Genomic DNA, 57,671 nt, shown 5'->3' on the forward strand with positions numbered 1-57,671 from the left:
GGCACCCTCAAAAGTGTAAAAGAGACAAGACTAATTTAGTAGACTAATATGATTTATCTCATGCTCTCGTTTTATCTGGGTTCGTCATTTATTAGATAATTTTGACCCAGTTAAAAAAATCATAAACTTTATTCTCATGAATAAGAATACCTTTAATTCTTACCTATGCACCATTACGACGGCAGCTTCTGCACAGCAAAATTGTTGTGGAATGTCTGTCCTTTCACAGCACAACTGCATTTCTCAAGACATGTGCTTTGATATGATGTGCATGATGATGATGTGCTAAATTTTTAAGAGATACATTCATTACTGTAGGAATTAAAGCCAAAGAGTTCAAGGCTTCTTTCATCCGGGTACCTCTCCTGTAATTTTACTATTCGTTTTATAACCTCCCTGAAAAAGGAGGCGGAAAGTCACATTTTTTACCGGGAGATCAGCAGTAATACACAATTCAGTTTTAAACCTAGATTAATATAATGAAAAAGAAACAATGCAAGCTTGGTGTATTGGCCTTACTCCTGTTCGCGGAATATGGTTTTGCACAGAGCAAAGACAGTCTTTCCAAAGAAACTTCCATCAAAGAAGTGGTGGTGGTAGCTTTCGGGAAGCAGAAAAAAGAAGAAATTACAGGTTCTGTACAGTCGCTGAAGGCTAAAGATCTTTCAAATCTTCAAAACGGAAATATTCTTCAGGGAATTGGAGGAAAAGTAGCGGGAGTGCAGGTGATTTCCTCAGGACAGCCAGGCTCCCAGCCGACCATCAGAATGAGAGGAATAGGCTCTATCAACGCCTCCAGCGACCCGTTAATTGTATTGGATGGTATTCCGTACAGTGGAAACCTGAACAGTATTGCCGCATCGGATATTGAAAGTATATCTTTTCTGGAAGACGCTTCTTCGAATGCTTTGTATGGTTCCAGAGGAGCCAATGGTGTTATTATTGTGAACACCAAAAGAGGAAAAAGTAAAGGAGTGAGCGTTGAAGCTGATGTAAAAACAGGGGTTAACTTCAGGTCTATTGAGGATTATTCTGTATTTACTTCGCCTCAGGATTATTACACCGCTTATTATAACAGAGCGAGAATTGGTGAAATTGCAAGACTGAAACAACCGGGAGCGGTTCCTTCAGGTCCTTCTCCTCATGATGTGGGACTTGCTGCGCTTACCAAGCTGGGATATAATGTATATAACGTTCCTTTTAATCAACTGATTTCAAAGGACGGTTCTTTCAATCCCGACGCAAAGCTGCTCTACCAGGACGATTGGAAGAAACTGCTTTTCAGACCTGCTTTGCGAAGAGAAGCCACGGTTGGGATCAACGCTAACGGGGATCAGATAAAATCTTACACTTCCCTTAACTATCTTGATGACAAGGGGTATTTAATTTCTTCAGGTTTTGAAAGATTCGGAATCAGGTCTAATGTAGACTACTCTATCACTTCCAAACTGAAGCTGACCAGTGCTTTATCTTATACTTACAGTAAGCAGGATTTCGGGGAGACCGGAGGTTTTTCCAACCCTTTCCAGTTTGCCAGAAATATTGCTCCTTTCTATCCTGTTTTCCTGAGAGATAACAATTACCAGAGGCTTTATGATAGTTATGGAAATGCACTGTATGACTACGGAGATGGCCAGGGGCCTAACGGTGCCACAAGATCTTATGCGGTGTTTGAAAATCCTGTAGGAAACCTTCAGAAAGATAAATCACAGACTGTCAGTAACATTACCAACCTGAACCTGGGTTTAAATTATGAAATCATCAAAGGACTTGATTTCACTTATAATTTCGGAGCTTATCTCGAAAATACCAGAAACCTGCAGTTCGGAAATACAGAAGGAGGAACTTCATCTTCTGTGGGAGGAACAATTTCTCAAGGTTCTAATTTTAAATATACCCTGAACCATCAGCAATTGCTTACTTACCAGAAAAAGCTGGGAAATCACAGCTTCAATCTCCTTGCAGGACATGAGCTGAATAAGATCAAAGATGATGGATTCTCAGGATCAAAACAGCAGCTTTTACTACCCGACTCTCAGTCATTTGACAATGCCGTAAAAATTACCGACTTATCCGGAAGCGGTTATGAATATGCCGTAGAAGGGTATTTCACAAGGTTATTGTATAATTATGACGGGAAATATTTCTTCAATGCCAATATCCGTAGAGACGGTTCCTCTGTATTTTCTCCGGAAAGCAGATGGGGAAATTTCTATGGATTAGGACTTGCATGGAATATCGCAAAAGAAAATTTTCTTAAAGGCAATCGTATTATCAATGCTTTAAAATTAAAAGCTTCTTATGGGCAGCAGGGAAATGACAACATTCTTTTAGGCGGTTCCAGCAGAGATTATTATGCTTATCAGGATATCTACGGAATCAACAACTTCGGGGACGACAAACCTGTTCTGTCGCTTAAAAAACAAGGAAACAAGGATTTAAAATGGGAAACCTCCAAAAACCTGAATGCCGGTTTTGAAATTTCAATTTTGAAAAACCGAATCAACCTGAATGCTGATTATTTTGAAAGGAAAGTTTCGGATATGATCTACGCTCTTCCTCTTCCTCCATCCAATGCGGGTTCATATGTGAAATACGGAAATATCGGAGATATGACCAACAGAGGAGTTCAGGCTAATGTAAGTGTCGATATTCTTCGCGGTGATGAATTTCAATGGAGTTTTTATGCCAATGCTACTCATTACAAAAACAAGATTACCAGATTACCGGCTGAGCAGAGAAATACAGGGCTTGTTTCTGGCTTATTTATTCTGACAGAAGGCGGTGACCGCTATACCTATTTCCTGAAAGAATTTGCAGGAGTAAATCCTGAGAATGGCGATGCTTTATGGTATCGTACAACCATCAATCCAACCACTCATCAGGAAGAAAGAACGGTGACCAGTAATTATAAGGAAGCCACCGACTATAACACCGGAAAGTCTGCTATTCCAAAGGTATATGGAGGATTCGGAACAGATTTCAGCTTTAAAAGATTTAATCTGGCAGTGAATTTTGCTTACCAGTTCGGAGGCTATGGATATGATGATATTTACAGAAGCTTATTCCATTCTGACAGCTATGGTTCCAACTATTCAACAGATCTGGATAAAACCTGGACTCCCGAAAACCCAACGGCTGCCTTACCAAGAGTAGATCTTACCGCTACAAACCAGAACGGAAATTCAACGCTTTATCTGATCAAGTCGGATTATATCAGTCTTCAGGATGTAACCCTCTCCTATCAGCTTCCTGATGGTTTCGCACAGCAGGCAGGCTTATCAGGGCTGAAAATTTATGTAACAGGAAACAATTTGTATCTATGGTCTAAGAGAAAAGGATATGATCCAAGAGCTTCACTGACAGGAGTTTCAGATGCTTACCGCTATTCTCTTTTATCCAGTGTCTCTTTAGGCTTTAAACTTAATTTTTAAAAGAACAGGAATGAACACAATACAATACTTTATAACAGCTGCAGCTATAAGTTTTTTGGCTACCAGCTGTGCTAATGACCTCAATACGCTGCCGGAAGGAGATATTTCCGGTGAACAGTTGAACAATGATGCCAACAGTCCGGAAAAAATCCTGGGTGGCATCTATCTTGATCTTAGAAGCAATGGTGCGGGCGGTACTACCGTTCACTCGGATTTCGGAATCATGGGAATCAAAGCGGGTTCCGATCTGATGTCCAATGATGTCATTCAGTCTACCAACCAGCATCTGGGAATGTTTTACAATTATGAAGCCACCAATGCCAGTAATATTGCTTCTGAAATTGTATGGACCACTTTTTATGCAAGAATATTTGTGATCAACAAATTACTTGATGGACTGGATAAGAATGCCAATGCAAAAAACAGAGCGATTGCAGGGCAGCTTCTTGCTTTAAGAGCTTATTCCTACTTTTATCTGGTTCGTTTTTATGCCCATGATTATAACGGACATCAGTCTGAACCGGGACTTCCCATGGTGCTTACTGCAGCTAATCCAAGCCAGGGGCTTCCCAGATCAACGGTTGCTGAGGTCTATTCACAAATCAAAAAAGATATTGAAGAATCTATTACGCTTCTGGATACGTATGCCCGACCTTCCAGAGCCCAGATTGACCAAAGAACTGCTAAAGCTATTGCATCCGAAGTATTTCTTGAAACACGGGATTATATCAAGGCTGCCCAATATGCTCAGGAAAGCAAACAGGGAATTGCCCTTATGACCGAAGAAGATTATACCAACACCGGTTTTTCCAACATCAATAATCCTGAGGTAATATGGGGTTTTCATAATACGATCTCCACAATGAGCATCGGAAATTATTATGCTTCTTTCTTCTCCATGTTTGATAATACGAATGAAGGGTATGCCGGAGCCGCACAGATCCGTAAGCTGATTGACAAGCGTCTTTATGATGCCATTCCGGCAACGGATTACCGTAAGAAAGTGTTCAATGGAAGTCAGAATGCAGCCTATACTTTTAACGGGAAAACGAAAAATTATCCGCCTTACGTAAGCTGGAAGTTTAAAGATCCTACGCTTTTTGAAGGAGATTATATTTACATCAGAGCTTCCTCACTGTATTATATCCAGGCAGAGGCTCTGGCCAGACAGGGAAGAGAAACAGAAGCCAGACAGGTATTATTTGACATTACCTCAAAAAGAGATCAGGCCTACACATTATCTACGAAATCAGGCAGCGAGCTGATTAATGAAATTGTCCTGCAAAAGAGAATAGAACTTTGGGGTGAAGGCTACGCCTGGTTTGATATGAAAAGATTAAACACCCCTTTAGAAAGGGTATACACAGGAACGAATCATACTTTTGGAAGATTCAACCTGACTCCTGATAAATTCAGATTCCAGATTCCTAATAAAGAGATTAATAATAACCCACAAATCAAGCAGAATGAGTAGATAAACCAAAAACAATTTTACATTCAAATATATTCAGTAACGAGGCGCCATTTACTTGTAAGTGGTGCCTTTTTTATTGACTAAGGTAAGGTGCTGATATTTTTTGACTTTCACTTGCTAAAAATCTTTGATCTTCTTTCACCTTAAAATTATTTATGGAATTAAAAAAACTTTGCGTTTTTCGTTTTCAAAAACACACAAATAAGAAAGGTATAATTGGAAAACGCAAAGACGCAAAATCCTATTAAAAAGGCTGCTATAAGGCGCAAGGATTTTATCTGCGATAAAATTGAATACTGTTTATTTCCAAGTCTCTTGCTGATTCTTTATTTTATAACAATATCCGACTTGTAATGATCTTTTACCAGTTCTCCATTTTTATACAATCTCTGGTTAATCACCTTTCCTTTTTCATTAAAATAAAGCCACAATGCATTTTTTCTTCCTAAAGAATCCAGGCGTCCCATTTCTTTCGGCATTTTATTGTTATGAAGAATCTGAACAGGATACAATCCTTTCAGATCTTTCAGGGAATCCATTTTTGCAGGGATCAGTTCTGAATCATTCCCTATTTTGAAAATATATTTTTTTCCTTTATCACTATTCAAAATCAGTTCATCACCTGATATCTTATATTTACCTTCTGAAAAAGGAGCTGTTACCATGTGATCATAGCTTACAAATTCTGTTTTTAAAAATTCAAAATTTCCATCTTTTATAAAAAGTGAATAGCTTCCATTTCCCGATTCCAATTCAACATATTTAGGATATTCTTTATCCTTTTTACAGGAAATAATAGTGAAAAAAATGATAGAAAGGCTAATAGTTTTAATTTTCATGGAAACTAAATTATTAAAATATTCTGATTAAAATAACAGTATATCTATATTCGTGTTATTTCAGATTCCTGCCCTACCTTTTTTCAAATTCTCTGAGTTTGTGCTTCATCAGCTTGATTTCTTCGGATTGGGTTTTAAGAATATTCTTCTGCAGGGTAATCAGCTGCGGATCGGTAAGATGTGCCTTTTGAGACATTAAAATAGCTGCTGCATGATGAGGAATCATACTTTTGACAAACTGTCTGTCATCAACATTCATCTGTTCTCTGATTCCGAACCAGGAAAAAATACCTGATGTTACGGCAATGATTACTATAGTCCAATTTATTGCTTTGTTGGTATACATCTTTCGCATCACCCACAGTTCAATGAGAAGCATCGCTGAAGTCATCAACAATGCCATATATAGATTATTAATATTCGAAATAAGATTCTTCAGGCTGTCTATCATCGCATACATAATGATATACATCGCACAAAACATCACCACAGCCATCAATACAAATTGTCCGTACATAGTAGAGGAAGAACGTTTTGAATGCTTTTCAACTTCCATGGAAGAAGATGCTCCATGCTTATGCTCTCTATTTTCCATAAAAAAGAAATTTAATTGATTATTGGGTATCATCAGCATTTTTGAGTATTACTACTCATATAAATTCAAACCAAATTTAAAAATACAGACTTTTATCTTACTGATTTATGTTTTCACTCATATTAATTGACAAAAATATTTACTTGTACAATCTGAGGAAAAAGATATATTTGGAAGCTCAAATCTTTAAAACAACCATTTACAAAAGATTCAATAAGAATTTTCTTATATCTCAATTTTTAGCAAAAAAATAAGTAATGACCAAAACACAATTATTTTTCACAGGTATATTTTCTACGTTGTTATCTGTTGCCGCAGCAGCTCAGAAACAAGACGCTTACACTCATAAAATCGACAGTATTATAACGTCTCCCAGCCCGATAGCTTTCAATGGCGTCGTTTTGGTGGCTCAGAAAGGAAAAGTACACTATCTGAAATCCAATGGCTACAAAGATTTTGATAAGAAAATTCTTTTGAAAACAGGAGATCAGTTTGAAATCATGTCCAATTCTAAGCAGGTTACCGCAGTATTGGTTTTACAGGCTGCCGAACAGGGAAAACTGAATCTTCATACTCCTATCAGAAAATACCTTCCTTCTCTTACCCAAACCTGGGCCGACACAGTTACCGTACACCATCTTCTGAACCATACCCACGGGATTAGCAATCTTGAGAAACCTGCAGCTTTCAAAGCCGGTACCCAGTTCAAATATGGCAACCTTTCTTATATCATGCTGGGGGAAATCCTTAAAAATACAACAGGAAAAAGCTTTACTGAACTTGCCGGTTCTCTTTTTAAAAGGTTGAAAATGGATCAGACTTTTGTTTACAATACAAAGAATAATCAATCTCTGGTTGCAGGTTATATGAATGAAAACAATCAGTTTGTAAAAGTAAATGAGTCCTTTCTGAATGATGATATTGCTCCTGCTGCAGGCGTCATTTCTACGGTGCAGGATCTTGCAAAATGGGATCAGGCTTTATTTAAAGGGAAACTTCTCTCTCCTGCATTTCAAAAGCTTATGCTGACACCTTCTACCACTTCCCAGCATAATGTGTTCGGAAAAGAAAGTATGGGATTCGGGTATAATATAAGATTTATCAAAGAGGCAGGACTGGATTATTTTGCAGTCACGGGTCTTGGTGATGGTTTCACCTGCCTTAACACTTATTTTCCTTCCACTGATACTACCCTCATTATTCTTGAGAATCAGATGCCTGAAAACAGCGAATACTGGAGTTTCAAAGAGGCTGCAATAAAGAATGTGATTCTTACAGCTATAGCTTCTCATTGATATTTTTTATTGATTATTCACAAAACCTCATTTTTAACATTTATTTTTAATAAATTTTTAATTTCATAACACCTGAGTAAATTTCACTCTGTTTCTCAACACCTTACACCAGATTTGAATTATAAACCTGGCATATACAAAAATAACAGCACTGTCACAAAAGAGATTAAAACCATATGAATCACAACTCTTTACATAAACAATGGAGCCCATAACATCAGCAGATGATCTCTTATAAGTATTAAAAAAAAATGTTACTTTTGCTTTAACGAATTAAAATTGCTTTTTAGCTTTTTTATGAGTAAATTTATGTGCACCAAGTTATAAAACATTAAAATTCATTCCATGAGAAAAATAATTCTACTTATTACATGTATGTTCGGTATTTCAGTTTTCTCACAGATCAAAGTGTTGAAAAATGAAAGTTTGGTGGAAATTGGTAAAGATAATTCCGTTGGTCTCTATAAAAAGGAAGATAAATTTACAGTTAACTACCAGGATCTGAACACCAGCAACCTGAATACAATCCGGTCTTTTTCATTCCAGAACCTTAATGGAGATGTTGCCGGGCTCTATAAACTGATTATGGATGGTTTTATTTCCACTCCAGAAGAAAATGTTATATTGGAACTGCCTAATGATATCATAGAGCTTCATTATGAAAAGAACTACGGGCAGCAGACCATGCAGTTTATTCAGGTGATCAACAAGAACCGGAAATACATTGGAAAATCACAGTTTTTAACCCAAAAACAGGTGGAGAAAATTTTTGGAAGAACGAACGGAAAGTATGCCATGTATGACAAACCTTCCAGCATAAACCCTTCGGCAGTAAAAGGAGCCACCAATACTGCTTCTACAGCAGCTCCGGCATCTGGCGGAGCCAAGAAAAAATCAAGAAAATAATTATATTTTATAAATATTGCGAAACTCATTCTATCGGATGAGTTTTTTTATTTTATTTTTGCAGAAAGACATTACAATTTATGCCGCTTCAGATAATCAATTTAACCAAAAAATTTGGTGAACAGACTGCTCTTGACAACATCAACATTTCTATTGATAAAAATGAAATCATCGGTCTTCTTGGTCCGAACGGTGCCGGAAAATCTACGCTGATGAAATCTATTGTCGGTGCGCTGAAAATTGATCAGGGTGAAATTATTTTCAATGGGATGAATATCTCAGACCATGAGATTGAAAGCAAAAAGAAAATCGGTTTTCTTCCAGAGAATAATCCGCTTTATCTGGAGATGTATGTGAAAGAATATCTTCAGTTTGTGGCCAATATCCACAAAATTTCCGAATCCAGAGTAGATGAAGTGATTGAACTCGTAGGAATTACTCCGGAAAAATCAAAAAAAATCGGACAGTTGTCTAAGGGATACAAGCAACGTGTAGGATTGGCACAAGCTATTATTCATCAGCCGGATCTGCTGATTCTGGATGAACCTACCAATGGTCTGGATCCCAATCAGATTATTGAAATCCGTAATGTGGTGAAACAGATCGGACAGCAAAAGACTGTTTTACTATCTACCCACATCATGCAGGAAGTGGAAGCACTGTGTTCAAGAGTTATTCTTATCCATAAAGGAAATATTCTTCAGGACTGCCCTATTGATGAATTCAAAGGTAAATTTGAAAGCCTGGAAGATGCTTTTGCAAGTTATACCGCATAAAGAATATGAAATCGCCCGAAAGTTTTTCGGGCGATTTTTTAGTTTTTAATGATATATCCTACAGGTGCTGTAAATTTTAAAATCTCATACTTTTTATAGTGGACCCAGAATTTATTCTTGTTATTAAAATCCTGATTCATGTAAAGCGTATCTTTTTGAGGCATAAGCACAATATAAATATCTTTATCAACAACTCTCATTTTCTCGCTTACAAGATGAATATCCGACAATTCTCTTTTTGAAAAAAATGAATTTTTCTGTTCTATTTTTGAAGTTTTTATATTTTCTACAAGTTCATTTTTAACCAAATGATTGCGTACTGTGATCATTAAAAAAAATAAAATCAAACTAAGAAGCATACCCAAAAAGGCCCAGGAACTTTTTTTCACAATTTCACAATAGATTTCAATAATAGAGAAAACAAAAAAACTAATAATCAGTAGTGCTATAATGAGCTGAACGATATAAATCATTTTAAAAATTCAAAATTTGAGTTAAGTTTAAGTTATTTGTCAATTAAGTTAAGAGTTGTTATCTGTCTTTTCTTCAGTAGTAAAAACAGTCTCCCCATTTTTCTTCTGAACCTGTTCCAACAGCTGAAGTCCCAAAAGTCCACTGATTCCTCCATTCGCAGAATCTCCGCTTCCTCCGATTAATACTTCAGGCATTATTCTTACATTCTGGCTGGCTATGTTTTCCATGATTTTTAATTGGGTAAAATTGTTGCCACCCATTGCTTCCACAGACAGTTTGTAAGATTCTGCATTAGATTTACCGATAGCCAGAATTTTTTCTGCTTCTGCATTACCCGTTAATGAAATCTGTTCTGCGCTTGCTTTTGCCAGCAGTTCTATTTTTTCTGCTTCAGCTTTTGCCAGCAGTCTTGTCTTCTCAGCTTCCCCGGTTGCCAGCAGCCTCAATCGGTCTCCTTCTGCATTCGCTTGTAGTCTTACGGAATTCGCATCTCCGGTTGCTTTTTTCACTGATGCATCCGCTATTCTTTCTGCAATCACAACGCCCTGATCTGCTTTTACAATTTCTTTCTGCATATCCGCAACAGCCGTTTCTTTTTCCAGCGCCTGACGGGTTTCCTGTGCCAGCATTTCAGTTTCGTAAGTAATTTTCTGTTCTTCAGCCAGTTTTCTGTCTGTTAACGTCTTCATTAAACTTTCCGGTGGAACAATAGCTCCTATCAAAGTATCGACAGCGTTGACATTATACTGTTCCAAAACACTGCTGATGTGGTCCTTTGCAGACTGTTGTCTTTCTTTGCGGGTCCCTAAAAATGCAATCACATCACTGTCCTGTGCCGAGTTTCTGAAATAATTTCCAATGGTTGGCTCTAAAACCTGACTGACAAGATTAATCATATTTCCAAAACGCGCAATTACTTTAGGGGCTTCATAGGTAGGAATATGAATGATCTGGGATACATCAAGATTGAAAGGGAAGCCATCTTTACTTCTTACAGTAATTGTTGAAAGATTTTTATCCAACTGGTGAGATTCACTTCTTTCATAGGCCCAGTTCAATACCAAGTTGGTGGTAGGAACAAGTTCAACCTTCATAATATAAGGATTAATAGGATATTTTCCGGGGCCAATAGGTTCTGCCCAAACCCCTTTATGACCTTTTTCAACAATATTTCCATGTTTAAAATCGACTCCACTCAAATCTTTACCTTCTTCTCCTACATAGCTGATGATTACGCCCACATGGCCGATCGGAATCTCCGTCATTTTTACCATTTCAACTTTTGTAAACCAAGGATTCAGAAAATAGGAACCTGCCAGGATTACCTGTTCCTGAAGCCCTTTATATCCTCCGTTATTTAAAAAAGTATCAACATCCTGGAACTTATTATGATCATTGATAATTTTACCCGCAATCTGGCCTTCTTCCAAAGGACTTCCTTCCATTGTTGTGATAATTCCCACCGCATTGTCGGGAATTTGAGTCATATCCGTTAATTCTATTTCAAATAATAACGTATTGATTCTGTAAGATCCTGGTGCAATAATCGCAGTCTGACGGCCTTTTCTTCCTCCATTTTTTAAAAAGGCTTCAGCATCCTGAAAAGAATCACATTCTACTTTTCTGGCTAAAATCCTTCCTGTTTCCAGTTCTATACCATCTTTTGCAAGCAATAAACCTATTTTACCTGTCGGAATCACTGTAAATGGTTGAAAATCGATAGAATACTGCCATATCCATTTTCCAAAATATACTCCCGGAGCCAATGTCTGAGCCTGAAAACCTGCTTCTCCGTTGGTGGCAATAATTCTACCTTCCGGAAGTTCCTGTTTTCCTACCAACACAAATTTTTTGGTCACCAAACCGATTTTGTCCTGAGGAACAATGATCAATCCAAAGAAAATTCTTAAAATGAATTTGTAAAAAAGTACGCACAAAAGCGCCATTACGGCCGGAATCATCCAGCCATGAAAATTTAATTCCATAGTTTGTTTTTGTTTTTTAGTTAAATTTTAAAACAGGGATTGCGCTCTGATTCTTCAGAATACGAAAAAACAGAGTACGAATTATGTGATAATTCTTTCGAAAAAATTAAGAAATTACAGGAGGAGATGTATTAAAAATCGTGAAGATGATTTCTGATACTTTTAATAGAAAAAACTTAAAGTTAATTAGTTTCATTTTGATAATAAAGGAACGAGATCCTTTGATGGTACAAATGTACATAAGAAAAGTATTCAGTTGTTTCAGAATTTGATACTATTTCGCAAATAAAACAGTAATCAACTGAAAATCAATATCATTATTTTAAAGAATTCGTATATAAAAGTCTAAGAACTTCTTTTTCAGAACGATAAGCCCTCTCTTTAATGAAAAATGGCTCTATATTTGATAGAGTCTGAAATGTTAACCAATAACCACTCAATATGATAAAGCATATTTTATTAGGGACTTTCTGTTTAGCTCAGTTTTCTTTTGTCCAGGCTAAAGAAGTTCCCGCTCCGAAAACAGACGGTTTTATAACTTCTTCTGCCCTTCAGCAGGTACCGAAGACTGTTATTATTAAAACCAAAAAGTTCAAGATCAGAATCGACAAACAACCGAATGGAAAATACCTTTACCAGTCCTGGAATGCCAATGCAAAGATCACCGCTAAGCCAAGTATGATCATCAGCGATGGTGAACTGATTCCTGACGGTACAGGAGGAAATTATTATATCGAATTCAGCAATGAAGGACACAGCTATCAGATCTGGAGAAATTACCTTACAGATTCTCCCAAAAAAGCACCTTACACCCTGGTTGTAAATGATGCTAATGATCGTGAAATTGTTCGCCAGGATGGCTATGTAGTGAAGAATTAAAGATGGAAGTGAGAAGCTGGAAGTTGTTATCGTCATTCTATAACTTCTCTTTAAGAACTCAAAACCGTTGTCCGCTTTTATAAAAAAGAATCCTGTATGATTGATACAGGATTTTTTTATGTTCCGGATTGTCTTAATTCCGTAAAAAAAGTGCTTTCTTCATAGCTATCTTTTGCTGCTTTGTAACCGATATTGAAAATCTCTTCCAATCTGTCTTTTCGCCGTTCAAAAGTCCCGTAAGATGACAGTTTCTGGGAAGAAATGAACCAGTCACAGTAATCAAATTTTACTTTTTCTATCCTGTAGGAAAGAAGATCGTAAGAGCGGGAAACGATTGCTTTAATAGAGTTCAGATCTTTGATCTTTGCTTCGTTGGGCGGCGATACAAATACACCGATCAGCTTATTGCAATCGTCTCTGATGATATCTGCCGGAAAGTTATTCAATACTCCTCCGTCACAATACATTTCATCTCCAATGATGTAAGGAGTTGTGATTCCCGGAATGGAGCAAGAGGCAATAATGGCATCAACAATTTCAAAATCTTTATCAAAAATTTTCTGGGTACCTGCAACCAACTCTGTAGCTACGATTTTCACTTCAATATCAAGATCACCTAATTTCATTTCGTGGAAAATAGGTTTCAGGTAGTTTCTGAAGATCACTGAAGAAACCAGTCCCGGCTGATTGAACGTAAAGTGTTTCCAATTGAAAAAATAGACAGAATTGAAGAATTCCAGGATTTCTTCCGGAGTTTTTCCGACAGCATGAAGACATCCTACAATAGATCCTGCGCTGCAGCAGGAAAGAATATCTATCTCAATACCTTTTTCCTGTAAGAATTTTAATACTCCTGCATGAGCGATTCCTTTGGTACCGCCTCCTGATAAAACAAGTCCTACTCTCTCAAAATTCATTGAATAAATGTAAGAAAACAGTCTGAAATAATTAAGTTAATTTTTATAAATATGCTAATTTTAAAATTATTTTAAGAAAAATCACTGTAATCACATTAAAATCCAATCAAACAGCTTTAAATCCTTAAGTGGCCTGACCTTTACAATCTGCTATTAAAGCCCATATTTTTCAAAATTAATGTAAAAATGATCATGCAGATATTAAAATATATCCTATAGTTTTTTACTTTTATCAAATCAATTTTTAATAAATGGTCCTTTTAAAACCCATCGTTTAAAGTGAACAATAATAATGACTTAAAAGACCTTGCCAAATTATTTCTGAAGCTGGGAATCATTGGATTTGGAGGCCCGGCAGCCCATATTGCAATGATGCAAAAAGAAGTGGTAGCTGAAAAAAAGTGGCTGACAGATCAGGAATTTCTGGATCTTATTGGAGCTACCAATCTTATTCCCGGTCCTAACAGTACTGAAATGGCAATCCATATAGGACGTGAAAGAGCAGGCTGGAAAGGACTTATAGTTGCCGGGCTTTGTTTTATATTTCCTGCGGTTATTATTACCGGTATTTTTGCATGGCTATACAAAGAATATGGCCGGCTTCCCGAAGTATCTCCTTTTATTTATGGAATAAAGCCTGCCATTATAGCGATTATAATAGGTGCTGTATTCCCACTGGCAAAAAAATCAGTAAAAACTTTCCCATTAGCGGCTGTGGGAGGAATTGTTCTCGTATGCTCTTTTTTAAAAATCAATGAGATAGTATTAATGTTCGGAGCCGGACTTTTAATATTGATAATAGAGTATCAAAGAAATAAAAAACTGAACAATTTTATTTTTATTAGTCCACTTCAGTTTTTACTATCCGATGCTTCTTCTCTGCTTAATTTAAAATTATTCTGGATCTTTCTGAAAATCGGAGCCATATTATACGGCAGTGGATATGTTTTATTCGCCTTTCTGGATACAGAGCTTGTTTCAAGAGGGATTATTACCCGTCAGGAACTTATAGATGCTATCGCCGTAGGCCAGTTTACTCCGGGGCCTGTGTTTTCTTCGGTGACATTTATCGGATATCAGATCAATGGACTTTCGGGGGCTTTGGTATCTACTTTAGCCATATTCCTTCCTTCTTTTATATTTGTTGCTTTGTCCGGTCCTTTCATAAATAAAATGAGAAATTCTGCAATATTTTCTTCTTTTCTTAACGGTGTAAATGTGGCTTCTGTAGCTCTCATTCTGTCTGTATGCATCACTATGGGAATTGACAGCATTACCGACTGGAAAACAACTCTTATCGCCTGTATAAGTATAGCTGTTGTATTCGGATTTAAAAAACTAAACAGTGCTTTTGTTGTCATTGGAGGAGCATTACTGGGTTATTTATTATATTTTCTAACGTGAATATGGTATAAACAGTAAACATTTTCCATAAAAAGACCACCTCAATACATGCGCAGGGATAATTATAATTACTAAAAAACCGGAAAAACTATTGTTTCTCCGGTCTCCTTATTATTTAATTGATGTCAATCGATGACAGCCAATACTATATTAAATGTGAATTACCTCACCATAAGCAGCAGCAGCAGCTTCCATAATCGCTTCAGAAACTGTTGGATGCGGGTGGATAGACTTGATGATCTCGTGACCTGTAGTCTCTAGTTTTCTGGCTACAACAGCTTCAGCAACCATATCTGTTACTCCATCACCGATCATATGGCATCCTAACCACTCTCCGTATTTAGCATCGAAAATCACTTTGATAAATCCGTCTGTGTTTCCGTTGGCAGTAGCTTTACCACTTGCAGAAAGAGGGAATTTACCAACTTTGATTTCGTATCCTTTTTCTTTAGCCTGCTTTTCAGTAAGACCTACAGAAGCTACTTCAGGGTGGCAGTAAGTACATCCAGGGATATTACCATAGTCGATTTTCTCAACATGCATTCCTTTGATTTTTTCCACACAAGTAATTCCTTCTGCAGAAGCTACGTGAGCCAATGCCTGAGTTGGGATAATATCTCCGATCGCATAGTAACCAGGTACTGAAGTTTCATACCACTCGTTTACCAATACTCTTCCTTTATCTGTCTGGATTCCTACTTCTTCTAATCCGATGTTCTCGATATTAGCAGCAATACCTACAGCAGATAATAAGATATCAGCTTCAAGGGTGATGTTTCCGTTAGCTGTTTTCACAGTAGCTTTTACACCTTCACCACTTGTATCAACACTTTCTACAGAAGCGTTTGTCATGATTTCGATTCCTGTCTTCTTCAGAGATTTCTCCAAGTGTTTAGAGATTTCTTCATCCTCTACCGGTACGATGTTTGGCATAAATTCAACAATGGTTACTTTAGTTCCCATTGTGTTATAGAAATCAGCAAATTCTACCCCGATAGCTCCGGAACCTACAACGATCATAGATTTCGGCTGCTCAGGAAGAGATAATGCCTGTCTGTATCCGATTACTTTTTTACCATCCTGTGGTAAGTTTGGTAATTCTCTTGAACGGGCTCCTGTAGCGATAATGATATGAGTTCCTGTATATTCAGTTACTTTACCTTCTTTATCTGTAACAGAAACTTTTTTACCTTTCTGTACTTTTGCAGTACCAAGAATTACGTCAATCTTATTCTTTTTCATCAAGAATTCGATTCCTTTGCTCATTTTGCTGGCAACACCACGGCTTCTCTGAATTACATTCGGGAATTCAAAGCTTGCCTCCACTTTATTCAAACCATAATCTTCAGCATGGTTGATATAATGAAAAACCTGAGCAGATTTCAATAAAGCTTTAGTTGGAATACATCCCCAGTTAAGGCAGATTCCTCCTAAATTTTCTTTCTCGATAATTGCGGTTTTGAAACCTAATTGCGCTGCTCTGATCGCAGTAACATATCCACCAGGACCACTTCCAATGACAATAATATCGTAATTCATTACTTTAAAAATTTTTATGCGAATTTAAGGAAAAATATTGGATGTTTTATGTTTCTTCAAACTGATCTTAAAATGCGCCAATAAAGCTGTTTTCATTCAATTTTCAACAAAGAAAGAGAATACACGATGCATTCTCTTTCAATAAACTTTCCTTACGTTGAATATTTTTCAAAACTTTACGGATAAAAAACTGGTTTTACCATTTTAACAACTGCAAAAATACTGTATTATCTTGCCTGTCTAAGCAATCGTTTTTCAGCTGCATATCTTTCATTTAAAGCTTTCATCTGATCTCTCTTCATCTTTTTGGTCGCAAGCGGGTGATTAAGGATCAGTTTTTTTTCAGTATTGTATTTTTTGGTAAGCTCTTGCATTTTAATATTGACCAACTCATTTTTTGAAGGATGTGGAGGTACTGGCGGATGTTTCTGTGCAGCAACATTCATGGATAAACCTAATAACAATACTGTTGAAATTAATAACTTTTTCATAATGTTCATATTTTTGAATGTTTTCAATTAAACCAATATCATTTAATGAAATTCATTCCGGTTCATGATAAATCTTACATATATCATACCAAGATTTTTTAAAGAAAGCATAGTATGTATCTCCAGGAGATAATTCCGCTTAAAATAATGTACATTGAGAAATGCCGAACATTTATTGATATTAAAATCTTAATGGTTTATTTAAAAAACATTTAAAATATTCATTATCAAATAATTTTCATATGTTTTTTTATATTTTTGTGTTAATTAAATTATGCAATATGAGAAAATACATTTCGATCCTTTTATTGGCTGCTATTCCCTTAACTGCACAAGTAGGCATTAATACAACAACACCTAACAGTACACTTGCTGTAAACGGTTCTTTAAGGGCTGGCTATACTCAGATTACTGCTACAACGTATAATATTCTGGCTACTGATCATTATATTACCTATAACGGAACTGCAGATGCCACCTTTACCCTTCCTGTGATCGGAACCGGGACAACCAGTTTTACAGGAAGAATTTATAAGATTAAGAACATTTCTCCCAATGCTATTACATTACAGGCTTCCAGTGGAAATACTTTAAGAATAGACAATACTCCTGTTGCTTCTTTTGTAATCCCTACTGGAGCATATGCCGAAGTAGTAAACAACAGTAATACTTCCGGAGGAACATGGGATTTATCTTTTACAGTTCTTCCAAAACCAAGCAATGTAGAAATTTATGGTACACAGCTTTTCATTCCTCCTCATGCCCTTGGAACAGCAGCCCTTGCTGACTGGACCAATCATGCTAATGCAGGCTATGATTCAGGTGCTGCAACAGACAGGTGGTGGATTGTGAGCAAAACATCTGTGGACAGAGCCCAGACTGCTTCCTACTCCAATGCCAGCAGAATGACCCTCGTGTATGAATATCAGGGTACTCCTTTCAATGTTACCAATATGTATCCTATTCTTACCGCAGGAAACAACTCAAGTTTCCCGGATGTGTTTACAGCATCTTTTGTAAGTCTGGCCAATAACGGTACTGGCGGTAAAACCAGGCTTACCGTATCTGTTGCCCGTGTAGACTTTATCGGTACGAATGGTGTAACAACCAATAACAGTAACTGGGCAGGAACATTCTTACTGAACGTTTTACTGGCCAGAAAATACTAGACAATCTCAATAATAGATACAAAAAAGAGCAGAAATTTCTGCTCTTTTTTATGGTCATAAAACTTCAATATTTTGTTTTAAAGGAAGGTTCTTCGATGAATTACCGATCATAATTCTGTACGTTCCTTTTTCTACCACCCATTCCATTTTTTCATTTAAAAACTGTAATTGTTTTACCGGAACTTCTATAGTGACAGATTTTGATTCTCCAGGCTTTAGTTCTACTTTCTGAAATCCTTTCAGTTCGATAACCGGTCTTGAAACGGAAGCCAGCAGGTCTTTCACATACAGCTGAACGACTTCACTTCCGGCTTTTGATCCTGTATTTTTTACATTGACTTCAGCAACAATGGTTTCATTTTCAGAATACTGAGTCTTGTTCAACTGAAGGTCAGAAATTTCAAAAGTAGTATAGCTTAATCCGAAACCAAAAGGATATAAAGGTTCTCCGCTCAGGTCATGGTAATCATTTCCTCTTCCTGTCGGGTGATGATTATAGGTTAAAGGTAACTGACCTTCCTGAACAGGAAAAGTGACAGGCAGTTTTCCGGATGGATTTTCAGCTCCGAAAAGTGTTTTTGCCACCGCATTTCCCCCTTCTTCTCCCGGATACCAAATATCCAGGATCGCTCCTACTTTATCTTTCCAGGATGTTGTTTTTATGGCAGACCCTCCTACTAAAACAACGGCAGTGGGTTTATTTAATTTTGAAATTTCGTGAATAAATGCTTCCTGATTTCCGGGTAGACCCAGTGATGAGCGGTCCTGAAATTCGCCTTCATGAATTCCTGCCGTAATAAGAATATAGTCTGCTTTTTGGGCAAGGTCCAAAGCTTCTTTAAAATCTTTCGGATAATCATATAAACCGTAGTTCCAGATCAATTCCAGATTGGCTTCCCCACGATTTTCATGGAATTCGATCTTAATATCATATTTTCTCCCTTTTACAAAATCTACATCAACTGTTTTGGTGGAATAGCTCAGCTTTTCCCATTGATCAATCACTAATTTTCCATCCAGGTATAATCTGAAGCCATCATTCCCACGCAAACCTATTTTATATTTTCCGGAATTGGGAGCTTCCAGTTTTCCGGTCCATCGGATACTATAATTGTCAGACTGCAATTTTTCCGGATCAGGAGAATATAAAGTCCATTTGAAACTGAGGTTTTCATCCTGCCTTCCAAAAGCCGGATTACCTTTTAAATCAGTATTGGCAAAATAGAATCCTGTTAATCCTTTTTTGTTTTCAGAGGACAGATATTCATTTGAAATTGTAGTGAAGTCTTTTACATTCCAGTCAATTCCTTTTGAATACATAATTTCAGTCTCTGTATTGTTCACATAGTTTTTAAGACCATCCAGGATATTTACTTTTTTGTTTCCGGGCCCTGAGTAACCTCCTAATCTTGCATCCACAGCATCTGTTCCTACCAACAGAATCTTTTTAACATTCGCGGGAACAGGAAGGGTTTGGTTATTGTTCTGAAGCAAAACAAAAGACTGTGCTGCTGCTTTTTCTGCCAAAGTTTTGTGATTGAGTTTTTTTAATTCTTCAATTTCCTTAGCAGAAACATAAGGGTTTTCAAATAATCCAAGCTCAAATTTGGCTCTCAATACTCTTGATACAGCATCGTCAATTCTTTCTTTTGAAATCCTTCCATCCAGGAACGGAGGTATAAAGAGCTGATAATGTTTATATGCGGTTTGAAAAATCACGTCAAGTCCTGCATTGATGGCCTGTGCAGAAGCATCATCATAGTCTTTTGCTGTAAAATGCAGGACATTGGCACCTCCAACCGCACTGGCATCACTGATGACAAAGCCATTGAAATTCCAGTCTTTTTTTAATTTTTCGTTTAATAACCAATGATTGGCTGTTGACGGTCTTCCATCAAGCAAATTATAAGAAGTCATCACAGAACGGCTTTTTCCTTTTGTAAAAGCATTGTTAAAAGGAATCAAATGGGTTTCCTCCAGATACCTTTTGCTCCAGTGAATCGGGTATGAATCTCTTCCTCCTTCTCCTACATTGGCCAAAAAGTGTTTGGGAGTGGTAATAATCCCCATCTTTTCAAAGGAAGTGACAAAACTTACGCCCATTACGGATGTCAAAAATGGATCTTCACCATAGGTTTCCTCTGTTCTTCCCCATCTGACGTCATTGGCAAGATTTACTACAGGTGTCAGAATCTGGCGGATTCCTCTCAGTTTTGATTCTTTTGCAATCGCTGTTGAAACCCTTGTCATTAATTCCGGATTAAAAGTAGCAGCCAGACCAATAGCCTGCGGAAAAGCCGTAGCACCTTCCCGAACCAATCCGTGTAAAGCTTCATCAAAAGGAATCATGGGAATTCCCAGTCTTGATTCTTCCACGAAATATTTCTGAATGGCATTGATCTTTTTCACAAGTATCTCTGCATTTTCACTGGCATTGTATTTCAGCAGTTGTCCTGCTTCTCCACCTCCCTGACTTCCTGCGCTTACCTGCAATCCGAAAATTCCGTGGGAATACTGTCCTTTCGGAACGTTATCCAGATCTCCGGGAATCATGAAACACTGCCAGAATTTCTCTTCTGGTGTCATTCTTTTCAACAGATCCTTAACTCTGGCTTCAACGGGTTGTTTTGAATCTTTATATAAAGGTTTTTGAGCAGAGATAAATACTGAGCTCAACAAGAAAACTCCTAAAATTTCAAATTGAAGTTTAAAACACATCTAAAGAATAATTTAGTTTAAAATTTGTTCTTTTACCTTGAAGCAAAAGAACCAAAAGTTCAAGACCTGGAACTCTCCGCTAAAAATAAAATCTGTTCTCTAAAAATTCTAAAACTCGCGCGAATTTGATGTTAGTTTTTCTCTTCAACAGTTATCTCGCGCTCAAACAGCAGAATTTTCTTAACGTTCACAGACTTTATTCTCTTAACGCTCCGATTTCCTATGTCACTTTAATATAAAAATGAGTCACAAATTCAACTATTGCAGTATTTGAATGACAGTTGAATATTTTAACTGAGTTCTTTCTTTCGGTAAATTAATTTCAATTGAATTCCCTGATTTTTTCCATTGAATTTTGTCTGGCAACCCTAAAATTTTCAAAGATTTTGGTTTAAAATTTTCCGGAATGGTAAAAATTAATGTTGATGGAGACTCATAATTTGTTTTTTCATCCAAGTGAAAAATATTTACTGTTTTCCCATCTTTGCTTTGGGTATAATAAAAATTTCCGTCATGATAAGGCGCAATGCTTCTGGTTGCAAAAACAGCGGACTGATTTTTATCCATCCAACCTGAAATTTGCTGTAACCTTTCATAAACTATCGGATCATAATCTCCGTTAGGTCCGGGCGCAATATTCATAAGGTAATTTCCTCCTCTTGAAATGATTTTAACCAATGTTTCAATGATCTTTTGAGAGGTTTTATAGTTGTCATTGGGAACGTAAGAAAAGGAATCTCCCATAGTGATGCAGCTTTCCCAGGGAATGGAAAGCGTATGTTCCGGAACAGCCTGCTCAGGAGTGACATAGTTCTCCCACTTTCCGGGAACAGTGCGGTCCACAATGATGATTCCCGGCTGATTTTTTCTAGCCATCGTGCCTATTTTGTCCATATCAATGTCCTGCTCTACTTTGATGGTGCGCTGCCATTCTACTTTGGGGTCTATCGTATGAAAGGGACGTACCCAGCCTCCATCTAACCAAAGAATATCTACTTTTCCATAATGAGAAGTAATTTCGTTCAGCTGATTGAAAGTGTATTTTTTAAAATTGTCCCATCTTTCCGGATATTTCTTCGGATCATAATTGACATTTCTGTCTTTGGGCGGCAAGTAAGACCACCAGTAATCATCGGAATGCCAGTCAGGTTTTGAGAAATAAGCTCCTATTTTAAAACCTTCTTTTCGGAAAGTATTAAAAATTTCCTTTGTCACATCGGATTTTGGATTTTTTGAAAAAGGGGTCTTGGGAGATGTAATTTTATAATCTGATTGTTGGGTATCAAACATGGCGAAACCATCGTGATGTTTGGTGGTAAAAACCACATATTTCATTCCTGCCTTCTTCGCCGCGTCTGCCCATTTCTGAGGATTGAACTGGGTTGGATTAAAAGTCGTCTGAAGATTTTCATAATTTTTCAGATATTCGTAATATGACTTCCCGTGTTCAGGTTTTCTCTGTGTCCACGATTCATCTTCCGGGCATAAGCTCCAGCTTTCAACAATCCCCCACTGGCTGTAGGTTCCCCAATGCATAAACAGTCCGAATTTCATATCCTGCCACTGCTCCAGATTCTGGACAACCAATGGGTCTGTAGGCTTCTGATAACCTTCTGATACATTATGAGCTTGTGAAAAAGCAATTGAACTTATTAAAAAGGATGAAAGAAAAAAGGGTTTTATTTTGGATATAACCAGCATAAGGATAGTTTTCCGCTAATTTAATTATCCTAACGGAAACCCGCAAACATTAGGATTCCAACAAATTATGAATGGCATCATCAAATGTGGGATATGAAAAACGAAATCCGCTTTCTGTGAGCTTTTCAGGATATACATTTCTGCTTTTTAAAAGCAGTTCTGTTTCTGTTTTCAGGAATATAGAAGCAATTTCCAGCTGCCAGACCGGGGCGTTTAGTCCGAAAGGTATTTTCATTTTATTTCTCAGTTTTTTCATCATACTTTGATTGGAAAGAGGATCCGGAGCGGTTATATTCAATGCACCTGAGATAGTGTCATGCCGAATAATCCATTCCACTGCTTTACAGAAATCTTCAATATGAAGCCAGCTTACCATTTGATTGCCTCTTCCCTGTTTTCCACCTAAACCTAGTTTTGTAATCATTTTAAGTTTTGGGAAAGCACCGCCATTATTTCCAAGGACAATAGAAGTACGAAGGGCAACTTTTCGTATTTCTTCATTTTTAACTGCAAAAAATTCTTTCTCCCAGCTTTTGCAGATATTCATAGAAAAATCGTCTCCGATAATTCCGTTTTCTTCTGTATTGAGGTGGTTTTCGGAATGAACGTAAATGGTAGCAGAACTTGCATTCAGCCATATTTTTGGTTTCTCAGTACATTCATCTACTGCTTTCTGTAATATTCTTGTACTGTTGATTCTTGAAGAATAGATCTCCTGTTTATTTTTCTCATGATAACGGCAGTCTACAGATTTTCCTGTAAGATTGATCAAAACATCTGCTTTTTCAAGGCTGTCTTTCCATTCACCTACCGTTTGGGCATCCCAATAGATTTCGTTTTTACGTTGAGGATTGCGGGTAAAAATATAAACATGATGTCCTTTTTCTGTAAAGTATTTTTCTAAGTTTTCACCGAGAAATCCGGTGCCTCCGGCTATGATGATTTTCATTGTTTTGAAGTTTAAAGTTTTGAGTTCAATGTTTAAGGTTTTTCCACAGATTTCGCAGATTTTCACAAATGATTATATTGTATTTTCCTTGTGCTTATTGGTGATATTTGTGTTTAAAATAATTTGTCGCAACTATTATTGGAAAGTGTTTTTTTCCAACAGATGACACAGATTTTCACAGATGTTTATGAATAAACAAGATGTTTTAATCTCTTCATTTTTCAGGTGATGTATTTCTTGGTTTTGACCTCAATTTCTGAGCCTTCGGCAAGCATTACCGATAGAGGTTTCTGATGATTCAGGCATGCATAATCATTGCCGTATATTTTTTGAAAATCTATCTCCAGTTCATATTCTTTTACGCTGTAGAATTCCCATTTCGGATGACATACTTCGTATTCAGAGGTTGTATTTTCCTTTTTTGTAAAGCCAAAATAGTGTTCTGTGATAAATTCAAATTCTGAGTTCTCTTCCATTGGTTTCGCAGCATTTTCGGCCGTAATCTGAATAGAATGCCAGTTTTTATCTTTCCATGAATAACGGATCAGGAGTTCATCCTCTACTTTTTCTATCTGATTTTTCATAGGCATGGTATGGTAATTTTCTTTATAAACAGCATTGGCGACCAGACTTAATGCAGGCCTGGGAACAATTTCCTTGATAAATACGACACCTCTTTTCCAGATTCCGTTTTCTTTTTTCTTTACATAAAATCTTAAATTCACTTCTTCAAAATTCCGGTGAAAGGGAATAGGGAGTCCTAATAGTCTGGTATTTAAAAACATAAATCCCACCAGGCTTACATAGCATTTGCCTTTATAAAAATCGAGTTCTGTTCCTTTTGGAAGATAGGGCAGCAAAACTTCAGGATTGATTTCGTAATTGATGATGGCCAGCTTTCGCCATTCTGCTTTTAAAAAGTTCATAACGATGTTTTTTTTGGTTAAAAAATCGCAATTCCGTCACGGACAGAAGATTCTGCAATGGTTTTGATCATTTCATTTCTTCTGAGTAAAAATTTCCTTAGATATCCTTTAAGAAAAATTGAGTTAAATAATTTCCCTAAAATACCCAGCGGAGATTCAAATTCGAAAATATCTGTCATCAGGGTATTTCCATGTACGGATTTAAAAATATGTCGGTGGCGCATGGATTTGAAGGCTCCTTTCTGCATGACATCAATAAACTGAAACGGTTTTTCCATGTTAATAATTTTCGTGGTGAGATTTTGATAAACTCCCAGATGCTTTGCCCGCCAGGTTACCGTTTCATTTTCTTCGATCAATCCAGAGGTACGTCCTGCAATAGCTTTTTCATGAGACTTAGAAGCGGATTGCTGATGCAGATCGATATTTCTTGCCAGATCAAAAACATAGTGAATATCTGCTTTAATGACTGTGTTTAAATAGATAGTTGACATTTTTTTAAGGTTTTAAATTTTATAGTTTAAAGTGATCCTTTTTGTCTGAAATAAATAATCAGGAATAAGTGAATGATTAAATTTTTCATAATTATTATTAATTTTATATTTTCAGTAATTTTTGAAAATTAGATTCAAGTAAAAAACTAGTTTCTTTCAAAATCAGTAGTCTGATTATTTTCTTTTCTCAATGCATGTTTACGTCCTTTCAGGAATAATAATAGATTTAAAAGCATCATTATGCCTAAATAAATTGAAAATCCACCAATTTTTTTACTCACTGCTACTACCAGCCTTTCGATGGATTCAATTTGGAAAAATTCAATGATACAAAGAGCAAAACCAATATTTAAAAGGTAAAAACCTATTTTAAAAAGAGAGTTGGTTGCCATGGCAATTTCTTTTTCCTGATGGAAAATATCAATCATGAATGTCTTTGAATTTTTAAATAAAAACTGGGATACCAATACGGTTAGGGTAATTACGATCGGTAAATAGATCATATACGCGGAAAAATTATACGTTTCAGTTAAAATTGTAGTTGCCATAATAGTATTATTTTAATGTTAATTTATTTCTCAGAAAGTAAAGCAAGAGAATGTTCAAATAGTGTAATGCACAAAGAATTAAAATGATACTTCCAATTCTTGCTGCTGTAACAGTTATCATATTTTCAAGATTGTTTATTGTGCTCCAGGTTGTAAGACTTATTGCAATATACCCTAAATTCAACAGATAATAACATCCAAGAAGTATCCTGTTAATGGTAAGACAAAGTCCATCATCATGAAGCAAATATATAAGGTAGACTTTTCCTTCGTGGTAGCATCTTCTTCCTACATCAATTGTTATATATGAACTGATGCAAAGGAAAATCACATATGAAACAATATTAAACATTTTATAAATTTTATATTTTCAGTAATTTTTGAAAATTATATTGAAATAAAAAAGGATTTTCACCCTCTTTATTTTTATTTCAACAGATTGGTAATCTTCCCTACCAGCCAGTGGTCATCACTTTTTGTCGCCAGATCCATGATGTTATTGATTTTTCCAGTGACAGAACTGAAATCATTCATCAGCTTGATAAATTCCTGCGCTTCTTCCGAATCTTTATCCTCAATATTTTTTAACTCTTCAAGAAAGGAAATCACAGGTTCAATCTCTCTTTTTCTTCTTTCTTTGGTAATTTGTTTGAACAGATACCAGACATCTTTTTCTGCTACGAAATATTCTTTACGGTCGCCTTTTACAAATTCTTTTTTCACGATGCCCCAGTCTATCAGAGCACGTAGATTCATATTGGCATTCCCTCTTGAAATCTCCAGCTGTTCCATGACTTCATCTGTAGAAAGAGGTTTTCCGCTCGACAGAAGCAATGCATGCACCTGTGCCATCGTACGATTGATTCCCCAATTGGTAGCAAAGGTTCCCCAGGTCTGAATGTATTTTTCTTTGGCTTCTGAAAGTTGCATGTTTTCTTCTTTTAAATTTCTGTAACAAATGTAATTATATTTTTTGAATTTTCAATAATTTTTGAAAATTAATTTAAGATTATTTCTTTTAAAAAGATTTTTAATGATCCTTGTCAAGGTTTAAAACCTTGACAAGGATCAATAGATGTCTGTTTCGGTTTATAAAAATTAAGGCTCAATAGTGGTTGTAATCCCTTGGTTCCAATATTTTGCTTCCGGCATATAATACAGATATACGTTACTCGATTTTCCTGTATACGTTCCGGCAAATTCTACTTTGAGATCAAGATTAATAGTCTTTGTTTCCTCAGCATTGAAATGTTCCCAGTATAAAACCAGATAGTTATCGAAAATTTCATAGTAAGAAACCTGTTTTCTATCAACCATATCTTTCAGTAAAGCATTTTGCAGCGTTAGTCCTGCCGGGATACCAATCTTTGCTATGGTCATCGGCAGCTCACCGTTTATTTTATTTTTTACAGTAATGGTCATTCTCCTGGTCTCCCCTGTTTTTGACATTCCGGATTTTAATTTGGTCTCCATGGTAAGAGGAATATCCTTGCTTTCCGGAGCCTGAAGCGTGTAATATTGATATTCCAGCTTATAAGGCAGCCCATTCTTATTTGGATAATGAATATTAATCGTATTTTCTCCGGCTTTAAACGCTGATGAAGTACTTATCATAGGTAAGGTTTGAGCTTTATTAATGGTAATCAGCGGTTTTTCAGTTCCATACAACTTGTCATTTTTAGAGAAAAAATCAGATAATGCCTGGATTGCCAGTGTTGTGGCCTGCGTAGATCCGAATCCGAAATAGCTATTCAAACCAATAAGCTGATCAACTGCTTCAGCGATTTTCAACTGATTGAGTTTCTCATCTTTCTGAAGCGCAATAATATATAATGAAAGTGTTTCTGCATCTGCAGACATTCCCCATGAACCAGTAAAAGTAACTTCAGATTTTACCTTCTTTGTTTCATATTGTTTGTCCAGAATGTCTATCATATCGTCATATTCTTTTTGTTTCCCCAGATATGCTGCTGCATTAGCAAGTAAAGCCAATTGATAAGAATCTTTTGTAGCCAAAGCTCTTTTCAGCAATACCTGAAAGGAATCTTCAATTTCATTTTTAAAGCCCAGTTTGGATAAAGCATATACAACATACATATTTCTCGACCAGGAAAATTCAGAAAAGTCTTTTTGGGATTCATAGGGTTTTCTTACTTCGAATAATCCGTTTGCATTCTTTTTTGACAAAATAAATGAGGAAAGTCCCTGGATGAGCTTAGCATCCGGGTTCACATACTTCTTTAACTCCGTAAATTCCAGTAATGCGAATGCTGAAAGGGCAACATCTGATTCTGCGGAGCTGAAATATCCGAAACCTCCGTCTTTATTTTTATAACTCAGCAGCTTCTGGAAGCCTTTTTTCAGGTTTTTTATCACCAGATTTTCAGTTGCGGTGTCTATTTTTTTATTTGATTTTAAATAATCAAGAATAAAAATGTTAGGATATACTGTTGAGGAAAGCTGTTCAAAACATCCATGAGGTTCCTTTTTAAGTTGCTCTATGTCTCCAAACATCTTCAAAGCCGTACTTTCAAATACATAATAGGATGAATACAGACTTCCATTGATATACCCCGGTATATTGATTTTGAGATCTTCTGTTTTATTATTAATGATGGAAAACTGATGGAGAAATCCTTTTTCTTCTACTTTAAACGGAAGAATCATTGTCTCTCTGAAATCTCCTGATCTCACTGAAAACTGAATATCAGAATTCACAATCTCATCAACCTGTATTTTCACAAATAATCTTCCTGATTCTAATGGTTTCAGAGTGATAAGACTATCAGAACTGATGAGTTTCACATGGTTCGGTACAATAACGTCCATGGTCATTTTACGCGTTTCAGAAGAATTATTTTTAATAACCACAGGAATTGTCATCTGATCTGTTCTCGTCAGGTACTGAGGAATTTTAGTATCTATCGAAATCTGACTCTGGGCAGCATATGTTGTTTCATCTCTTCCCAAAAGTCCTGACGCGGCAATTCCTTCTGTCATAATTCTGAAAGTGGAATTCGCATCTGAATTATAAAACTCCACTTTTGCTTTTCCGCTTTTATCGGTTTCTACTACCGGATTCCAGTAAAGCGCTTCTCTGTAATCAAAACGGTAAGAGGTATTGGTGGATTTATACTCAGGATAAACGAATTCTCTTGCCCCCTCATATGCTATTAGTTTTCCATAAGGCACGGCTTCTATGGCAAGGTAAGATTTCGGTGTAATATCAAAACTTATTTCTGATTTTCTATTTTTGGATGAGTTGACGATCACCACTCCATTCACAGCTCTGCTTCCGTAAATAGCGGTAGCCGCAGCATCTTTCAAAACGGTAATACTGTTGATATCATTTGGATTGATCGTCGTATTAAAGTTTTCGACAGGAATACCATCCACAATGAATAGCGGGTTCTTATTGGTAATAGAGGCCGTTCCTCTGATATTGATCTGTTCTCCCGCTCCCGGCTGCCCGGCACTTGTGACCACTAATCCGGCAACTTTTCCACTCAACAGAGAAGTTACGCTGGCATTCTGCATTTCCATAGAAGAAGATACTGTGGTAGAAGCAACCGTTAATTGATCTTTCTTTACACCGTACCCCACAACAATTACTTCTTCAATACTCTTATTTCTACTGATGGTATCGGTTTTTGATCTGCCGGGATTATTCAGCTGACTGGTATTGTTTCTGTTTTCTTTTTTTACTTCTTCTTTTCTTTCAGCTTCCTTTACAATTTCTTCTACGTCTATATGGGTAAGCTTCTGTTTCGCTAAAGGATTAATATCCAGATTATAAGACAGAATTCTGATTTTCAGCTGATGTTTAGGCTGAAAAGACTTTGCAATAATTTTATAAAAATTATTTGCATTTAAATCCGAAAAATAAAACTTCCCGTTTTCAGCAACAGTCTGTTTGAGGATCTTTTTATTATAGGTATCCAAAAGAAAAACATCTGCTTTCACCGGTTTTTTGTTTTCATCTTCTACCACGCCATAGATTGTGTTTTTCTTTTCAGGAAGGTATTTGTATTTATTGCTCTTCACAATTTCCGGAATAGGCTCAAAATATCGGTAACCGTTTGTCAGCATCACAAGATCTAAGCTTTTATCTGCTTTTTCTTCTTTTTTATCGAAATAAAACTGAGGTTTTTCAATTTTCCCTTTGAGCTCAGAGTCCATCAAAAGCCAGGAAATAATATGATTCTGTTTATCATCAGCATATGTCCATAGCTTATCATCTACCACACTTATTCCAAGATTAGCGGGAACAGGTTTATTATTTTCATCGGTAGTTTCAATATTCAGCATCACTTTTTCCCTCGGCAGATAATGTTGCTTTATAGGGGTAACTTTTATATTCAGCTGGTTTACTTTATTAGCGAAAACAATCCTTTCTGCAATCGGCATACTGTTTTCCAGAACGGTGAACCTGCAGATTCCTGTAGGGAAATCCTTTTCTGAAATTTTTAAAGAATTCATTCCTTTTTTCAGCGAAATGATTTTGCTGTAAACGTCTTTACCGCGGAAACTTCCCAACAGGGTAATTGTTTTTTCCCGGGTAGAAACGATGGTAACATTCAGGTTTTTATTTTCATTCCGAATATTCAAAACCAGTCCTTCATTTTTTGCTACCGGGAGATTAAAAGTCTGGGTAATATTTTCCGGTTTCAGCACTTTTGCATAATAAGTTTCTCTTATTTTAGGCGTAAACCGGAAGTTTCCCATTCCGAAATTATAGGCTGAAATTTCCTTTATTTTTTTGTGATTCTGATTGTAAACTGCCAGAACAGCATCTACAGGTTTTTCAAACTCATCCAGAATTTTAAAAGCGATATTCTGTTCTATTCCATTGACAAAAGTTCCGCCTTCAGGTAAGAATTTCACATCCAGATTATTCAGGACAACAGGAATATTTCTGGAGATGGATTCGGTAAATCCGTCAAAATTCACCTTGATATTCAAAAGAGCGTCAGAGGATTTCAAAACTTCAGGAAGCTTAAAGGTCAACAGTTTTCTACCTTCTTTATCGGTAATAAGTTTTCCTTCTGAAACCGTTTCTCCGTTGTGCATTACGGTGTAATCTGCTTCATAAAAAGGAATCGGAAGATTGCTAAGACTTCTCATTGAAAAATCAGCACTTACCTCATCTCCAGGGCCATATCCTTTTTTAGGAAAATCCAGTTTCATTAAAATTCTTGGAGATACAATTTTCTGGAGGGTAATTTCTTTTTCGAAGGTATTTTTCCCTTCTTCGTTCTGCATCCAGTTGGTAAAAGCTCTGATTTTATAGATGCCACCCTTCATGTCTTCAGCAAAATAGAAATCTCCCCGGGCGTATCCATTGGTAATTTCATATTTCAATTTTCTCACAACACTTCCTGCAGGGTCTGTTATTTCGAAATTTACGACTCTGCTTTCTTCGACAGGTAAATTATTATTCCCTTTTACAACATATATTTTAAAATACATTTGCTCCCCAGGTTTATAAAAAACATGATTGGTCTGGATGTAGGTTTTTTCTTTTTCAAAATCCTGAAATGGTTGCTGGCCTTTCACAGAAAAGGCTGAAAACAATAAGCACAGCAGGATGATATAGTTGGATATAAACTTGAGATTCATGAGTTAAAATTTAAATGAAACAATACAGCCAAATGTTTTAAAGGAAGGAAGATTAAAAAAATCCAATCCTCTTCCATTGCTCATATCGTAGAAATTCTGGTTGGGATCTACCCCATTATTAGCCTGCCAGAGCATGATATTGTTTACATAAAAAGTCAGTTTAAGATTCTGTTTCCTGTTGTTAATAGGGAAATCTGAGGAAAGTGAAAGGTTATTTATTCTTATATAATCTGCCTTTTGAACGTAATTTTCAGCCACGCCTAAATAACCGTACCTCGACCATCTGTTTTCCATAACATTTTGGTTGGGATCATAGAAATCCACAGGAATCTGGTTGACAGTTCCATTGGCCTGTACACCTTCAAAAATATAATTTTTGATATTCCTTTCTTCTCCTGAGCCGTAAGAACGACCGTAGTAATCGAGAACCGCCTGTGTCCCGTTCCAAAGGTGGCCTCCTTTTTTCCATTCCCAATTGATATCTAAAGACCAGTTTTTATAGGCAAAACTGTGATTGAATTTCATCACAAAATCCGGTGTAGGATCTGCAATAATTTTCATTCCGTCTGCTTTTTTAGGAAACCCAAACTCATCAATGATCAGTTGTCCGGCTGCATTTCTTTCAAAGTAACTGCCCATGACAGCACCCAAAACCTGACCTTCTGCCAATGTTTTGTAAATGTCTTTAAATCCCGAAACGGCAAGGTTCTGATATCCGGGAGCCATGCGGTCTACAATATCTTTATATTTGAAAAAGGAAACTTTATGGGTGGTATACATATCGTATCCCAGACGTAATCGTTCGTAAGCAAAATTGAATTCATATCCGCTGTAGGTATGATCTGCTACATTCTTTAACCTCAGCTGATTGTTTTCAAAGATAGGAAATATATCGTCAGTATTCTTTTTATTAAAATATTCTCCATCTACACTTATTTTATATCCAAGATTCAGCCTGGCTCCAATCTTCCATTCCCGAGTATCAATATTTGATAAACCCCGGAAACTTTCTACTTCCTGTACCGGAAAGTATTGATTATAATTTTCCGCCTTCAGCAAAGTACTAGAATACGAAGCATAGGATCTTGTAATTTCCGGCTCGGAGCTTAATTGTGTGTAGCTTCCCAACAATTTAAAATTGTAATTATACCAATTGAAGATCTCATTGAACTTCAGATAAAAGTTAGCTTTTGGAAGCCAATAATTATTTTTAAGTGAAGTATTGGATATGTAAAATGAATTCCCGAGATTAAAACCTGCTTCGAAATCATAATCGCGGATATTCATATTATAATTAAAAATATGATCCTGTGAAGTTCTCTGATAGAGATATCTTTGATGGGTAAGGCTGTTATAAATGTCGGATTTTTTATCATTTAAAATAAAATTCAGGCTGAAAGTATTTCTAAAGTCATAGTTTCCCAATGAATAAGAGCCCTGTATATTGGAATGATAGGAGCTGTTGTTTTGAATCCTTTCATTCGATACACCGCTGATGAAACCATAAATAGAAGGTTTATATTGGTCCTGATTCCAGGTAGTAATACTTTCATAGGACTGAGTAATATTCAGTTTAAACTGATCCCAGTCTTTCGCTACGCTGAGACTCAACTGTCTGTCCCGATTCTTATAGCGGTATCGGCTATCCTGCTCCAAAAGGAAAGAAGGATTGTCTGCATATTGGCTGTAGCTTCTCTGCGAACCGTTATTCAGGAGAGTATTTTGTTCATTTGAAAAAGAAACCGGCGTTAACAATGAGTTTTGGTAAGCTCTGTTGAACAGCCCTATTCTATTGGTATTCGTAGCTTTATCTTCTTCGTAGTTAAAAGCAAGATTAATGGAATATCTACCCAAATCTGCATTCAGTTTTGCTTTAAGGGTATTGGTAATATCAAACTGATCCATAAAATACATCTGGTTCTTTTGCTGCCCCAGATTCAGGGCAAGACGGAGTTTTTCATTGTTACCCTGTTGTATAAAAGCATTTAGATTCAACTGGTTATTATAACCTACTGTGGTTTTAAAAAGGTTATTATCATATCTTTTTGCACCCTGAAGTCCATCAACCCATGGAATCAGTTTTCCATTCTGATCATACTCATAAGGTAATCCGTTAAATCCAAGGGTAGATAGCTCTGGTCCAAAACTGAACATTTCATTCGTTTCAGGGCCTTTCCAAACAAGATTTCCATTTTCAGATCTTCCCTGGACATACTTATTTTGAGTCCCCGGGACAGCATTCCTGCTTTTAATATCAAAAGACGTGGTAAAGCTTCCGTTAAAAAGCAATGTTGTCTTATTGATCCTTTTTAAAACATAAACACTATCATTCTTCTGCTTTAATTTTCTTATTTTATCAAAATAAGAATGTGATCTTTTACTGAGTCGGGTTTTGGTTTTTTCAATACTGAAATCGTCTTTAATCTCCTTTGAAACAAGACTGTCATAGGCTTTACTGTAAATATTATCTACACTTTTATTTCTTGCCTGATTTTCCAGAATCGTTTTTAATTCCCTGAGTTCATAAGAAGAAATAACATGGGTATTTTTCCCCTGGTTCCACACTAGGGTATCATAAGGTTTAGCTGCAATAATGGCAAATCCCTTTTCATCAGTCAGTTCATAAATACCACTGTTTTTATTATAAACCTTTAAAAAGTTCTGTTCTTTATCCTTAGATGTTAAAAATTTTCCGGAATAGTACAATTGTGAATTTTGTGCCTGTAATAAGGTAATCGTAAATGGCAATAACAGCAAATAATTCTTTTTCATCAATTATTAGTATGCTTAAAAATATAAAAAAAGAAATTTCCGGGGAAATTTCTTTTTTTATGAATTATTTTTGAATTGTTTTATAGCTCTCTATCAGCCTTATAAATTCTGAACGATAGCCTTCTTCATCCTTACTTTTTCCCTGTTTAGCAAGGTTTTCAATATCGGAAAGATCTTTTTTTGTAATCAGTTCTGAGTTTCTTAATACTAACCCGAACCAGGCCACGGAAGAGGCAAATTTAAAATCCGGACTTACTGAAGATTTATCTTCTTTAATCACTTTAGTTATCTCAATGCTTTTGTCTCCATCAGGCTTTTTATATCTGAATTTAATCGTTGCCAGTTCCTCTCCAAATTCTTTCGATGAAGTATTCCGGGTATATTTCAGAGTACTTTCTTTAGGAGCGAAATTCGATTTTACATCTGCAGGAATCACCTCATACAAAGCAGTAACAGTGTGTCCGCTTCCCAATTCTCCGGCATCGATTTTATCATTTGCAAAGTCTTCATTTTTCAGTTTTCTATTCTCGTAACCAATCAGGCGATATGATTTTACATATTCAGGATTAAATTCAATCTGGATTTTTACATCTTTGGCAATGGCATACATACTTCCTGCAAATTCTTTCCCCAGAAATTTATTCGCTTCCTGCATATTATCAATATAAGCGAAATTCCCATTTCCTTTATCAGCAAGGGTTTCCAGTGTATTGTCTTTATAATTGCCCATTCCAAAACCTAAACAAGTAAGGAAAACTCCTGATTTTCTTTTATCTTCAATCAGTGTTTTAAGGTCTGAAGTGGAAGACATCCCTACATTGAAGTCTCCGTCAGTTGCAATAATAATACGATTATTTCCTTCTTTTACAAAGCTTTCCTGCGCCAGTTTATAAGCAAGCTCAATTCCTGCTCCTCCGGCTGTGCTTCCTCCGGCCTGGAGACGATCCAGTGCCTCAATAATTTTATCTCTTTCTCCTGCTGAGGTAGGTGGTAAAACCATTCCTGCACTTCCTGCATAGACTACAATTCCTACTTTATCTTTTGGTCTGAGCTGATTCAACAGCACTTTAAAGGAAGATTTTAATAATGGTAATTTATTTTCTTCATTCATTGAGCCTGAAACGTCAATAAGAAATACAAGGTTAGATGCAGGCAGTTTATCTATTGGAATATTTTTTCCCTGAAGACCTATTTTAAATAATTTATGTTTAGGATTCCATGGGGAATCGCTATATTCTGTATTGATTGAAAAAGGATCTCCATTTTTAGGCTGAGGATAATCATATTTAAAATAATTAACCATTTCTTCAATTCTTACAGCATTTTTATCGACTGTCTGACCATTATTAATCATCCTTCTGACATTGGAATAAGAAGCGTTATCAACATCAATAGAGAAAGTAGATAACGGCTGGCTTCGGGTCAGTTCAAAAGGATTTTCAACAAAAGCATCATAGCTTTCATTATTTTGAGTAACCGAAGTGATCTGCCGCTGTTTACTGATCTCCTCCTGCAGTTTTTCCAATTTTTTCCTTTCTCTTCTTGAAAGATCTTTGGTGGTTACAACAATTACTCCATTTGCTGCTTTACTTCCATAGATAGCAGTAGCAGAGTAACCTTTTAAGACATTTATGCTTTCAATTTTATTAGGGTCTAATTTTCTGAGTTCCGCCTCTGATTTTACGACTCCATTAATAACAAACAATGCTTTATTTTCCGATTTTACAGACGCAGCTCCTCTGATCATCAGCTGATTATTTTTAATATATCCAGGAGCGATATGGCTGCCCCGATTTCCTGATCCATTGATTTGAATTCCCTGAACAGTTCCCTGCAATGAAGAAACGGCAGCCGGAGCATGCACAGGAGTTTTGTCTGCAGAAGCAATCATAACCGTTGAGGAAGCGGTAACAGATTTATAACTCTTTTTAATCCCATAAGCAGTGACAACAACTTCATCAATTTCTTTTGTTTTTAAGGTGTCATTGTATATCTGAGGCAGAGATGCTGTTACTCTGTCAGAAGCTTCCACTGACGGTATATTACAGGTAGGATGAGATTGATACGGATCTATTCCTGCAACTGATGAAGATTGAAGTTCAGTAGGAAGAGGTACCGTTACAGGCAATTCTTCTTTTCTGATATTCTCCTTGATAGTCCTGTCTATCTTTACAATATCCGTTTTGTTAATCGGACCACTTGAACTGGTATTCTCTGCAATTACAGGCTGTAAAGGTTCTGCAGTCTCTTTTTTATTCATAAAGTAAAAAGCCCCAAGGCCAATCATCAAACTTGCTGCAATACCATAGGGCAGCCAAAGAGGAATTGTTCTCTTTTTCACTTCTTTTGTATCTAATTTCTCCTCAACTTTCCCCCATACCTTCTCAAAACCAGGAAAAACAGCTGGCTCTTCTGAAAGTCTGGAAGCTTCATTGAATTGTTGATCTATATGATTATTTTCCATTGTTGTAAAAGTTTAAATGTTTTGATTTACGAGAAGTTCCTGCAGCTTTTTCCTTGCAAAATTGAGCTGGGATTTTGATGTTCCCTCACTGATGGAAAGCATCGCCGCTATTTCTTTATGAGGATATCCTTCAATAGCAAAAAGATTAAAGATGGCTCTGCAGCCTTCAGGAAGAAAGTTCAGTAAGCTCAGAATATCTTTTTCCAGAGAAAGGTTTTCCGTTGTTCCTTCAGAATGATCTGTGAAGTTTTCTTCCAGGGAAATAAACATCCCTTTGTTGGATCTTAATTTCTGCAGACATTCATTTACAGCAATTTTTCTTGCCCATGCTTCAAATGTATCTGCATTCTGAAGCTGAGTAATTTTCGTAAAGATTTTATAGAACGTATCTGCCAATACTTCTTCTATATCTTCGTCGTTTTTCAGATAGCGTCTGCAGACTGCGTAGAGTCTGCCCGCCATTTTCTCGTAAACCTTCCGCTGGGCATTGCGGTTGCTACGCTGGCATTCCAATAATAATTCTTGTTCCATAGTCAGGAGTTATACTATGATAGATGCGGAAACTTTTGAAAGGGTTGGAAACATGATCAACTTTTTTAAGAAAATAATTAAAAAATAAAATATAAAGCAACTTCTTACTTCTTTTGAGTCTTTTTTTAATTTCAAATTTAACTTTTCCTTGTGTAACAAGTCTCTATTATCAACGACTATTAATACAAATAATCTTTTTATAGTAATGAAAAATGCCAAAATTGCATCATTACTTTTTGTTTTGTCTGCAGGAAGTATGATGTTTGCCCAAGATGACTTAATCAACAAGTTAAAAAACAACCAATCACAAAATGCTAATTTTCAGTTCACAACGTTAAAGGACGTAGGTGCGACTTCTGTAAAGAACCAGGGTTCATCAGGAACTTGCTGGAGCTACTCCGGAAACTCTTTCCTTGAATCTGAAATGCAGAGAATGGGCAAAAAACCTGTAGATCTTGCTGAAATCTTTACCGCAAGAAATTCTTACCACGATAAAGCAAAATTATATGTTTTGAATAATGGCGCTATCAGCTGGGGTGACGGAGGAGAACTTCATGACGTAATCAATATGTACAAAAAGTACGGAGCAGTTCCTCAGGATGTTTACACAGGATTAAAAGCAGGACAGACTACCAATAACTTCAAGGAAATGCAGGGAAAACTGAAACCTGTTCTTGACAGCCTTGTTCAGGCTTCTTCAAAAGGAAAACTGACAGATAACTGGATGGATTCTGTAGATGCTATTCTTGATGAATATTTAGGAAAAGTACCTGCCAACTTCACTTATGAAGGGAAAAACTATACTCCGAAAACATTTGCTAAAGAAGTAGTAGGAATCAACCCTGAAGATTATGTGGAATTATCTTCTTATAAAGATTATCCATATTTTCAGAAATTTGTAGTTCCGATTCCTGATAACTGGAGCCACGATTCTGACTGGAATGTTCCGATGAAAGATCTTACTGCAATTATTGATAACGCTGTAAATAAAGGATATTCTGTAGGTTGGGCAACGGATGTTTCTGAGCCTTATTTCTCTTACAAAAACGGGGTAGCTTATGTTCCGGACATGGATCTTGACCAGATTACCGCTGAGAACAAGCAGACTTTATTCACAGAGCCTAAAAAGGATAAAAGCATCACTGAAGACATGCGTCAGAAAGCACTTAATAATCTTTCTACAACGGATGACCACGGCATGCATATCGTAGGTTTGGCAAAAGACCAGACTGGTAAAGAATATTATATGGTGAAAAATTCATGGGGTGTAACCAATGATTTTGCCGGATATATTTATGTAACAAGACCTTATGTTGAATACAAATCAACAGCAATCCTTGTTCACAAGAATGCCATCCCGAAAAGTATCTTAAAACAATTGAAACCGACCAAGAATATTGGTTTATAAGGAAATCATTTCTGCCAATTTAGAGGCAGTTTTAGATATTTAAATCTGTTAAGACCCGCTCATGAAAATTCTGTGAGCGGGTTTATTTTATCTTGTCGTATTTAAATAATGTATTTCACATTATTATCCGTAAAGTGTTGTTGCGTTTTCAAAAAATATTATATTTGTGTAAATCAACAAATTATTACCTATGAAAAATCTAAGAAAATTATTAAAATCAGATCTAAAAAAAATCAATGGTGGAAATGCTCCTGATTGTCCGGAAGGGACTACAGCCTGCTACATTCCTGGCAGCAATGGAATCCCTCCTCGCTGGAAATGCGTCCTGGATTCAGTTGGGTGTCCATAAATTTACAAAACCGGCTTTCAGGAAATCCTGAAAGCCGGTTCTTTAATAAATAGGTGAAAATTAAATATAAAATAAAGTGAATTATGCTGATTTAATACCAGATTGAATCGTCAATTCCTTTTCGCAAATGAATAAATTATGCTGTTAAAAAAACACTGCGAAACGAATTCACAATTTATTATTGATATTAAAATAAAACGCCCATACTTTCTGCTGAAAAGTCCAGAAGAGCTTCTGTATTGCCGTCTTTGATCTTCTGTACCCACTGGTAATCCTGAAGAATAGCTCTACCTACCGCAACAAGGTCAAATTCTTCATTGTCAAGTCTTCTGATCAATTCTGTAAGGTCTCTTTTTTCTGTTCCCTGCCCTGCAAAAGCATTAAGGAAATCACCATTTAAACCTACAGAACCTACTGTAATGGTTGGTTGCCCGGTAATTTTCTTTGCCCATCCTGCAAAGTTTAAATCAGAACCTTCAAATTCAGGTTCCCAGAAGCGACGCTGTGAACAGTGGAAAATATCCACCCCTGCTTCTTTTAATGGTAATAACCAGTCTTCCATTTCGTTTGGAGTAAATGCCAGTCTGGTTTTATAGTCCTGCTGTTTCCATTGTGAAAGACGGATAATAATCGTAAAGTCCTCTCCTACTGCTGCTCTGATTGCTTTTACTACTTCTACAGCAAATCTGCTTCTTTCTTTCAATGTTTTACCGCCATATTCATCGGTTCTGGTATTGGTTACTTCCCAGAAAAACTGGTCGATAAGGTATCCGTGAGCGCCATGAATTTCAATACAGTCGAAACCAAGATCTTTCGCTGACTTTGCCGAGGCAGCAAACTGTGCAATGGTATCCTGGATATCTTCAATCGTCATCGTAGAAGCTTTTTCCATTGGAACCAACGGATAGTCTTCTGTCATTCTTGTATCTCCAACGTGCCAGATCTGAGGACCCATTTTACCTCCATTCTGATGTACAGTATCAATGACGTTTTTCCAGCCATTCAAAGCTTCTGTTCCATAGAAATCCGGGATATTCTGCATATTTTTTGATCCGGGTCTGTTGATGACAGTTCCTTCAGAAAGAATCAATCCTACTTCTGAAGCAGCTCTTCTTCCATAATAATCTGCAATATTCTGAGTGGGAACTCCATTGTCAGACTGTGCTCTGGTCATAGGAGCCATTACAATCCTATTTTTAAGCTGTAAATTCTTATATTGAAACGGTTTAAATAATGATGATGTGCTCATATTTAAATTTATATTTTATAATTGTTACACAAAGTAACTAATAATAGTTCATTTTTGTATCTTTTATTAAAAAAATAGTGGTAACTTCGCAGTAACTTACATTAGTAACATCAAAGTAACATATGAAACTGCAGTTTCATATGATATTAAAATAAAGATCTCTCTATGAAAAAGAATGAATTAATGCAATACAGCTGCCCTCTGGGTAAGGCCATGGCCGCTTTGGGAAGCAAATGGAAGCCTATTATTGTTCTGGTGATTAAAGACAGAAAGTTACGTTTTGGAGAACTGGCAGTACGCATTAATGTCATTTCCAGAAAGGTATTGACAGATCAGCTAAGGGAAATGGAAACCGATGGATTGGTGATCCGTGAAGAGTTTAAAGAACTTCCTCCCCGAGTAGAATATTCTCTTACAGAAAAAGGATTGGCTCTGCTGCCTATTCTTTATTTACTGGAGGAATGGGAAGCAAAATATCAGGTGAAAGGATTATTTTCTGAGGATTGTTATACTGATAATAAGACAATTAAAATAGAAAATCTAAAAAATTAAGGACTGGGAGATATTAATTTATTACTTATTTTAATCAAATTTATAGTAAAAATTAATTAATTACATCAAATTAATAAAATAACATACATAAACCCACACAATAAGCAAATAATTAAGTGTTATTTTAAAAAAAATATAATTTATTTCAAAAATAATATTATATTTGCAATTAAGGAGAAGTCAAACATTTGAATTTATAACTCTCGTGGTGCTAAAATGGAGGCTTGTAACCCTCTCTTCTCCTTCTTTAAAAACACTTTCGATGATAACCAGAAAAAAATTTTTATCCCTAAGTTCTTTAGGGTTTGCTTCTCTTCTAATTCCTAGTTTTTTATTCTCAAAAGAAAGGATAAAGTTCCTTCCCACGGATGTTAATGCCTTATTAAAATCAGCAGCAGATCTCAGAAAGCAGAAACAATATAATCAGGCAAAACAGATCTATGAGAAAATCATCACTCAATTTCCGAATGAGATAAGGGCTTATGATGGTATGAGAAAAACACTTTTGTCACAAAAGAAAGTATGGGAGGTCATTATTATGCTAAAATCAGCACTTTCCGCTAATCCCAATAACAGAGAACTTGAGCAGCGTCTGTACAAAGAGTATCTTACAGCTTCTATTGGAAATAAAAAGATAAAAAAGCTTATTAACTTCAATGGAAGATTGCTGTCTGATATCCAACAAAAATACGAGGTTCTCGTTCAGAATGATCCTGGAAACAAAAATCTAAAGAAGCAGTATATTAAAATTTCCAGACTTCTCGAATGGAATGCCGATACTCAAAATCCTAAACAGAATACTGCTTTGAAATCCTATCGCAAGGAGCATCAAAAGAGTTTTAAGTACAGGTTTGAAATTCTGAGCACCACTCAGGTAGAAGCGAAGCTTAACACACTACTTGCTAAACCTTATTCTAAGGATCGTCTTCGGCACATCCGGGAACTTTATGCGATTTCTGTAAGAAGACTCCGCAAAGAGAAAAATAATGCCGAAGCTTTAAATAAAGCAATTGCTTATTATAATACGGTAGATAAAAATGATCCGTTATTTTTAAAATATATCCGGGATTTATCCAAACTGCAAAAAAAATATGATACATTAATAACTATAGAAACTCAAAATCATATTTTAAAAAACAATTTTTGGTCAGCATTGGCTTTATTCGATGCTTATACAAAAAAAGCTCAGCATCAGCATACCTCTGTAACTACTTCAGTACCTACATTATTGTCCTTTTTAGAAACCCACGCAGATTCTCCTGATAAAAAGTTTGAGTTTACGACCCGGAAAATCAAACTTGCCATAATGAATAGTCAACTTAATGAAGCCAAAGTCAAAATGCTGATCCAATGTAAGATTATGTATGGGATTTCCAATACACATAACATAGACCGTATGAATATGCTTGCAGCAAACTATTATGCAAAAAGTGGAGATGATGAAGGCAAAAAAAGAATATTAAGTATTGTTACTAATCCCCAATCTTATATTGAATCTTCTGATAATCTCATACAGGCTTTGGCCTTAATAAATCAGAACAGAAATTTAGCCAAAATTACCCATACCCAAAATCTTCAAAGATTGATTAACAATCTGTAACAAAGGTCCAGGTCAGAATTAAATAAAAAACACATCTATGAAAACGAAATCTATTATTTCTTTTCTACTTTTTATATGCGGCGGAACCCTTTTTTATTCGCAGCTATTGATTACTGAGATTTATAATAATACTCCATTTAATGAAATTCTTCATACTAAAAGTATAGTCAATGGAGTTACTGAATATACTGATGCTTCAAAGCACCACAGGGGAGAATTTATTGAGATCTATAATTACAGTGATAAGGATATAAATCTCAAAAATTGGTATTTAAAAGACCTTCAGGGAATATTCTGGTTTCCTGAAATGATCATTAAAAGAGGACAGTTTCTTATTGTAGCTTATACCACACTTCCGTATAATACAACTATATTTCCGGAACTTTTTACTACTACAGCAGGAAAAGAAAGTCAGATTATCTATCAGGACCAGATTCTTTTAAGAAATAAAAAAGATCGTGTTACACTGGGATATTCTCTTAATGGCTACACATTTTTTGATAAAAGTACCATGGTATGGGAGTTTGGAACTGAACCAGCTAAAAATTTTATACCCAACGTATGGACAATCCCGGCTGCTTATTATACTGTAAAATCCATACAGTATCATCCTAATCCGTTAATGACAATGGATACACCCAATCCTTTGGATGCTACATATGTTCCTGATATGGAAAGTTATGATGCTATAGTTAAAGATGAACAGCAGACTTATTATTCCTTTCTGGACTGGTCAGATAATGTAAAATTTCTAATTGATAAAATATGCCCTATCACTATCGAAAGGATATCCCAGTCTCCTCCAGGTTCATATAGTGGAAATGGAAACAATTGTTTCTCATATGATAGTGCAGGGAATATGATTTCCGGTTTGAACTGTAGTGGCAGTACTACTCCTGTTTCAGGATCATCAGTTTTTTCTGCCGATGAATTGGAAAACATAAAAAACAATATCACCATATATCCCAACCCTGTTACCTCTACCAGTGGTTACAATGTGACTATTTCCTGGTCTGGAGCTGCATTGGGTAAAATTCAAAGTCTTCAGGTCTTTAATTCTACAGGATATCAGATCTATAGTTATAACCCCGGCACCAATACAACTTCGTTCAGTATGCAGAATCAGCTTCCGGGAACATTTATCGCTAATTTCATTTTAACCTCCGGGCAGTTAGTATCTAAAAATATTCTAAAATGGTAATTTCACAGATGAGACGAAAAATATATTCCCTACTTATTTCCTTTGCCCTGCTGGCATTATTTCCAGCCCAGCAAGTTAAAGAAATTCCGTTACAATACAATACTTCAGGTTACCGGGAAAATCTTGTTGCTACACAAAAAACAATTATATCCAATGTATTGGATCCATCAGTGAAAGCAGAGATGAGTGTCAGTGAATCAGGAGCGCTTACTTATACACTTCCTATTGAGCCTGTAAAAGGACTTAATAATTTTCAACCCAATATATCACTTAGCTATAGTAGCCAGGCAGGAAACGGACAGGCTGGTTGGGGATGGAATATTGTAGGGCTTTCTACTATTACCCGTGGTGGTAAAAGTAAAGAAATAGATGGAATTACGATAGGCAGCCAGTTTGATAATACAGATCCTTATTATTTAGATGGCCAAAGACTGATCAAAATCAGTGAAACTGTTTTTGCTACAGAAAAATTTTCTAAGATTAGAATAAGCAAACCTGCATCGGGAGAATATCAGTTTATCATCTGGTATCCTGATGGAAAGATTGCACGATATAAGGAATTAGTAACAGGTCAGTTTTATATATCATCCTTTACAGACTCTTCCAATAATGAAATACACTACGCCTACCTGGTGGAGAATAATGTTCCTGCTGTTACAAAAATTTCATATGGAGGTACAAGTACTGTTAATGATAAATTCTATGTTAATTTTATCTATAAAGCAAGGCAAAAGAATATACAGGTTTTCAGAAAAGGAATAGCCTATATCACTTCTAAAGTTTTATCAGAAATAAATACAGGTTCTCTATATACTCCGCTATATAGAAAATACAGTCTTTCTCATGATTTTATTGAAGGAAATACTGTGGAACGTTTAAGAACCGTTATTGTCAACAATGAGAATGGAGAAAGCCTGAAACCGCTTAATTTCAATTATAATACCTCTTCCCAGGGAACAGTAAAAATGACCGATGGAATTCCACAATCTACATTAGGAAGCAATACTACAGGGCTGGGAAGTGTAACCCTTGGTGATTTTTTAAGTAGTGATAATAAGCTACAGCCAGTGTATCAGGAAAGACTTACTGGTGGTTATGATATCAAGGTCGGTGCGGGTGATTATTCTACCCATGTCTCCGGCATTTCTGCTAATAATTCCGGGACTTTATTATTTTCCGGCAAAGTACTGGATTTTAATAATAAGATTACGGAGAAAGACCAGCTTATTGTGGTTAATGAAACTTCTGTTGGAACAGCAGATGAAAGCAATCCAACTATTTCTTCAAACCAGCTGTTGAAAGATGAAATCAGTTTTGAAGTTAAAAATCTGATTACAGGAGAGCAAAGGAAAATAATTGTCCCCGTAAAGGGAGGCCTGGCAGAAGTCCAGACGTATATACCGCCGGATCCTTATGATAACTACCGTGACGGAACCTATGAAACATCCTATACCCGTGATGAAACCAGAAGAGAATATGTACAGGGTGATTTCAATAATGACGGATTGGTAGACTTTTTAATTATAGAACCGAAGGACTTTACAAGGGGGAATCGTTTATATTGGGTAGAAATAGGAAAACAAAATTCAGGCTCTTCCGTACAGGCAGTTCCTGTCATCCTGAATGAAACCCTATATCTTCATGGCAAAGATATTTATCCTATTGAATTTGATGGTGATGGGATCCCTGAATTGCTTGTTGTAGATAAATATAGCGCAAAATATTCAGTCTATAAGATCAATTTCAGCAACAATACCATAAATACATTGCTATCAGATGCTGCTCTTTCCAATTTTGGAAGTAAGACTCCTCTTTTTCTGGGAGATTTCAATGGTGACGGGCTCACTGATTTCATTACTCCACAGGTAGTATATGAAATTCCTGAAGATGATAATTCCGGACTGAAATTGGCAGATACCTATTACAGAATGCAGACTGAAACGCTTCTTTGGTGGAAATATACCGGAAATGGAATTTCATTTGTAAAGAACCAGGATGACTATACCCAACAGAAAATAGCGTATCTGAAACCCTCACAGAGCAATTATATAAAAAGGTCTACTTTCTGGCAGAAGTTCTGGAATGGAAAGCCCGACGAGTATGCTTATACGAGATATTCTACGCATAATATTATTATTACTGATTTCAATAATGACGGACGTTCAGATATTGTCACCTTTAATAAAATAGGAAAGGCTAAGTATAATGTCAATGGGTCCCTGGCAGGTGTTCCGGTAGATAACCTGAGCAGTACCTTAACCTTGAGGACTGCACCGCTTGTCTATCAGCAGTTTAATGCTGTAATGGCTAACCGGGTTAATTTTTATGAAAATAAAATCCAGAACGGAGGAACTTTCCAGCAGTTATCTACATTTTCTATCGAGAATAATAAGATATCTCCACTTTCCTTAATCCTTTCAACCAGGAACTTTGACAATCTGAATACTTCTCAATCCGGCATTTATATCTATGATCCTTTAGTAGGGTTTTCCAGTGATATTGTCATCGATAACAGCAATTTCCTTGAAAAGCAAATTCAGGAGGTAAATAATGGTACGGATGTCTTACAAAAGATTGAATACAGAAACATGGTTCCTAAGGATAAATATTTCTCAACTGACAAAAGTGAGGTCACCTATCTTTATAAACCTCAGGATCATTTAAGATATCCTTATTATGTACATAAAAGCAATCCTGCTCTTTATCTGGTAGGAAAAATCCATACTACCTTTGATGGAAAAATCCTGACCAAAGAATACCGATATGAAAACGGCATACAACATCTGGAGGGGAAAGGTTTTATGAGCTTCCAGAAAACGTATGCCAGTGATGCATATGAATCTGAAATCAAAAATGGAAAATACATCAATAAAAATCCTGTAAATGCTGTTTTCTGGAATATACAAACCAGAAACCCGGAAATGGATAATGCGGTGACAAGCTCTACCTATGGAGGAATCAATAAATTTTTTACTGAGAATATAAGTATTAATAAGAAATTTGATAAAGGTAACCACCAATACATGATCCTTGCCACAGATGAAATTTCCAGGGATTACCTTAAGAAAGTTACCATCAGTAAAAAATATGTATATGATGAAGCAGATGACCTGAAGCTTAAGACAGTCTACACAGATTTCAGCGGAGCCGGGTCTTCCATATCCAATTATATTTATAAACCTGAATTTTCAAATGGAGAACATTATTTCTATGGCAAAATAGCTTCTGTAGAAAACATAGTTTCTAAAGACGGACTGTCCTTTACTACCAGGGATGAATCTGACTATTTTCCTGATGGAAGTGTTTCGCAGGTAAGAAAATATGGTAACCAAGCCGGAGCAGCACCTGTTGTTACAGCATATACTTACGATAACATCGGGAATCTGAAAACCCAGACTTTATCTGCTGCCGGGGTAACATCGCAAACCACTACATATGAATATGAAACCACAGGCAGGTATGTAAATAAAACTATTACTCCGGACGGGCTGTACTCCACTGCTGTCATTAATGCGCTGGGACGTACATCTTCTGAAGTATCTCCATTGGGACTTACCACATCTTATGCATATGATTCATGGGGAAATATTAAAGAAATTACTGATTTCCTTGGGAAGAAAACAACAATATCCAAATCTGCAGCCGATGCTTCCACAGGCGGTGTTTATAATCTTCATAAGAAGAGAGAAGGAGGAACAGAGACTATTGTTACTTTTGATAAATTTGACAGGGAGGTTCAATCTAAAACACAGTCTGTTAATGGAAAATGGACTGCTGTAAAGACCGAATATGATATTTTCGGCAGAAAAGTCAGATTTTCAGAACCTTTCTATGAAGGAGAACCCGTAAGGTGGAATTCAATAGAATATGACGAGCTGAGTCGTCCGGTAAAGAATAAAGACTACAAAGGACACGAAATAATGACCTGCTATGAAGGACTGAAAGTAACCGTAGATGATTTGGTCACTAAGAAGACTTCCAAAACCCTTGATGCTATGGGACATACCATAAGACAGCAGGATCAGGGCGGTGTTATCAACTATTACTATTATCCTAACGGCGCTATTAAGGAAACAAACTATGAAGGAATAAAAACAACCTTTGAAATTGATGGCTGGGGTAATAAAACAAAAATGACAGATCCCTCTGCCGGAACTTTCACCTATCAGTATGACGCTTTAAGCAGACTTACCAAAGAAACTACCCCCAAAGGATATACTTTGTACAGCTATGATGATCTGGGAAGACCCCTTACAGAGAAGACCTATGGGAATACTCCTGCTGAAAATACAACGATAGAGAAAACCTATACCTATAACGGGCAGACCAAGCTTCCTGAAACCATTACAGGACTAAGCAACGGAAAAACGTTTACCTACACTACTTATTATGATCAATATTTCAGGATAAAGGGTAAGAAAGAACAGACTCCAGACTTTACTTATACATCATCCACTACCTTTGATGCATTGGGAAGAGCCGATATTGTAAGTATGTCTACTACCTTAGTAAACCCCAACTATACTTCAAGCTCTGCTGTTAAAAATGTATATGATACCAATGGAGTTCTGATCCAGCAGAATGACAATGCCACAGGAGCTATGATATGGCATTTGTCTGACATGAATGCGAGAGGGCAGATAAAACAGACTGAATATGGAAATGGCTATACCCTGGTCAACCAATACTATGATCTTGATTATTCTTTGTTTAATATCAGGCATCAGAATACCAACAATGGTAATTTAGCCATGGACATAGATTATTTCCATAATTCAGACAGGGGAATTCTGATCTTAAGGAAAAATAATATTTTTGGAAAGAAAGAGGATTTCACCTATGACCAGCTCAACAGGCTGCTGACGGAAGCTGTAAATGGTGTCATAACCAACCAGTATACCTATGATAAGAGGGGAAGAATAACTTCCAATACAGAGCTTGGTAAATACAATTATAATGAAACAGATTACAGGCTTCAGGGAATTGACTTCAATACCAACGGGCAGAATGTAAATGCACAAAGGGGTTTTGCTGCCATAAAATATAATGCCTTTAAAAGCCCTCTTCAGATCACTTTGCCGGGCAAGGAAGACCTGAATTTTGAGTACAACATTCTCAAAACAAGGTATTCTATGAAGTCCTCTGTTACAGGGCGGCAAAAGTTCTATTCATCTGATTTTGCAGTAGAGATTACCAAAGAAGCTAATGGAAAGACTCAGCTTATCACCTACGTTACCGGAGATCCTTACACCGCCAACTATATCAAAAAAGAAGTACTGAATGGAGGAACACTTGCTGAGAATGCAAACTATTACCTGCACCGTGATAATGTAGGAAGTATTGTGGCCATCTCTAAAACGGATGGTTCGGTAGTGGAAAAACGTTTCTTTGATGCATGGGGTAATCTTAAAGGCATTGTAAATGCTGCAGGGCAGATGATTACTGATCCTGCAGCCATCAGCAATTATACATTATTCCTGGACAGAGGATATACAGGGCATGAACATCTCTGGAAAACCGGACTTATCAATATGAATGCCCGTCTGTATGATCCCTTCCTGAGGAGATTTCTAAGCCCGGATAATCTGGTACAGGATCCTTTTAATACCCAGAGCTATAACCGGTTCGGATATGTATACAATAATCCTTTGCTGTATGTAGATGTAGATGGTAATGAATTTATATCGCTTACTGCAGCTGTAATTATTGGGGTGGCAGTAGCTATTACTACCAAAGCCATTATGAATATGATAAGCGGTATCCCGGTATGGTATGGCCTGGGGAAAGCAGCGGTAATGGGAGCGGTATCCGGAGCTATTAGCTTTGGGATAGGCGCTGCAGCTACCTCCTTGTTTGGCCAGGTTCTTACCATAGGAAAAGCTATCTTTGAGGCAGGGGCTCATGCCCTTACAAGCGGTGCTATGTCTGCGATAGATGGCGGAAAATTTGAAGCAGGGGCATTGAGCGGGGCAATCTCTTCCCTTATGGCAAGCGGAATACAGAGTTTAGGTATAAATTTTGGTGCAAGTACCGATACCAGAACTGTTTATAATACCTTTGGAAGAGATTATATGAAGGCAACAATGCTTGCCATGGGAGGCTTATCCGGCGGTATCTCCTCTACCATTGCAGGAGGAAACTTCTGGGAAGGTTTCAAACAAGGAATTATTACCAGTGGATTGAACCATTTGGGGCATTTAACAGCAGAAAGTTTTGACAGAAGCAATTATGACAGACTTTACAACCAAGTGAAGAGAGTAATGGGAAATGCTAGTGAACATTTTTCTGGAAAACCAGAAGACTTGTGGAAAATGATGCAGAATGTTCCTATATTAAGAACATTATTAAATCGCCTTCATGGTACAAAACTTTATGCTGTAACACTTAAAGACCATCCAAAACGTGATCAGCTTTCTGGGCAAACAAGTGAAAATGGAGATGGAAGTCTAAGTATGAAAATTTACTTAAAAGGAAGTTCTACAAATATTGATGTTGCCTTAACTTTAGGGCATGAATTGTGGCATGGATGGCTGATAGTAAATGGCTCAAAAGCAGCATGGCAAAGTATGATAAAACTGAGTGCAGGTACAACAGCTATTAACAATTATTCAGTACATCAAAGTGAAGTAGCTATTTATATGAGTTGGAATGCTGTATATGCAGATAGTCAGAGAACCTATGACTGGGCCGTGGGGCAATCTAATTACAATATGACGGAGGCTAATGTGTTATTACAAAAATTTGGAAAATAGAGTATGAAAAAGTTAATATTACTAATGGCAGTTTTAATATGTTTGAGCTGTAATCGAAAAGGGGTGACACTTAGCTTTTGTGATGTAATATATCCAACGAACAAAAAATCCTGTCTTGTGTACAATAATGAAACAGATATAAAATATATTTTTTACCCGCCTTCATTTATTAGTAGTGAAGAATGGGGATATTTGGGAGGAAATATCTGGATAACTGATAAAGAAGGAAAGGAACCACCAAACAACGATATTTTTATTGACAAAGCACAACCTACTGGAAAAGCAATGGATCAATATATAATCAATGAACACAAAGATTCCTTACTCTGGAAGAGATTATTAGCCCAAGGCCTTCGAGTAGATTATTGGGGTGCTAAAAAATATAAGGTAATTACCAAATCGAAATTTGTTTTAGGTCCTGGTGATGAAAAGGAAATCTCAGAGAAAATTTCAATTTTTAAAAAGGATTTAGAAACATCAGGATCCTATTATAGCTTTGATAAGAAAAAGGAATATTTTATCCAGATAGGGTTAAACTTTGATAGTACTGAGATAAAAAAGCACCTGACTCATTATGAATTAGACTCATTAAAAAGAAATAACATCAAAATATTTCATGGTAAATTAAAGACAGAAAAAATACCATTAAAATTTCATTAAAGAGAGTTAAAAAATATTCTTTAAGCAGAATATAAGCATGAGCATAGACTTTAAGCAGATACAAGAACTGTTATAATACCTTTGGAAGAGATTATATGAAGGCTACAATGCTTGCCATGGGAGGCTTATCCGGCGGTATCTCCTCTACCATTGCAGGAGGAAACTTCTGGGAAGGTTTCAGACAAGGAATTATTACCAGTGGATTGAACCACTTGGCACATATTTCTGTACTTACTTTCGGAAAAGACCCATTACAAAAAATCTTAGAAAAGCATAATATTGATCCAACCAAAAAAGCAACGCAAGAGACATTAAATCAGCTTAAAATAATCTTTAAAGAATACTGGGATAATAGTGCACAATGGGCAGAGTTTGCTACAGAGGAAACTGTAGCACAATGGGAAGGAAAAGAATATAAGGGTTTTTTAAGTTTAAAGAAAGGAATGATTTATTCTACGGCTGGTCATAAAGATTATGGTATAACAAATCCAATTAATGGCAAGGTATTATTATCTACTGACATAAATAATTATGCTCTCGGCGGCTCTTTTATACATGAAATGATTCATTCCATAGATGTTATGTCCGGAGTGCAGAGTTTTTGGAATAATTTTTCTATAGGACATGATTACATAGAGTCTAGAGCGTATATGGAAGAAGCAAAATGGAATGGAGGATATATCAATGATATAGGCCACAATCATATTATGAATTCAATGCAAATACATCTTTCACTTTTTAATTTTATACGATGAGAAATTTAATTTTCAAAATAGCACTTGTTACTTTGTTTGTAACTATAAAAGTACAGTCTCAAATTTTACTAAATAATGAATCTTGCTTTAAAATATATATGAACGAAGATAATATGATAAATGACTCTCCCAGTAATTACAATAAGAATTCCTTTCTAATTATAAATAATACAGACAAAAGTTATATTATTAACACCAAAGGATTTATGGAGAAGTCCGGAGAAGTTTATAAAAATGGAGAAATACAAACTCCTTATTTACAGAAGCCTATTTCTAAGCCAGCAGATTGGGATGACGCTGAATGTAGAGAAAATATATTATTAATTCCTCCAGGGAAAAGTTTGAATGCAATATTGTATCTCTCAATTTTAAGAGGTTGGTATAAAGTCGATGATGATTCGGAATATGTAGTTAATTTTGAAACAGAACATACTAAACAATCTCCTTACTATTATGGTTGTAGAAAATACGTTGACAGTTTGTTGACTAAAGGATACAAAATTTATGATGGGACATTAAAAGGCAAAGTAAAACTCATACCTTATAAATAGCTCTATATTGATGTATAGAATATATTTTGTTTTTTTAATTTGTTACATCATTAACTGATAGAATTATGAAAAAAATGTTGTTTTTACCGTTTTCTTTATTATTTATCTTTTGCTCTAATCAAATGAAAATAAACAAAAGCAAAGATGTTGATATTTATCTTCCACAGAATAATTTACCAACAAAGGATATGGGAAGTATTATTAAAGAAACAATAAAAAATAATACAAATAATACATACATTATTGATCCATATGGCTTTTATGGACAGTCCTATGTATCGGAAAATGGAAAAATCTTAGAGCCGTACATGAATGCTGTACAAGGTTATGTATCTAAAGATGATAGGCTATGTCATGAATTATTAGTTATACTGAAGCCTTTCCAGACTATACAGCAATCAGTGAATTACAATGTAAATAATAGAGGTATTTATAAATATTCAAAAGGTAATGAATATTTTGAAGTTACTAATTCTGTTCATAACAAAAAAACTGTAACATTGTTAGGTTGTGAAAAATATGTTGAAGAACTAGAGTCTAAAGGATATAAAGTCCTAGAAGATAGTATTGTTGCAAAAATACCTTTAGTTCCTTAGATTATATTTTTTTCAATATAGCTGATAGTAACTTATTATACTTTAATGAGCTTTATGAAGTCACTATGTTTGTAGAGAAAAGCTTATCCGGCGGTATCTCCTCTACCATTGCAGGAGGAAACTTCTGGGACGGTTTCAGACAGGGGATTATTACCAGTGGGTTGAACCATTTGGGGCATTTAGGAGGCAATACCGTTATTAAAAAAGTTTTACAGAATAGATTGGAAAAAACATTAGGAGATAGCGGAGTTAATAATGATTGTACAACAAAACAAGCTTTGGAAATTCTACAAATAGTTTTCAAAGATATGTGGAGCTTAGGCTCTGGGTGGGCAAAATTTGCTGATGAAGCAGGAGCTATCTCAGAATGGGAGAGTAATGACAGTCAAAAAATTTCAATAAATAAGAATGGAAATTTAGTTGCTGGTGCCGGAAATCCAGCTTGGGGCATTACTAACAGTAAAGGGCAAATGATATATGCTATATCTTTACATACTGGACCTATTAGTAGATTTGCAGAAGTATTTTTACATGAATTAGTACATTCAATTGACTATGTTAGTGGTTTTTATAAAACTTTTTGGAGATTACCAAATATTACCGCTTTAATGGAATATAGAGCGTATAAATATGTATATGATTGGACAGGTATAAAAGATCCAAACCAAGATAATTTTAAGGTTGAAATGGGATATACCCCTAAATTTTTATTAAACTATTCATTTTAAAAATATGAAGTCGCTAATTTTATTACTATTTAGTTTTGTGCACTTTAATGCACAAATAAAATTAAATACTAAACAAGAAGTTGATATCTTATTCCAAGGTAAAGAATTTTCGTTAGATAAAATTTTTGATGGTAAAGATCCCTATATGTTTAAAATTGTAAATAATACAAATAATACTTACATTATTGATCCTTATGGTTTTAAAAATGACAATTTCGTAATGACTTGTGATGAAAATATTGTTACTCCAGATAAAGCAATTTTAAAGGGATTTTATAAGAGATTTGATGATAAAGATTGTTTCAATGATTTAATAATTTTAAAACCAAAAGAAGAAAAATATGCCATACTAAGTATTATTAATCTTAAGGGATGGTATGATCTCGATAAAGAAAAAAAGTACATATTAAGACTAAACTCTACACATAATAATTATACAGTGATTCTTTTAGGTTGCCAAAGTTATATAAGAGAATTGGTAGAAAAAAAAGGATATAAAGTTTTAGAAGATAGTTTTATTGCAAAAATCCCTTTTGTTCCTTAGATTGTATTTTTTTAAGATATAGCTGATAGTAGCTTATTATACTTTAATGAGAGCTTTATGAAGTCACTATGTTTGTAATGAAAAGCTTATCCGGCGGTATCTCCTTTACCATTGCAGGAGGAAACTTCTGGGAAGGTTTCAGACAAGGAATTATTACCAGTGGGTTGAACCACTTCGAGTATTTAGGAGCTGTTACAATTAAATTGGCAGAATTAAGAAACCAAATAAAAGAAAGAAGTATTGAAAAATGTGGTAAATCTTATCCAGATCTGCCTGTTAAAGAAGGAACTTTGATAGACTTAGCTGAAATATTTCCTGAATTATATAAAGAAACTGTGCAAGATTTTAGTATTGCTGCTGTTACAAATATAAACCATTTGAGAAAGAATATTTTAGATTATTTAATAATGGACAGATTTGGGAAAATGGGACAGACTTAATCAATGGAATAACAGACTTATTTGATAGTGGTAAAGTTTAATAATTAATTTAAGAAGCTTTCCAAGAGGTAAGTATATCACCAAAATGTAAGCATATAGTTTCAAAACTATTTCTGATGCAAATTTGCAGAAAAATATTCATGATGAATTACAAAGAAATTGCAAAAGAAACCATTGGAAATCTGTACAGAGCGCATAACAGCATTAGAAAATCCGGTATTGATGAAAAACTAATTGCCTTGGTGGAGTTACGTGTCTCTCAAATCAATGGCTGTGCCTATTGCTGCAGCTATCACGCTAAAGAGCTCCCTGATTTTGGCTTTGAACAAGATGTCATTAACAGACTTCCGGGCTGGAAACATACCAATGCCTTCAATGAGCTGCAAAAGCTTGTTTTAAGCTGGGCTGAAGCTCTCACTTATGGTAAAGATGACTGGCTGGAAATTAAAGCAAAACTTGCAAAGCAATTCACAGAACGGGAAATTGTAGAACTTACGGCAAGTATAACGCTGATGAATACTTTGAATACACTAAGGATTGCGTTGGCGGAAGAGGATTAGCAAACAAAAACCGCTCCCAAAAAGGAAGCGGTTTTAAATTTATCTAAAATCCCGATTAGAATATCGCTGGATATTTCTGAGGATTTGTTTCATTAAACATGGCGTAGATCTTTTCTACCATATCGTCTGCAGACGGCTTACTGAAATAATCACCATCACTTGCATATGCTGGCCTGTGATCATTGGCAGAGATCGTCAACGGATCTGAATCCAGATATCTGAAAGCTTTCTGCTTTTCAAGGATCTGCTGTAAGATGAATCCTGTAGTTCCCCCTTCCACATCTTCGTCAATCACTACTAATCTGTTGGTTTTCTTAACACTTTCAGCAATTTCGTGAGATAAATCGAAAGGAATCAACGACTGAATATCAATTACTTCTGCAGAAATTCCTAATTTTTCCAATTCGTTAGCGGCTTCCGTTACAATTCTCCATGTAGAACCATAAGTGATCAAAGTAACATCTTTTCCTTCTTTTGTTACTTCAATTTTCCCTACAGGAACAGTGAATTCGCCTAAGTTATCCGGTTGTTTTTCTTTTAATCTGTATCCGTTCAGACATTCTACGATGATAGCAGGTTCGTCAGCCTGAAGCATAGTGTTGTAGAATCCTGCTGCTTTCGTAAGGTTTCTAGGAACCAATACCAAAATACCTTTTGAAAGGTTCAGAATACCAGCCATTGGTGAACCTGAATGCCAGATTCCTTCTAATCTGTGACCTCTCGTTCTGATAATTAATGGAGCTTTCTGACCTCCTTTTGTTCTGTAATGTACCGTTGCCAGATCATCACTCATTCCCTGTAAACAGTAAAGAACATAGTCTAAGTACTGGATTTCAGCAATTGGTCTTAAACCTCTCATCGCCATACCAATTCCCTGTCCAAGGATCGTTGCTTCACGGATTCCTGTATCCGCGATACGTAAAGCACCGTATTTTTCCTGCATTCCTTCCAATCCCTGGTTGACATCACCGATGTTTCCAGTATCTTCTCCAAAGATTAAAGTTTCAGGATATTTTTCAAAAATTTTGTCAAAATTGTTTCTGATCACTACTCTTCCGTCTACCTCTTCGGAACTGTCAGAATATACAGGTTTGATTTCCTGAACATTCTCAGCTTTCCATTGGGACTGAGAATATAAGTGAGAAGAATAGTTGTCTTTTTCAACAGCAGATACTTCATTGTATTTCTGCATCAATTGATTTCTTTCCGCAGAATTTGTTCCTCTTGTCACCAGTAAAGTCTGTCTAACCAGATGGAAGATGTCTTTCTTCGCTTTTGAAACCAATTTGTTAAAATGAGCGATATAATTTTCAACTTCAGCATTCTGCCCTTTAAGATTTTCTACTAAAGGTAAAACAGACTGAATAAGTTCTGAAATAGCTTTCTGATAATTTTCCCAGGCTGCTTTCTGTCCGGCTTTTGCTGCTTTTTTCGCTTCTTCATCAATAGCCTCCAGTTCTTCAGCTGTAGCAATTACTTCTTCTTTTCCATCAATTTCGATAGAATAGTTCAGGATCCACTCTTTGAATTTCGCCAGCCCGTCATACTCAGCTTCCCATGCCAGACGCTCTTCGTTTTTATATCTTTCGTGAGATCCGGATGTAGAATGTCCCTGTGGCTGAGTAACGTCTACCACGTGTACTACCACCGGTACACTTTCTGTTCTTGCAAAATGTTCTGCCTTAGCGTATGCATCTAATAATGCAGGATAATCCCAGGCTCTCACCTGGATAATTTCACACCCCTGGTTTTCTCCTTCTTTTCTCTGGAAACCACTTAGCATTTCACTGATATCCGCTTTTGCTCTCTGGTTTTTTGTAGGAACTGAAATACCATACCCATCATCCCAGATAGAAACAATCATTGGAACCTGAAGAGCACATGCAGCATTCAAGGTTTCCCAGAAGTGTCCTTCTGCTGTAGAAGCATCCCCAATGGTTCCGAAAGCAATTTCGTTCCCTTCTCTTGAGAATTTTTCTGAACCGTCAAATTTTACGCTTTTATAAATAGTTGAAGCCTGAGCCAATCCCAATAATCTCGGCATCTGCCCTGCTGTAGGAGAAATATCGGAAGAAATATTTTTCTGAGCTGTCAGATCTTTCCAGCTTCCATCTTCATGTAAACTTCTTGTTGCGAAATGCCCGTTCATCTGTCTTCCGGCTGAAGCAGGTTCCCTTTCCACGCTGGTATCTGCATACATCTGCGCAAAGAAACTTTCTACCGTCAAGGCATCTATTGCCAATGCAAAAGTCTGATCCCTGTAATATCCTGAACGGAAGTCTCCATTTCTGAAAACTTTCGCCATTGCAAGCTGAGGAAGTTCTTTTCCATCCCCAAAAATTCCAAATTTAGCTTTTCCAGTGAGTACTTCTCTCCTTCCGAGATAAGACATTTCACGAGAGATCCTTCCTAACCTGTAGTCTTCAAGTATCTGATTTTTAAAATCTTGAAAGGATATTTGCTGTGTTTCAATATAGGTTGTTTGCATAGCTAAGTAAAAAAGTTTTTAATCTTCAAGTATTTTGCTAATATACACTTTTTAAATTAATTTTAATTTTTAATAATCTTTTTTAAAAATTTGATAATAAAAAAAATTGTGCTTTATTTTGAAAAAAAATGTAAAAGATGGAAAAAAAATCACCTCATATCTTGAATGCTTCCAGCAATCTTTTAGGATTTTCCCTACTCATTATCACCTCGTTGAAAATCTCTAAAATCAGTCAGCATACCTATTTGGACGAATTTGCAGGATTTGCCTGTATTCTTTTTGCCTGCAGCTGTTTCTTTTCATTTCTGGCAATCAGAACAAGGAATAGTAAGCGGGAAT

The 57,671-nt window shown here is 36.1% G+C and carries 43 protein-coding genes (1 of these 43 running past the window's edge); 23 read left to right on the top strand and 20 right to left on the bottom strand.

Going from position 1 to position 57,671, the window contains the following annotated elements:
* The first annotated feature begins 479 nt into the window (after positions 1-479).
* Together LIV57_RS05540 and LIV57_RS05545 are read left to right on the top strand one after the other, a co-directional pair.
* Entirely contained in the window at positions 480-3,434 is a 2,955-nt protein-coding gene (locus tag LIV57_RS05540) for a SusC/RagA family TonB-linked outer membrane protein (RefSeq protein WP_227941784.1), read from the top strand.
* Positions 3,435-3,444: 10 nt separating this feature from the next.
* Positions 3,445-4,908 (top strand): RagB/SusD family nutrient uptake outer membrane protein, encoded by a 1,464-nt coding sequence (locus LIV57_RS05545; protein WP_227941785.1) that lies wholly within the window; start codon positions 3,445-3,447, stop codon positions 4,906-4,908.
* A gap of 326 nt (positions 4,909-5,234) precedes the next feature.
* On the opposite strand, the gene LIV57_RS05550 is transcribed toward LIV57_RS05545, so the two are convergent.
* Both LIV57_RS05550 and LIV57_RS05555 read right to left on the bottom strand, forming a co-directional pair.
* Complete coding sequence (locus tag LIV57_RS05550) at positions 5,235-5,747, bottom strand: hypothetical protein (protein ID WP_227941786.1); 513 nt, start codon at positions 5,745-5,747, stop codon at positions 5,235-5,237.
* Positions 5,748-5,820: 73 nt separating this feature from the next.
* The gene (locus LIV57_RS05555; RefSeq protein ID WP_227941787.1) at positions 5,821-6,342 is read right to left on the bottom strand and encodes a DUF305 domain-containing protein; all 522 of its coding nucleotides are present in this window, start codon (positions 6,340-6,342) and stop codon (positions 5,821-5,823) included.
* Between the two features lie 257 nt (positions 6,343-6,599).
* Here LIV57_RS05555 and LIV57_RS05560 point away from each other — a divergent pair, with 257 nt between their 5' ends.
* The 3 genes from LIV57_RS05560 to LIV57_RS05570 all read left to right on the top strand — a co-directional run bounded on the left by LIV57_RS05560 (position 6,600) and on the right by LIV57_RS05570 (position 9,319).
* Positions 6,600-7,637 carry a serine hydrolase domain-containing protein gene (locus LIV57_RS05560; RefSeq protein ID WP_227941788.1) on the top strand — a complete coding sequence of 346 codons (1,038 nt, stop codon included), beginning with the start codon at positions 6,600-6,602 and terminating at the stop codon, positions 7,635-7,637.
* A 345-nt stretch (positions 7,638-7,982) separates the two neighbouring features.
* Positions 7,983-8,543, top strand: a complete 561-nt coding sequence (locus tag LIV57_RS05565; protein WP_227941789.1) for a hypothetical protein — start codon at positions 7,983-7,985, stop codon at positions 8,541-8,543.
* Between the two features lie 80 nt (positions 8,544-8,623).
* Positions 8,624-9,319 (top strand): ABC transporter ATP-binding protein, encoded by a 696-nt coding sequence (locus tag LIV57_RS05570; RefSeq protein WP_227941790.1) that lies wholly within the window; start codon positions 8,624-8,626, stop codon positions 9,317-9,319.
* 38 nt (positions 9,320-9,357) lie between these two features.
* Here the strand turns inward: LIV57_RS05570 and LIV57_RS05575 are convergent, their stop codons facing one another.
* Complete coding sequence (locus LIV57_RS05575; RefSeq protein WP_227941791.1) at positions 9,358-9,648, bottom strand: hypothetical protein; 291 nt, start codon at positions 9,646-9,648, stop codon at positions 9,358-9,360.
* 192 nt (positions 9,649-9,840) lie between these two features.
* Positions 9,841-11,778 (bottom strand): SPFH domain-containing protein, encoded by a 1,938-nt coding sequence (locus tag LIV57_RS05580; RefSeq protein ID WP_227941792.1) that lies wholly within the window; start codon positions 11,776-11,778, stop codon positions 9,841-9,843.
* 441 nt (positions 11,779-12,219) lie between these two features.
* On the opposite strand from LIV57_RS05580, the gene LIV57_RS05585 reads away from it, so the two are divergent.
* On the top strand, positions 12,220-12,657 hold the full coding sequence (locus LIV57_RS05585) for a hypothetical protein (protein ID WP_110010462.1): 438 nt from the start codon (positions 12,220-12,222) through the stop codon (positions 12,655-12,657).
* Between the two features lie 116 nt (positions 12,658-12,773).
* On the opposite strand, the gene LIV57_RS05590 is transcribed toward LIV57_RS05585, so the two are convergent.
* Positions 12,774-13,574 (bottom strand): patatin-like phospholipase family protein, encoded by an 801-nt coding sequence (locus LIV57_RS05590; protein ID WP_227941793.1) that lies wholly within the window; start codon positions 13,572-13,574, stop codon positions 12,774-12,776.
* Between the two features lie 279 nt (positions 13,575-13,853).
* Between LIV57_RS05590 and chrA the strand changes: the two genes are divergently transcribed.
* Positions 13,854-14,978 (top strand): chromate efflux transporter, encoded by a 1,125-nt coding sequence (chrA, locus tag LIV57_RS05595; protein WP_227941794.1) that lies wholly within the window; start codon positions 13,854-13,856, stop codon positions 14,976-14,978.
* Positions 14,979-15,128: 150 nt separating this feature from the next.
* Here the strand turns inward: chrA and lpdA are convergent, their stop codons facing one another.
* On the bottom strand, positions 15,129-16,517 hold the full coding sequence (gene lpdA / locus LIV57_RS05600) for a dihydrolipoyl dehydrogenase (protein WP_202839283.1): 1,389 nt from the start codon (positions 16,515-16,517) through the stop codon (positions 15,129-15,131).
* Positions 16,518-16,744: 227 nt separating this feature from the next.
* A complete protein-coding gene (locus LIV57_RS05605) occupies positions 16,745-17,008 on the bottom strand; it encodes a hypothetical protein (RefSeq protein ID WP_227941795.1) in 264 nt (87 codons plus the stop codon).
* Between the two features lie 281 nt (positions 17,009-17,289).
* Here LIV57_RS05605 and LIV57_RS05610 point away from each other — a divergent pair, with 281 nt between their 5' ends.
* Positions 17,290-18,177 (top strand): hypothetical protein, encoded by an 888-nt coding sequence (locus LIV57_RS05610; protein ID WP_202839281.1) that lies wholly within the window; start codon positions 17,290-17,292, stop codon positions 18,175-18,177.
* A gap of 54 nt (positions 18,178-18,231) precedes the next feature.
* Here LIV57_RS05610 and LIV57_RS05615 read toward each other — a convergent pair whose 3' ends face one another.
* From LIV57_RS05615 to LIV57_RS05665, 11 genes are all read right to left on the bottom strand, one after another.
* Positions 18,232-20,895 (bottom strand): beta-glucosidase, encoded by a 2,664-nt coding sequence (locus LIV57_RS05615; RefSeq protein WP_227941796.1) that lies wholly within the window; start codon positions 20,893-20,895, stop codon positions 18,232-18,234.
* Between the two features lie 258 nt (positions 20,896-21,153).
* Positions 21,154-22,596, bottom strand: a complete 1,443-nt coding sequence (locus LIV57_RS05620; RefSeq protein WP_227941797.1) for an alpha-L-fucosidase — start codon at positions 22,594-22,596, stop codon at positions 21,154-21,156.
* 49 nt (positions 22,597-22,645) lie between these two features.
* Positions 22,646-23,545, bottom strand: coding sequence for a TIGR01777 family oxidoreductase (locus LIV57_RS05625; protein WP_227941798.1), 900 nt, complete (start codon positions 23,543-23,545; stop codon positions 22,646-22,648).
* Between the two features lie 221 nt (positions 23,546-23,766).
* On the bottom strand, positions 23,767-24,471 hold the full coding sequence (locus LIV57_RS05630; protein WP_227941799.1) for a YqjF family protein: 705 nt from the start codon (positions 24,469-24,471) through the stop codon (positions 23,767-23,769).
* Positions 24,472-24,488: 17 nt separating this feature from the next.
* Positions 24,489-24,965, bottom strand: a complete 477-nt coding sequence (locus tag LIV57_RS05635) for an SRPBCC family protein (protein ID WP_227941800.1) — start codon at positions 24,963-24,965, stop codon at positions 24,489-24,491.
* A gap of 146 nt (positions 24,966-25,111) precedes the next feature.
* The gene (locus LIV57_RS05640) at positions 25,112-25,513 is read right to left on the bottom strand and encodes a hypothetical protein (RefSeq protein ID WP_227941801.1); all 402 of its coding nucleotides are present in this window, start codon (positions 25,511-25,513) and stop codon (positions 25,112-25,114) included.
* Positions 25,514-25,939: 426 nt separating this feature from the next.
* Positions 25,940-26,443 carry a GbsR/MarR family transcriptional regulator gene (locus LIV57_RS05645; protein ID WP_227941802.1) on the bottom strand — a complete coding sequence of 168 codons (504 nt, stop codon included), beginning with the start codon at positions 26,441-26,443 and terminating at the stop codon, positions 25,940-25,942.
* Between the two features lie 168 nt (positions 26,444-26,611).
* On the bottom strand, positions 26,612-31,132 hold the full coding sequence (locus LIV57_RS05650; RefSeq protein ID WP_227941803.1) for a TonB-dependent receptor plug domain-containing protein: 4,521 nt from the start codon (positions 31,130-31,132) through the stop codon (positions 26,612-26,614).
* A 3-nt stretch (positions 31,133-31,135) separates the two neighbouring features.
* Entirely contained in the window at positions 31,136-33,904 is a 2,769-nt protein-coding gene (locus tag LIV57_RS05655; protein ID WP_227941804.1) for a hypothetical protein, read from the bottom strand.
* Positions 33,905-33,968: 64 nt separating this feature from the next.
* A complete protein-coding gene (locus tag LIV57_RS05660; protein ID WP_227941805.1) occupies positions 33,969-36,368 on the bottom strand; it encodes a vWA domain-containing protein in 2,400 nt (799 codons plus the stop codon).
* Positions 36,369-36,380: 12 nt separating this feature from the next.
* Positions 36,381-36,899, bottom strand: coding sequence for an RNA polymerase sigma factor (locus tag LIV57_RS05665; protein WP_227941806.1), 519 nt, complete (start codon positions 36,897-36,899; stop codon positions 36,381-36,383).
* A gap of 205 nt (positions 36,900-37,104) precedes the next feature.
* Between LIV57_RS05665 and LIV57_RS05670 the strand changes: the two genes are divergently transcribed.
* Both LIV57_RS05670 and LIV57_RS05675 read left to right on the top strand, forming a co-directional pair.
* The gene (locus LIV57_RS05670; RefSeq protein ID WP_202839256.1) at positions 37,105-38,307 is read left to right on the top strand and encodes an aminopeptidase C; all 1,203 of its coding nucleotides are present in this window, start codon (positions 37,105-37,107) and stop codon (positions 38,305-38,307) included.
* 236 nt (positions 38,308-38,543) lie between these two features.
* The gene (locus LIV57_RS05675; RefSeq protein ID WP_227941807.1) at positions 38,544-38,687 is read left to right on the top strand and encodes a hypothetical protein; all 144 of its coding nucleotides are present in this window, start codon (positions 38,544-38,546) and stop codon (positions 38,685-38,687) included.
* A gap of 156 nt (positions 38,688-38,843) precedes the next feature.
* Here the strand turns inward: LIV57_RS05675 and LIV57_RS05680 are convergent, their stop codons facing one another.
* Positions 38,844-39,905, bottom strand: a complete 1,062-nt coding sequence (locus LIV57_RS05680; RefSeq protein WP_110010443.1) for an NADH:flavin oxidoreductase — start codon at positions 39,903-39,905, stop codon at positions 38,844-38,846.
* Positions 39,906-40,070: 165 nt separating this feature from the next.
* On the opposite strand from LIV57_RS05680, the gene LIV57_RS05685 reads away from it, so the two are divergent.
* The 12 genes from LIV57_RS05685 to LIV57_RS05740 all read left to right on the top strand — a co-directional run bounded on the left by LIV57_RS05685 (position 40,071) and on the right by LIV57_RS05740 (position 54,844).
* Positions 40,071-40,457: a winged helix-turn-helix transcriptional regulator gene (locus LIV57_RS05685; protein ID WP_227941808.1), complete on the top strand. Its 387-nt coding sequence runs from the start codon at positions 40,071-40,073 to the stop codon at positions 40,455-40,457.
* A gap of 262 nt (positions 40,458-40,719) precedes the next feature.
* The gene (locus LIV57_RS05690) at positions 40,720-42,057 is read left to right on the top strand and encodes a tetratricopeptide repeat protein (RefSeq protein WP_227941809.1); all 1,338 of its coding nucleotides are present in this window, start codon (positions 40,720-40,722) and stop codon (positions 42,055-42,057) included.
* A 37-nt stretch (positions 42,058-42,094) separates the two neighbouring features.
* Positions 42,095-43,258: a lamin tail domain-containing protein gene (locus LIV57_RS05695; protein ID WP_227941810.1), complete on the top strand. Its 1,164-nt coding sequence runs from the start codon at positions 42,095-42,097 to the stop codon at positions 43,256-43,258.
* 8 nt (positions 43,259-43,266) lie between these two features.
* On the top strand, positions 43,267-50,010 hold the full coding sequence (locus LIV57_RS05700; RefSeq protein WP_227941811.1) for an RHS repeat-associated core domain-containing protein: 6,744 nt from the start codon (positions 43,267-43,269) through the stop codon (positions 50,008-50,010).
* Positions 50,011-50,013: 3 nt separating this feature from the next.
* On the top strand, positions 50,014-50,670 hold the full coding sequence (locus LIV57_RS05705) for a hypothetical protein (RefSeq protein ID WP_227941812.1): 657 nt from the start codon (positions 50,014-50,016) through the stop codon (positions 50,668-50,670).
* Between the two features lie 95 nt (positions 50,671-50,765).
* Entirely contained in the window at positions 50,766-51,425 is a 660-nt protein-coding gene (locus tag LIV57_RS05710) for a hypothetical protein (protein WP_227941813.1), read from the top strand.
* Positions 51,422-51,976: a hypothetical protein gene (locus tag LIV57_RS05715; RefSeq protein WP_227941814.1), complete on the top strand. Its 555-nt coding sequence runs from the start codon at positions 51,422-51,424 to the stop codon at positions 51,974-51,976. Before LIV57_RS05710 ends, LIV57_RS05715 begins: the two co-directional genes overlap by 4 nt.
* 122 nt (positions 51,977-52,098) lie before the next feature.
* Positions 52,099-52,572 (top strand): hypothetical protein, encoded by a 474-nt coding sequence (locus LIV57_RS05720; protein ID WP_227941815.1) that lies wholly within the window; start codon positions 52,099-52,101, stop codon positions 52,570-52,572.
* A gap of 65 nt (positions 52,573-52,637) precedes the next feature.
* A complete protein-coding gene (locus LIV57_RS05725; protein WP_227941816.1) occupies positions 52,638-53,300 on the top strand; it encodes a hypothetical protein in 663 nt (220 codons plus the stop codon).
* Positions 53,301-53,304: 4 nt separating this feature from the next.
* Positions 53,305-53,844: a hypothetical protein gene (locus LIV57_RS05730; RefSeq protein WP_227941817.1), complete on the top strand. Its 540-nt coding sequence runs from the start codon at positions 53,305-53,307 to the stop codon at positions 53,842-53,844.
* Positions 53,845-53,921: 77 nt separating this feature from the next.
* Complete coding sequence (locus tag LIV57_RS05735) at positions 53,922-54,284, top strand: hypothetical protein (protein WP_227941818.1); 363 nt, start codon at positions 53,922-53,924, stop codon at positions 54,282-54,284.
* 140 nt (positions 54,285-54,424) lie between these two features.
* Positions 54,425-54,844 (top strand): carboxymuconolactone decarboxylase family protein, encoded by a 420-nt coding sequence (locus LIV57_RS05740; RefSeq protein ID WP_227941819.1) that lies wholly within the window; start codon positions 54,425-54,427, stop codon positions 54,842-54,844.
* A gap of 55 nt (positions 54,845-54,899) precedes the next feature.
* Here LIV57_RS05740 and LIV57_RS05745 read toward each other — a convergent pair whose 3' ends face one another.
* Positions 54,900-57,332 carry a thiamine pyrophosphate-dependent enzyme gene (locus tag LIV57_RS05745; RefSeq protein ID WP_227941820.1) on the bottom strand — a complete coding sequence of 811 codons (2,433 nt, stop codon included), beginning with the start codon at positions 57,330-57,332 and terminating at the stop codon, positions 54,900-54,902.
* A 137-nt stretch (positions 57,333-57,469) separates the two neighbouring features.
* Here LIV57_RS05745 and LIV57_RS05750 point away from each other — a divergent pair, with 137 nt between their 5' ends.
* Positions 57,470-57,671, top strand: partial view of a hypothetical protein gene (locus LIV57_RS05750; protein ID WP_227941821.1) — the 5' portion only. The gene runs 92 nt beyond the window's last position; the window shows 202 of its 294 coding nt (coding positions 1-202); its start codon is at positions 57,470-57,472; the stop codon falls past the right edge of the window.

The sequence above is a fragment of the Chryseobacterium sp. X308 genome, assembly GCF_020733145.1.
Lineage (GTDB): Bacteria > Bacteroidota > Bacteroidia > Flavobacteriales > Weeksellaceae > Chryseobacterium > Chryseobacterium cupriresistens.

Coding starts and splice junctions, on each gene's coding strand:
- LIV57_RS05560 (WP_227941788.1), top strand. CDS start 6,600: ATGACCAAAACACAATTATTTTTCACAGGTATATTTTCTACGTTGTTA.
- LIV57_RS05570 (WP_227941790.1), top strand. CDS start 8,624: ATGCCGCTTCAGATAATCAATTTAACCAAAAAATTTGGTGAACAGACT.
- LIV57_RS05625 (WP_227941798.1), bottom strand. CDS start 23,545: ATGAAAATCATCATAGCCGGAGGCACCGGATTTCTCGGTGAAAACTTA.
- LIV57_RS05540 (WP_227941784.1), top strand. CDS start 480: ATGAAAAAGAAACAATGCAAGCTTGGTGTATTGGCCTTACTCCTGTTC.
- LIV57_RS05545 (WP_227941785.1), top strand. CDS start 3,445: ATGAACACAATACAATACTTTATAACAGCTGCAGCTATAAGTTTTTTG.
- LIV57_RS05655 (WP_227941804.1), bottom strand. CDS start 33,904: ATGAAAAAGAATTATTTGCTGTTATTGCCATTTACGATTACCTTATTA.
- LIV57_RS05575 (WP_227941791.1), bottom strand. CDS start 9,648: ATGATCACAGTACGCAATCATTTGGTTAAAAATGAACTTGTAGAAAAT.
- LIV57_RS05670 (WP_202839256.1), top strand. CDS start 37,105: ATGAAAAATGCCAAAATTGCATCATTACTTTTTGTTTTGTCTGCAGGA.
- LIV57_RS05565 (WP_227941789.1), top strand. CDS start 7,983: ATGAGAAAAATAATTCTACTTATTACATGTATGTTCGGTATTTCAGTT.
- LIV57_RS05715 (WP_227941814.1), top strand. CDS start 51,422: ATGAGAAATTTAATTTTCAAAATAGCACTTGTTACTTTGTTTGTAACT.
- LIV57_RS05555 (WP_227941787.1), bottom strand. CDS start 6,342: ATGGAAAATAGAGAGCATAAGCATGGAGCATCTTCTTCCATGGAAGTT.
- LIV57_RS05720 (WP_227941815.1), top strand. CDS start 52,099: ATGAAAATAAACAAAAGCAAAGATGTTGATATTTATCTTCCACAGAAT.
- LIV57_RS05695 (WP_227941810.1), top strand. CDS start 42,095: ATGAAAACGAAATCTATTATTTCTTTTCTACTTTTTATATGCGGCGGA.
- LIV57_RS05745 (WP_227941820.1), bottom strand. CDS start 57,332: ATGCAAACAACCTATATTGAAACACAGCAAATATCCTTTCAAGATTTT.
- LIV57_RS05685 (WP_227941808.1), top strand. CDS start 40,071: ATGAAAAAGAATGAATTAATGCAATACAGCTGCCCTCTGGGTAAGGCC.
- LIV57_RS05730 (WP_227941817.1), top strand. CDS start 53,305: ATGAAGTCGCTAATTTTATTACTATTTAGTTTTGTGCACTTTAATGCA.
- LIV57_RS05605 (WP_227941795.1), bottom strand. CDS start 17,008: ATGAAAAAGTTATTAATTTCAACAGTATTGTTATTAGGTTTATCCATG.
- LIV57_RS05590 (WP_227941793.1), bottom strand. CDS start 13,574: ATGAATTTTGAGAGAGTAGGACTTGTTTTATCAGGAGGCGGTACCAAA.
- LIV57_RS05665 (WP_227941806.1), bottom strand. CDS start 36,899: ATGGAACAAGAATTATTATTGGAATGCCAGCGTAGCAACCGCAATGCC.
- LIV57_RS05705 (WP_227941812.1), top strand. CDS start 50,014: ATGAAAAAGTTAATATTACTAATGGCAGTTTTAATATGTTTGAGCTGT.
- LIV57_RS05620 (WP_227941797.1), bottom strand. CDS start 22,596: ATGCTGGTTATATCCAAAATAAAACCCTTTTTTCTTTCATCCTTTTTA.
- LIV57_RS05700 (WP_227941811.1), top strand. CDS start 43,267: ATGAGACGAAAAATATATTCCCTACTTATTTCCTTTGCCCTGCTGGCA.
- LIV57_RS05690 (WP_227941809.1), top strand. CDS start 40,720: ATGATAACCAGAAAAAAATTTTTATCCCTAAGTTCTTTAGGGTTTGCT.
- LIV57_RS05710 (WP_227941813.1), top strand. CDS start 50,766: ATGAAGGCTACAATGCTTGCCATGGGAGGCTTATCCGGCGGTATCTCC.
- LIV57_RS05735 (WP_227941818.1), top strand. CDS start 53,922: ATGAAAAGCTTATCCGGCGGTATCTCCTTTACCATTGCAGGAGGAAAC.
- LIV57_RS05640 (WP_227941801.1), bottom strand. CDS start 25,513: ATGGCAACTACAATTTTAACTGAAACGTATAATTTTTCCGCGTATATG.
- LIV57_RS05585 (WP_110010462.1), top strand. CDS start 12,220: ATGATAAAGCATATTTTATTAGGGACTTTCTGTTTAGCTCAGTTTTCT.
- LIV57_RS05580 (WP_227941792.1), bottom strand. CDS start 11,778: ATGGAATTAAATTTTCATGGCTGGATGATTCCGGCCGTAATGGCGCTT.
- LIV57_RS05650 (WP_227941803.1), bottom strand. CDS start 31,132: ATGAATCTCAAGTTTATATCCAACTATATCATCCTGCTGTGCTTATTG.
- LIV57_RS05615 (WP_227941796.1), bottom strand. CDS start 20,895: ATGTGTTTTAAACTTCAATTTGAAATTTTAGGAGTTTTCTTGTTGAGC.
- LIV57_RS05660 (WP_227941805.1), bottom strand. CDS start 36,368: ATGGAAAATAATCATATAGATCAACAATTCAATGAAGCTTCCAGACTT.
- LIV57_RS05630 (WP_227941799.1), bottom strand. CDS start 24,471: ATGAACTTTTTAAAAGCAGAATGGCGAAAGCTGGCCATCATCAATTAC.
- LIV57_RS05610 (WP_202839281.1), top strand. CDS start 17,290: ATGAGAAAATACATTTCGATCCTTTTATTGGCTGCTATTCCCTTAACT.
- LIV57_RS05725 (WP_227941816.1), top strand. CDS start 52,638: ATGTTTGTAGAGAAAAGCTTATCCGGCGGTATCTCCTCTACCATTGCA.
- LIV57_RS05635 (WP_227941800.1), bottom strand. CDS start 24,965: ATGTCAACTATCTATTTAAACACAGTCATTAAAGCAGATATTCACTAT.
- LIV57_RS05740 (WP_227941819.1), top strand. CDS start 54,425: ATGATGAATTACAAAGAAATTGCAAAAGAAACCATTGGAAATCTGTAC.
- LIV57_RS05645 (WP_227941802.1), bottom strand. CDS start 26,443: ATGCAACTTTCAGAAGCCAAAGAAAAATACATTCAGACCTGGGGAACC.
- lpdA (WP_202839283.1), bottom strand. CDS start 16,517: ATGAATTACGATATTATTGTCATTGGAAGTGGTCCTGGTGGATATGTT.
- LIV57_RS05680 (WP_110010443.1), bottom strand. CDS start 39,905: ATGAGCACATCATCATTATTTAAACCGTTTCAATATAAGAATTTACAG.
- LIV57_RS05675 (WP_227941807.1), top strand. CDS start 38,544: ATGGTGGAAATGCTCCTGATTGTCCGGAAGGGACTACAGCCTGCTACA.
- LIV57_RS05550 (WP_227941786.1), bottom strand. CDS start 5,747: ATGAAAATTAAAACTATTAGCCTTTCTATCATTTTTTTCACTATTATT.